General features: G+C 59.7%; 56 protein-coding genes (2 of these 56 running past the window's edge). 24 read left to right on the forward strand and 32 right to left on the reverse strand.

Annotation, left to right across the window (positions count from 1 at the left end):
- The 3 genes in view from BLU28_RS05150 to BLU28_RS05160 are tightly spaced (at most 25 nt apart) and all read right to left on the reverse strand, a layout consistent with a single transcriptional unit that may run on beyond the window.
- Window positions 1–575: the 5' portion of a DUF4159 domain-containing protein gene (locus BLU28_RS05150; RefSeq protein ID WP_077987388.1), read on the reverse strand. It extends 2,236 nt beyond the left edge of the window; 575 of the gene's 2,811 nt are visible here — the first part of the coding sequence; its start codon is at window positions 573–575; its stop codon lies off the left edge, out of view.
- Window positions 572–1,498: a DUF58 domain-containing protein gene (locus BLU28_RS05155; RefSeq protein WP_004442988.1), complete on the reverse strand. Its 927-nt coding sequence runs from the start codon at window positions 1,496–1,498 to the stop codon at window positions 572–574. The genes BLU28_RS05150 and BLU28_RS05155 overlap by 4 nt, the downstream gene beginning before the upstream one ends.
- A gap of 25 nt (window positions 1,499–1,523) precedes the next feature.
- Complete coding sequence (locus BLU28_RS05160; RefSeq protein WP_004442986.1) at window positions 1,524–2,534, reverse strand: AAA family ATPase; 1,011 nt, start codon at window positions 2,532–2,534, stop codon at window positions 1,524–1,526.
- 175 nt (window positions 2,535–2,709) lie between these two features.
- On the opposite strand from BLU28_RS05160, the gene BLU28_RS05165 reads away from it, so the two are divergent.
- Genes BLU28_RS05165 through BLU28_RS05175 form a run of 3 tightly spaced genes read left to right on the forward strand, consistent with a single transcriptional unit; the run spans window position 2,710 to window position 5,227 of the window.
- The gene (locus tag BLU28_RS05165) at window positions 2,710–3,339 is read left to right on the forward strand and encodes a DUF1285 domain-containing protein (RefSeq protein WP_077987389.1); all 630 of its coding nucleotides are present in this window, start codon (window positions 2,710–2,712) and stop codon (window positions 3,337–3,339) included.
- A complete protein-coding gene (locus tag BLU28_RS05170; RefSeq protein WP_045532048.1) occupies window positions 3,336–3,974 on the forward strand; it encodes a CoA pyrophosphatase in 639 nt (212 codons plus the stop codon). Before BLU28_RS05165 ends, BLU28_RS05170 begins: the two co-directional genes overlap by 4 nt.
- A complete protein-coding gene (locus tag BLU28_RS05175; RefSeq protein ID WP_077987390.1) occupies window positions 3,971–5,227 on the forward strand; it encodes a CCA tRNA nucleotidyltransferase in 1,257 nt (418 codons plus the stop codon). Before BLU28_RS05170 ends, BLU28_RS05175 begins: the two co-directional genes overlap by 4 nt.
- Window positions 5,228–5,252: 25 nt before the next feature.
- Here the strand turns inward: BLU28_RS05175 and BLU28_RS05180 are convergent, their stop codons facing one another.
- The 3 genes from BLU28_RS05180 to hemF all read right to left on the reverse strand — a co-directional run bounded on the left by BLU28_RS05180 (window position 5,253) and on the right by hemF (window position 6,857).
- Window positions 5,253–5,438: a DUF1059 domain-containing protein gene (locus BLU28_RS05180; RefSeq protein ID WP_004442982.1), complete on the reverse strand. Its 186-nt coding sequence runs from the start codon at window positions 5,436–5,438 to the stop codon at window positions 5,253–5,255.
- 119 nt (window positions 5,439–5,557) lie between these two features.
- Entirely contained in the window at window positions 5,558–5,824 is a 267-nt protein-coding gene (locus BLU28_RS05185; protein WP_077987391.1) for a hypothetical protein, read from the reverse strand.
- Window positions 5,825–5,945: 121 nt separating this feature from the next.
- Window positions 5,946–6,857 carry an oxygen-dependent coproporphyrinogen oxidase gene (hemF, locus tag BLU28_RS05190; RefSeq protein WP_004442979.1) on the reverse strand — a complete coding sequence of 304 codons (912 nt, stop codon included), beginning with the start codon at window positions 6,855–6,857 and terminating at the stop codon, window positions 5,946–5,948.
- Between the two features lie 128 nt (window positions 6,858–6,985).
- On the opposite strand from hemF, the gene BLU28_RS05195 reads away from it, so the two are divergent.
- Window positions 6,986–7,261 carry a hypothetical protein gene (locus BLU28_RS05195; protein WP_004442978.1) on the forward strand — a complete coding sequence of 92 codons (276 nt, stop codon included), beginning with the start codon at window positions 6,986–6,988 and terminating at the stop codon, window positions 7,259–7,261.
- Window positions 7,262–7,320: 59 nt separating this feature from the next.
- Here BLU28_RS05195 and BLU28_RS05200 read toward each other — a convergent pair whose 3' ends face one another.
- On the reverse strand, window positions 7,321–8,973 hold the full coding sequence (locus BLU28_RS05200) for a Na/Pi cotransporter family protein (RefSeq protein WP_022556698.1): 1,653 nt from the start codon (window positions 8,971–8,973) through the stop codon (window positions 7,321–7,323).
- Between the two features lie 173 nt (window positions 8,974–9,146).
- Complete coding sequence (locus BLU28_RS05205) at window positions 9,147–9,620, reverse strand: tRNA (cytidine(34)-2'-O)-methyltransferase (RefSeq protein ID WP_004442975.1); 474 nt, start codon at window positions 9,618–9,620, stop codon at window positions 9,147–9,149.
- Between the two features lie 234 nt (window positions 9,621–9,854).
- Between BLU28_RS05205 and BLU28_RS05210 the strand changes: the two genes are divergently transcribed.
- From BLU28_RS05210 to BLU28_RS05220, 3 genes are all read left to right on the forward strand, one after another.
- Window positions 9,855–10,730 carry a phosphodiesterase gene (locus tag BLU28_RS05210; protein ID WP_037089774.1) on the forward strand — a complete coding sequence of 292 codons (876 nt, stop codon included), beginning with the start codon at window positions 9,855–9,857 and terminating at the stop codon, window positions 10,728–10,730.
- A gap of 377 nt (window positions 10,731–11,107) precedes the next feature.
- The gene (locus BLU28_RS05215; protein WP_037089775.1) at window positions 11,108–12,958 is read left to right on the forward strand and encodes an ABC transporter ATP-binding protein; all 1,851 of its coding nucleotides are present in this window, start codon (window positions 11,108–11,110) and stop codon (window positions 12,956–12,958) included.
- A gap of 144 nt (window positions 12,959–13,102) precedes the next feature.
- Window positions 13,103–14,971, forward strand: a complete 1,869-nt coding sequence (locus BLU28_RS05220; RefSeq protein WP_004442969.1) for an ABC transporter ATP-binding protein — start codon at window positions 13,103–13,105, stop codon at window positions 14,969–14,971.
- Between the two features lie 9 nt (window positions 14,972–14,980).
- Here BLU28_RS05220 and BLU28_RS05225 read toward each other — a convergent pair whose 3' ends face one another.
- Entirely contained in the window at window positions 14,981–15,913 is a 933-nt protein-coding gene (locus tag BLU28_RS05225) for an endonuclease/exonuclease/phosphatase family protein (RefSeq protein WP_004442967.1), read from the reverse strand.
- Between the two features lie 309 nt (window positions 15,914–16,222).
- Between BLU28_RS05225 and petA the strand changes: the two genes are divergently transcribed.
- The 4 genes from petA to BLU28_RS05245 all read left to right on the forward strand — a co-directional run bounded on the left by petA (window position 16,223) and on the right by BLU28_RS05245 (window position 19,776).
- The gene (gene petA / locus BLU28_RS05230; protein ID WP_004442965.1) at window positions 16,223–16,801 is read left to right on the forward strand and encodes a ubiquinol-cytochrome c reductase iron-sulfur subunit; all 579 of its coding nucleotides are present in this window, start codon (window positions 16,223–16,225) and stop codon (window positions 16,799–16,801) included.
- A 14-nt stretch (window positions 16,802–16,815) separates the two neighbouring features.
- Entirely contained in the window at window positions 16,816–18,099 is a 1,284-nt protein-coding gene (locus tag BLU28_RS05235; RefSeq protein ID WP_004442963.1) for a cytochrome b, read from the forward strand.
- 22 nt (window positions 18,100–18,121) lie between these two features.
- Window positions 18,122–19,009 (forward strand): cytochrome c1, encoded by an 888-nt coding sequence (locus BLU28_RS05240; protein WP_077987392.1) that lies wholly within the window; start codon window positions 18,122–18,124, stop codon window positions 19,007–19,009.
- Window positions 19,010–19,233: 224 nt separating this feature from the next.
- Window positions 19,234–19,776, forward strand: a complete 543-nt coding sequence (locus BLU28_RS05245; protein ID WP_004442960.1) for an adenine phosphoribosyltransferase — start codon at window positions 19,234–19,236, stop codon at window positions 19,774–19,776.
- A 43-nt stretch (window positions 19,777–19,819) separates the two neighbouring features.
- Here the strand turns inward: BLU28_RS05245 and BLU28_RS05250 are convergent, their stop codons facing one another.
- The 3 genes from BLU28_RS05250 to ychF form a co-directional block, all read right to left on the reverse strand.
- Window positions 19,820–20,287, reverse strand: a complete 468-nt coding sequence (locus BLU28_RS05250) for a MaoC family dehydratase (protein ID WP_004442959.1) — start codon at window positions 20,285–20,287, stop codon at window positions 19,820–19,822.
- Complete coding sequence (locus tag BLU28_RS05255; protein ID WP_004442958.1) at window positions 20,284–20,757, reverse strand: MaoC family dehydratase; 474 nt, start codon at window positions 20,755–20,757, stop codon at window positions 20,284–20,286. The genes BLU28_RS05250 and BLU28_RS05255 overlap by 4 nt, the downstream gene beginning before the upstream one ends.
- A 297-nt stretch (window positions 20,758–21,054) precedes the next feature.
- Window positions 21,055–22,158 carry a redox-regulated ATPase YchF gene (gene ychF / locus BLU28_RS05260; protein ID WP_077987393.1) on the reverse strand — a complete coding sequence of 368 codons (1,104 nt, stop codon included), beginning with the start codon at window positions 22,156–22,158 and terminating at the stop codon, window positions 21,055–21,057.
- A gap of 241 nt (window positions 22,159–22,399) precedes the next feature.
- Here ychF and clpS point away from each other — a divergent pair, with 241 nt between their 5' ends.
- The gene (gene clpS / locus BLU28_RS05265) at window positions 22,400–22,711 is read left to right on the forward strand and encodes an ATP-dependent Clp protease adapter ClpS (RefSeq protein WP_006699463.1); all 312 of its coding nucleotides are present in this window, start codon (window positions 22,400–22,402) and stop codon (window positions 22,709–22,711) included.
- A gap of 3 nt (window positions 22,712–22,714) precedes the next feature.
- Here the strand turns inward: clpS and BLU28_RS05270 are convergent, their stop codons facing one another.
- The 5 genes from BLU28_RS05270 to BLU28_RS05290 form a co-directional block, all read right to left on the reverse strand.
- The gene (locus BLU28_RS05270) at window positions 22,715–23,167 is read right to left on the reverse strand and encodes a GNAT family N-acetyltransferase (protein WP_077987394.1); all 453 of its coding nucleotides are present in this window, start codon (window positions 23,165–23,167) and stop codon (window positions 22,715–22,717) included.
- A 7-nt stretch (window positions 23,168–23,174) separates the two neighbouring features.
- Window positions 23,175–23,891: an aminoacyl-tRNA hydrolase gene (gene pth, locus BLU28_RS05275; RefSeq protein ID WP_035209250.1), complete on the reverse strand. Its 717-nt coding sequence runs from the start codon at window positions 23,889–23,891 to the stop codon at window positions 23,175–23,177.
- Window positions 23,892–23,990: 99 nt separating this feature from the next.
- Window positions 23,991–24,704 carry a substrate-binding periplasmic protein gene (locus BLU28_RS05280; protein WP_077987395.1) on the reverse strand — a complete coding sequence of 238 codons (714 nt, stop codon included), beginning with the start codon at window positions 24,702–24,704 and terminating at the stop codon, window positions 23,991–23,993.
- A gap of 16 nt (window positions 24,705–24,720) precedes the next feature.
- Window positions 24,721–27,108 carry an EAL domain-containing protein gene (locus tag BLU28_RS05285; protein ID WP_077987396.1) on the reverse strand — a complete coding sequence of 796 codons (2,388 nt, stop codon included), beginning with the start codon at window positions 27,106–27,108 and terminating at the stop codon, window positions 24,721–24,723.
- 298 nt (window positions 27,109–27,406) lie between these two features.
- On the reverse strand, window positions 27,407–28,015 hold the full coding sequence (locus BLU28_RS05290; protein WP_004442950.1) for a 50S ribosomal protein L25/general stress protein Ctc: 609 nt from the start codon (window positions 28,013–28,015) through the stop codon (window positions 27,407–27,409).
- 302 nt (window positions 28,016–28,317) lie between these two features.
- Here BLU28_RS05290 and BLU28_RS05295 point away from each other — a divergent pair, with 302 nt between their 5' ends.
- The 3 genes from BLU28_RS05295 to adh all read left to right on the forward strand — a co-directional run bounded on the left by BLU28_RS05295 (window position 28,318) and on the right by adh (window position 33,144).
- Window positions 28,318–30,399, forward strand: a complete 2,082-nt coding sequence (locus BLU28_RS05295) for a putative bifunctional diguanylate cyclase/phosphodiesterase (RefSeq protein WP_060942556.1) — start codon at window positions 28,318–28,320, stop codon at window positions 30,397–30,399.
- Window positions 30,400–30,493: 94 nt separating this feature from the next.
- Entirely contained in the window at window positions 30,494–31,453 is a 960-nt protein-coding gene (locus tag BLU28_RS05300) for a helix-turn-helix domain-containing protein (protein ID WP_006699467.1), read from the forward strand.
- Between the two features lie 173 nt (window positions 31,454–31,626).
- On the forward strand, window positions 31,627–33,144 hold the full coding sequence (gene adh / locus BLU28_RS05305; protein WP_004442948.1) for an aldehyde dehydrogenase: 1,518 nt from the start codon (window positions 31,627–31,629) through the stop codon (window positions 33,142–33,144).
- 143 nt (window positions 33,145–33,287) lie between these two features.
- Here the strand turns inward: adh and BLU28_RS05310 are convergent, their stop codons facing one another.
- Window positions 33,288–35,552, reverse strand: coding sequence for a methyl-accepting chemotaxis protein (locus tag BLU28_RS05310; protein ID WP_077987397.1), 2,265 nt, complete (start codon window positions 35,550–35,552; stop codon window positions 33,288–33,290).
- A gap of 188 nt (window positions 35,553–35,740) precedes the next feature.
- Between BLU28_RS05310 and BLU28_RS05315 the strand changes: the two genes are divergently transcribed.
- From BLU28_RS05315 to BLU28_RS05330, 4 genes are read left to right on the forward strand one after another with little or no spacing between them, the layout of a single operon-like run.
- A complete protein-coding gene (locus BLU28_RS05315) occupies window positions 35,741–36,580 on the forward strand; it encodes a glycosyltransferase family 2 protein (protein ID WP_037089786.1) in 840 nt (279 codons plus the stop codon).
- Window positions 36,581–36,600: 20 nt separating this feature from the next.
- Window positions 36,601–36,888, forward strand: coding sequence for a lipid-A-disaccharide synthase N-terminal domain-containing protein (locus tag BLU28_RS05320; RefSeq protein WP_035209260.1), 288 nt, complete (start codon window positions 36,601–36,603; stop codon window positions 36,886–36,888).
- Window positions 36,863–38,371, forward strand: coding sequence for an ArnT family glycosyltransferase (locus BLU28_RS05325; RefSeq protein WP_037089789.1), 1,509 nt, complete (start codon window positions 36,863–36,865; stop codon window positions 38,369–38,371). Before BLU28_RS05320 ends, BLU28_RS05325 begins: the two co-directional genes overlap by 26 nt.
- Window positions 38,361–39,209, forward strand: a complete 849-nt coding sequence (locus BLU28_RS05330; protein ID WP_037089792.1) for a phosphatase PAP2 family protein — start codon at window positions 38,361–38,363, stop codon at window positions 39,207–39,209. Before BLU28_RS05325 ends, BLU28_RS05330 begins: the two co-directional genes overlap by 11 nt.
- A gap of 229 nt (window positions 39,210–39,438) precedes the next feature.
- Here BLU28_RS05330 and BLU28_RS05335 read toward each other — a convergent pair whose 3' ends face one another.
- From BLU28_RS05335 to lgt, 6 genes are all read right to left on the reverse strand, one after another.
- Window positions 39,439–40,371 (reverse strand): ribose-phosphate pyrophosphokinase, encoded by a 933-nt coding sequence (locus BLU28_RS05335; protein ID WP_003522877.1) that lies wholly within the window; start codon window positions 40,369–40,371, stop codon window positions 39,439–39,441.
- Window positions 40,372–40,591: 220 nt separating this feature from the next.
- Entirely contained in the window at window positions 40,592–41,326 is a 735-nt protein-coding gene (locus BLU28_RS05340) for a hypothetical protein (RefSeq protein WP_077987399.1), read from the reverse strand.
- A gap of 89 nt (window positions 41,327–41,415) precedes the next feature.
- Complete coding sequence (locus BLU28_RS05345) at window positions 41,416–42,567, reverse strand: M24 family metallopeptidase (protein WP_022556679.1); 1,152 nt, start codon at window positions 42,565–42,567, stop codon at window positions 41,416–41,418.
- Window position 42,568: 1 nt separating this feature from the next.
- Window positions 42,569–43,363 carry a peptidoglycan editing factor PgeF gene (gene pgeF, locus BLU28_RS05350; RefSeq protein ID WP_004442938.1) on the reverse strand — a complete coding sequence of 265 codons (795 nt, stop codon included), beginning with the start codon at window positions 43,361–43,363 and terminating at the stop codon, window positions 42,569–42,571.
- Window positions 43,364–43,514: 151 nt separating this feature from the next.
- Window positions 43,515–44,615 carry a class I SAM-dependent methyltransferase gene (locus BLU28_RS05355; protein ID WP_077987400.1) on the reverse strand — a complete coding sequence of 367 codons (1,101 nt, stop codon included), beginning with the start codon at window positions 44,613–44,615 and terminating at the stop codon, window positions 43,515–43,517.
- 16 nt (window positions 44,616–44,631) lie between these two features.
- Entirely contained in the window at window positions 44,632–45,444 is an 813-nt protein-coding gene (lgt, locus tag BLU28_RS05360; protein ID WP_035209270.1) for a prolipoprotein diacylglyceryl transferase, read from the reverse strand.
- A 308-nt stretch (window positions 45,445–45,752) separates the two neighbouring features.
- Here lgt and BLU28_RS05365 point away from each other — a divergent pair, with 308 nt between their 5' ends.
- From BLU28_RS05365 to BLU28_RS05380, 4 genes are all read left to right on the forward strand, one after another.
- Window positions 45,753–46,016 (forward strand): accessory factor UbiK family protein, encoded by a 264-nt coding sequence (locus BLU28_RS05365; RefSeq protein WP_004442935.1) that lies wholly within the window; start codon window positions 45,753–45,755, stop codon window positions 46,014–46,016.
- Between the two features lie 426 nt (window positions 46,017–46,442).
- Window positions 46,443–46,943: a type III secretion system chaperone family protein gene (locus tag BLU28_RS05370; RefSeq protein WP_004442934.1), complete on the forward strand. Its 501-nt coding sequence runs from the start codon at window positions 46,443–46,445 to the stop codon at window positions 46,941–46,943.
- A 1-nt stretch (window position 46,944) separates the two neighbouring features.
- Entirely contained in the window at window positions 46,945–47,763 is an 819-nt protein-coding gene (gene proC, locus BLU28_RS05375; RefSeq protein ID WP_004442932.1) for a pyrroline-5-carboxylate reductase, read from the forward strand.
- An 11-nt stretch (window positions 47,764–47,774) separates the two neighbouring features.
- Complete coding sequence (locus tag BLU28_RS05380) at window positions 47,775–48,116, forward strand: tRNA-binding protein (RefSeq protein WP_004442931.1); 342 nt, start codon at window positions 47,775–47,777, stop codon at window positions 48,114–48,116.
- Between the two features lie 14 nt (window positions 48,117–48,130).
- On the opposite strand, the gene BLU28_RS05385 is transcribed toward BLU28_RS05380, so the two are convergent.
- From BLU28_RS05385 to BLU28_RS05400, 4 genes are all read right to left on the reverse strand, one after another.
- Window positions 48,131–49,510: an ATP-binding protein gene (locus BLU28_RS05385; RefSeq protein ID WP_006699624.1), complete on the reverse strand. Its 1,380-nt coding sequence runs from the start codon at window positions 49,508–49,510 to the stop codon at window positions 48,131–48,133.
- Between the two features lie 31 nt (window positions 49,511–49,541).
- The gene (locus tag BLU28_RS05390; RefSeq protein WP_006699625.1) at window positions 49,542–50,255 is read right to left on the reverse strand and encodes a response regulator; all 714 of its coding nucleotides are present in this window, start codon (window positions 50,253–50,255) and stop codon (window positions 49,542–49,544) included.
- Window positions 50,256–50,257: 2 nt separating this feature from the next.
- Window positions 50,258–50,764, reverse strand: a complete 507-nt coding sequence (locus BLU28_RS05395) for a MarR family winged helix-turn-helix transcriptional regulator (protein WP_004442928.1) — start codon at window positions 50,762–50,764, stop codon at window positions 50,258–50,260.
- A 236-nt stretch (window positions 50,765–51,000) separates the two neighbouring features.
- Window positions 51,001–51,600 carry a DUF1236 domain-containing protein gene (locus tag BLU28_RS05400; protein WP_077987402.1) on the reverse strand — a complete coding sequence of 200 codons (600 nt, stop codon included), beginning with the start codon at window positions 51,598–51,600 and terminating at the stop codon, window positions 51,001–51,003.
- Window positions 51,601–51,829: 229 nt separating this feature from the next.
- Here BLU28_RS05400 and BLU28_RS05405 point away from each other — a divergent pair, with 229 nt between their 5' ends.
- Window positions 51,830–52,474 carry an MBL fold metallo-hydrolase gene (locus tag BLU28_RS05405; RefSeq protein WP_004442926.1) on the forward strand — a complete coding sequence of 215 codons (645 nt, stop codon included), beginning with the start codon at window positions 51,830–51,832 and terminating at the stop codon, window positions 52,472–52,474.
- A gap of 86 nt (window positions 52,475–52,560) precedes the next feature.
- Here BLU28_RS05405 and BLU28_RS05410 read toward each other — a convergent pair whose 3' ends face one another.
- The 4 genes from BLU28_RS05410 to BLU28_RS05430 all read right to left on the reverse strand — a co-directional run.
- On the reverse strand, window positions 52,561–52,776 hold the full coding sequence (locus tag BLU28_RS05410) for a cold-shock protein (RefSeq protein ID WP_003494703.1): 216 nt from the start codon (window positions 52,774–52,776) through the stop codon (window positions 52,561–52,563).
- Between the two features lie 445 nt (window positions 52,777–53,221).
- A complete protein-coding gene (locus BLU28_RS05420) occupies window positions 53,222–54,124 on the reverse strand; it encodes a DMT family transporter (RefSeq protein ID WP_048902730.1) in 903 nt (300 codons plus the stop codon).
- Window positions 54,125–54,276: 152 nt separating this feature from the next.
- Entirely contained in the window at window positions 54,277–54,588 is a 312-nt protein-coding gene (locus tag BLU28_RS05425; RefSeq protein WP_004442924.1) for a hypothetical protein, read from the reverse strand.
- A 136-nt stretch (window positions 54,589–54,724) separates the two neighbouring features.
- Window positions 54,725–55,387: the 3' portion of an EAL domain-containing protein gene (locus tag BLU28_RS05430; RefSeq protein ID WP_022556666.1), read on the reverse strand. 261 nt of this gene lie beyond the right edge of the window; only the last 663 of its 924 coding nucleotides appear in the window; its start codon lies beyond the right edge, outside the window; the stop codon is at window positions 54,725–54,727.

A 55,387-nucleotide genomic window follows, 5' to 3' on the forward strand; every position in this document is an offset into this window, starting at 1 on the left:
ACGCCATCAGCGATATAGGCGAGGGTGCCGGGGGTCGTGCCGTTAAGCGCTTCGGTGATGGCTTCGGCCGTACGGATACGATCGGGCACGAGCGGCTTCGGTTTTGCCGCTGCCAGCTTTTCCAGGGCGACCGCTGTCGTTCCGGGTACAGCGTCATGTTCGGCATCAGCTGTAAAAGCGATGGCGACGGGGCGCTCGGCACGCTCCGCATCCCCGATCAGGGCTTCCGCGGTCGCCACGCGCCGCTCCCAGTCGGGCGCAGACGCCCAGCTATTATCAACCACCAGCACCAGCGGGCCGCTGCCGGCGATGCCACTATTGCGTGGATTTACCACGGGATCGGCGAGAGCAAGAATCACGGCGGCGGCAAGCGCCATGCGCAGCAAGGTGAGCCACCACGGGCTTTTCGACGGCGTTTCCTCGCGTTTCAACACCGTCGCCAGAATCTTCAGTGGCGGGAAGACCTCCGCCTTGGGGCGCGGCGGGGTAAGCCGCAGCAGCCACCAGATGGCGGGCAGCGCCAGCAAGCCGAAGAGGATGTAGGGGCTGGTGAAGACGAAAGGCAATGCGCTCATCGGCGGCCACCGCCTTGCCCACCGCCCTGTGCCGGCGCGCCGGAAAGATACATGTGCATGGCCACCAATGCTTCGGAAGCGAGATGGTCGGTGCGGTGGAACACGAAGTTCCAGCCCAGCCGGCGAAGCGACGAGGAGAGTGCCTCGCGCCTTGCGAGATAGGCGCGGGTATAGTCTTCGCGAATGGTCTCGGCGCGGCCGGACACCAGTTTTTCGCCGGTTTCCGGATCGCTGAATTCGGTGCGGCCGGAATAGGGGAAGGTTTCTTCGGCCGGGTCGGCAATTTCCACCACGTGGCCGCGCAAGCCCCGCCGTGCGAGCGGTGAAATGCGCTCCATCACGGCCTGTGCATCATCGAGAAAATCACCGATCAGCACGATGTCGCTCGCGCCACGGATCATGCCCGTTTCCGGCATGCCTTCGGTCGGCGGCGCATGCATGATCGCGGTGGCGAGCCGTTCGGCGGCATTCCGGGCCGAAACCGGTTCCATGATACCGGGGCAGCCGATGCGCTCGCCGGAGCGCGCGAGGATTTCCGCCAGCGCCAGCATCAGCACCAGGGCCCGGCTTTCCTTGGAGACGGAACCGAGGGTCGATTTGAACATCATCGACGGCGACATGTCAGCCCAGAGCCAGATGGTGTGGGCCGCTTCCCATTCGCGGTCACGCACATAGGTATGATCGTCGCGGGCCGAACGCCGCCAGTCGATACGCGAGAGACTTTCGCCTTCGGCATAGGGGCGGAACTGCCAGAAATTTTCGCCGATGCCGCGCTTGCGGCGGCCATGCCAGCCTGCGGTGACGGTGTTGGCGATGCGCTTTGCCTCGACCATGCAGTCCGGCACCAGAGCGGCGCGCTGGCGCGCGCGCGCCAGAACTTCGCTACCCGGCGTCTTGTCTACGATCTGGCCGATGGATGCCACATGCAGTCCTTTCGCGAACGTCGCTTCAGTTCTTCGCCTGCTCCACGAGGGCAGCGATGACATCGCGCACCGACATGCCTTCGGCGCGGGCCGCAAAGGTCAGCGCCATGCGGTGTTCCAGCACCGGTTCGGCCAGCGCATAGACATCGTCAAGCGAGGGCGCGAGCCTACCTTCGTAAAGCGCACGCGCACGGGCCGTCAGCATCAGCGACTGGCCGGCGCGCGGACCGGGACCCCAGGCAACGTTCTTATCGGTCAACTTGTTGCCGTGGCCGGGGCGGGCGGAACGGACGAGCGACAGAATGGCGTCCACCACCTTGTCGCTGACCGGCATCTGGCGGATGAGCGCCTGTATCTCCATCATGCGGGGCGCATCTATGACGCCGCGTGCTTCGCCCGAGGCGGTGCCCGTGGTGTCGAGCAGGATCTGGCGTTCGGCGGCAAGTTCGGGATAACCGACATCCACCTGCAGCAGGAAGCGGTCGAGCTGGGCTTCGGGCAGCGGATAGGTGCCCTCCTGTTCCAGCGGGTTCTGCGTTGCGAGAACGTGAAACGGCTTCGGCAGCTCATATGTCTGGCCGGCCATGGTGATGTGGTATTCCTGCATGGCCTGCAGCAGCGCGGACTGCGTGCGCGGGCTGGCGCGGTTGATTTCATCGGCCATCAGCAACTGAGCAAAAACCGGTCCCTTGATGAAGCGGAACGAGCGGCGGCCGTTTTCGTCCTGGTCCATGACTTCGGAACCGAGAATATCTGACGGCATCAGATCCGGGGTAAACTGGATGCGGTTGGCGTCGAGGCCGAGCACGGTGCCGAGTGTGGTGACGAGCTTGGTCTTGGCAAGGCCGGGAACGCCGACGAGAAGGGCGTGGCCGCCGGAGAGGATGGCGAGAAGCGTGTTCTGCACCACCTTTTCCTGGCCGAAGATAACCTTGGAGACTTCCGCGCGGATCGCCGCAATGTCGGACAGCGCCTTTTCGGCCGAGGCGATGATCGCCTTTTCATCGAGGGTTTCGCCGGTATTCATCACGCCCATGTCGCTCTCCTCATACCTTCGCCGCTGTCACATTTGCATTCCGGTTTTGCTGGCCGCCAGCCGGAACGGATTTTGCACTGCATATAGCTTATTGCTCTCTTGGCCGCTGACAAGCGCCATTCGAATGACTATGTCGTGACTTAGTATTTCCTTATCGGCAAAGCGAGACTCGAATATGGCAGCGGAGACGATAAATTCGGCTGATGATGCGGCTGGCCTTGCGGCGTTGATTTCCCGCGCCGCGGAACAGACCGGTGACGCCAGGCGCGGACCGGCCCCGGTGGACCGCTGGAATCCACCCTTTTGCGGCGATCTCGACATGGAAATCCGCGCTGACGGCACCTGGTTCTACCTCGGCACGCCCATTGGCAGGGCGCCGCTGGTGCGGCTGTTTTCGACCGTTCTGCGCAAGGATGAGGATGGCAAAACCTATCTTGTAACTCCTGTGGAAAAAGTCGGGATCCGGGTCGTCGATGCGCCTTTCGTCGCCGTGGAAATGAAGGTGACGGTGGGCGAGGAGGATGGGGAGCCTGTGCTCACTTTCCGGACGAATGTTGGCGACGTGGTAGAGGCGGGGCGGGAGCATCCGCTGCGGTTTGAAATTTCGGGCGAAAACCGCGAGTTGAAGCCCTATCTTCTGGTCCGCGGCCGTCTGGAAGCGCTTGTCTCGCGAGCCGTGATGTACGACCTCGTCGCCCTCGGTGAAGCGATCGAGGTAAACGGCGTCGACATGTTCGCGGTGCGCTCGGGTGGCGTCGTTTTTCCAGTCATGCCCGCCAATGAACTGGAACGGCTTTCGCAATGACGATCACGACAATAGGCCTCAAGGCTTTTACTGCCAGCGACTTCCGCCGCCGGGTGCTGCAGGAGGGCGAGGGCGTGGCCGAGCGCGAAAATGGCGACCATGTCCTCAATCCGGGCGTGGTGCTGTCCGGGAACGGCATCAAACTGAAAGACGCCGCCGTGCTGGTCCCGGTTATCGATGACGGCAATGATGCCCGGGTGATCTTCACCCAGCGCACCTCCACCTTACGCAAACATTCAGGTCAGATTTCCTTCCCGGGCGGCGGTATCGACGCCGAGGACCGCACGCCGGAAGAGGCAGCATTGCGCGAAGCGGAGGAGGAAATCGGTCTGTCCCGGTCCTTCGTGGAAACGGTGGGGCGATTGCCGGATTATATCTCCGGCACGGGTTTCCGGATAAAGCCGGTGCTGTCCGTTGTTCGGCCGGGCTTCGACCTCACGCTCAATCCGGCGGAAGTGGACGAAGTTTTCGAGGTGCCGCTGTCCTTCCTGATGAACCCTGAAAACCACGCGCGCGGTAGCCGCATCTTTCAGGGGAAGGAGCGGTTTTTCTATGAAATGCCCTATGGCGAACGCTACATTTGGGGCATTACGGCGGGCATCGTCAGGACGATTTACGAAAGGTTTTATTCATGAACAGCCTTGCCGGCCAGGACTGGTTCGAAAAACCGGCGCTGAAGCGCATTTTCGCGCTTTTGAATGCCGATGGCGGCGAGGTGCGGATCGTCGGCGGCGCGGTGCGCAACGCGCTGATGGGCCTGCCGGTGGTTGATATCGACATGGCCACGACGCTGATCCCCGACGTGGTTGTTGCGCGGGCCAAGGCTGCGGGCATCAAGGCGGTGCCAACAGGCATCGAGCATGGCACGGTAACGCTGGTCATCGACGGTGAAGGTTTCGAGGTGACGACGCTGCGCCGCGATGTGGAGACCAATGGCCGCCACGCACAGGTGGCCTTCGGCACCGACTGGCAGACCGACGCCGAGCGGCGCGATCTCACCATCAATGCTCTTTATGCCGATGAAAAGGGCGAGATCATCGACCTCATCAACGGGTTGCCCGATATCGAAACCGGAATCGTGCGCTTCATCGGCGATGCGGCGACGCGAATTTCGGAAGATTATCTGCGGATTCTCCGCTTTTTCCGCTTTTTTGCCCATTATGGCTCTGGCCGCCCGGATGCCGATGGCTTGCGAGCCAGCGCACGGGCCAAGGACAGGCTGGCGACGCTTTCGGCCGAGCGGGTGTGGAGCGAGTTGAAAAAGCTGCTTTCGGCCCGCGATCCTTCCCGCGCCCTGCTCTGGATGCGGCAATCGGGCGTTCTAACGGAAATTCTTCCCGAAACCGAGAAATGGGGGATCGACGCCATTCACGGTCTGGTCGCGACGGAGCAGGCTCTTGGCTGGGCGGTGGATCCAATGCTGCGGCTTGCCGCGATCGTGCCGCCGGATAGGGAGAGGATGGCCTCTCTGGCCGTGCGGCTCAGGCTGTCGAAGGCAGAAGCTGCCTACCTTGCCCATTGGGCCTCGGCCCCGCCGGCAGATCCCGAACTGAAGGAGACGGCGCTCGACCGGCTGCTTTATCGTCAAGGTGTCGAAGGCGTGAAGACGCGGCTGAAACTCGCGCTTGCCTCCGCTCGTGCCGATATTTTGGCCGGCGAGACAGCCATGCAGAAGGTTGCACGGTTTTCGACGCTGCTGGCGAGGGCGGAGAAATTCCAGAAGCCCGGATTTCCCTTAAGCGGTGCAGACGTGATGGCAGCGGGCGTCGCGGCCGGTCCGCAGGTCGGCGAGGTGCTGAAAAGCCTTGAGGAAAAGTGGATCGACGTCAATTTCTCGCTTGACCGGGCAGCGCTAACCGCCCGGCTTAAAGAGATGCTTCAGAACTGATATTGCCAGAGCGCTACACTCCGGTCTAAGCCGCATTCGCCTCGTCGCGGATGCGGGCCTTGATGTTCTCGATCATATTTTCGCGGATAACGGTTTCGCCGTGGGCCGAGCGCATATGCTCCACCGTGCGGCGGACGACTTCAGCATCGTCGTCTGCGCGTGTATGCCAGGCGCAGCCCGGCACGAGCGTTCCACATTCAAAAAGTCTCATGGTCTTGCCTCCCTGCTTCAGAAAAAGGCAGCATTGAAGTGATGTGCTGCCCTTCCGTTATGAAACAAAAGTCCGCCGCTTATGTTCCAAAGCGGCGTCCTTGAGCGCTGATACCAGACTTATTCGGGCATCGCCCAGCACTGGAAAACGGAGGACGTCCCGGCCGGCGGGATTTTTGTGCTGGGTCGTTCGTCGTTATCCGCGCGCTTCACGGCTCTTCCGGCGAGCGTGCGTTTCACCTGTTCGACATAAAAGGAATGCGGCAGTTCGCGATCACCCGTTGAGCGCATTTCGGCGGCCAGGCGGTCAATCAATGCGGTGGTATCGATGGATTGCGATGCTCCCTCGGCGGAAGCAGAAATAGGCATGCTGTTCGAAGTAATCATGACGATAGCTCCTCCAGTACGTCTGCGGAAGGAGACTACCACTGCCTTGATTTTTCCATAAGTCCTAATTTACGCTATTTGCGACAAAATGGCTGATAAGCGTCAAATTTGCGTGAGGTTTTCAGGGCCAGCGCACTACCGGCGGCAGGGAGGACAAGATCGATTCGACATTGCCGCCGGTCTTCAGTCCAAAGATGGTGCCGCGATCGTAGAGAAGGTTGAATTCCACGTAGCGGCCACGGCGAATAAGCTGCTCGTCGCGGTCCTCTTCCGTCCAGTTCTGGTTGAAATTGGCGCGGACGATCTTCGGATAGACCAGATTGAAGGCCCGGCCGACATCCTGCACGAAGGCGAAATTGGCGTCCCAGCCGCCATTTTGCTCTTGCGGATGCAGCCAGTCGAAAAAGATGCCGCCGGTGCCGCGCGGCTCGTCGCGGTGCTTCAGGTAGAAATACTCGTCGCACCACGTCTTGTATCGTGGATAGTCCGCCACGGGATGGCGGTTGCAGGTGATCTCGAAGGCGCGGTGGAACAGCTGGGTATCGGCGTCCTGTTGCGTCCGCCTGCGGCCAAGCACCGGCGTCAGGTCCGCGCCGCCGCCGAACCAGTGGCTGGTGGTGACGACCATGCGGGTATTCATATGCACGGCCGGCACATTGGGATTGACCGGATGGGCGATGAGCGACAGTCCCGATGCCCAGAAGCGCGGGTCTTCTTCAGCGCCCGGTATCTGCTTGCGGAATTCCGGTGAAAATTCGCCGTAGACGGTGGAGGTGTGCACACCAACCTTTTCGAAGACGCGCCCTTCCATCATAGACATCTTGCCGCCGCCGCCTTCACCATTGTCACGCAGCCAGTCTTTCTGGACGAAACGGCCCGGTTCCTGATCGGACAAGGGGCCGGTCAGTTCGTTTTCCAGGGTTTCGAAGGAGGCGACGATGGTGTCGCGCAGATGCTGGAACCATGCCTGGGCAACGGCCTTCTTGTCTTCAATGTCCTCGGGCAAGCCCTTCGGCAAGATCGGCCGTTCCATGTCTCATTCTCCTGCGGTGTAGTCTGTCATGCCGCCTCTAGCAGGTGTTTGCGCCGCGCACAAATTCGACTCGCCAAGTCAGCGTGTCGACACTATCTTTAAAGACGTAGGTGCCAGAGGTGAATATCATGACGAAATTTACCGGACCGCCGCCCCTCGACGGGCTGAAGCGCAGAATTGCCAATCACCGCAGGGAGCGCGACAGCGCCGGCGGCGAACAAAAGCGTGAGGGCATGTTCGTGCGGCAAACGTTTTGTCTGGGACGCGAAGAAGCCCGCGCCAAGGCCCGAGAATGGTTCGACAGCTTTCCCAAGGCCGCTTACTGGACGGAAGTGGAAAGCTGGCGGCAGCTGGAAGGTGACCGCATCGAATTCACCATGCGCCGGCTTCCCTCGGCAGACTGATTTTTAGAGTGCTTTCGTCTTTCCGTACCGAAAAAACGGACCAGATTTTCTAAAATCCTCTAGGCGCGCGGCTCAGCATATCGCAAACGGCTTTCGATCAGCACGCCGCTTTCATCCAGAATGGGGTGCGCCACCGAAACGATATGGGCGTTGATACGCTTGAGGTCGCGCAGCATGTCGAGATGCAGCGAGCTTGTCTGCATGCTTTCCGTCAGCCCGTCGCGCAGCCGCTCCAGATGGCGGTTGGAGGATTGTTTTTCGAGGCGGCGAATATCCACCTTGCTTTCCATCAGCCTGCGGGCAAGTTCGAAATCGCCGGTCACCAGAATGCTCTGGGCGGCGCGCAGGTTCTCGATGGTCATGTCGAACAGGGTCTTCAACTCCTCATAACCGTCATCGGAAAATTTGAAGCTGTTCAGCACCTTCTTGCGGATCTGTTCGCAAATGCCCTTTTCGATGATGTCGCCGATATGTTCGAGGTTGATGGCATAATCGATGATTGCGATCGAACGGCGGGCATCCTCATCGTCAAGCCCCTTGCGGCCGAGCTGGGACAGATAGACCTTTACTTCCTGCTGGCGGCGGTCGACCTTTTTTTCGAGCAGGGATATTTCGGCAAGCGGCGCCAGGTCGTTGTGCTTGAAGGCGTTTTCGGCGCGGATCAGCATTCGCTCGATGCTGTCGCCGACGACCAGGACCTCCCGCGTTGCATTGGCCAGTGCCACCACCGGCGTTGCCAGCGCCTGTTGATCGAGGAAATTCGGGCCGTCTTCGGCTTTCGGATCACCGGGAACCAGCTTCGTCATCAGATCCGAGATGAGGCCCGAGAAGGGCCATGCGAGCGCGGCCAGGATGACGTTGAAGATGAGATGGGCGTCGACCGGCAGTTTCGCGGGTGAAAGCGGCAATTGCTGCAGGAACTCCGCGCCATAGGAGGCGAGCGGCAGGGCGATGAGGCAGCCAGTGGTGCGCACCGCGAGATTGCCTATGGTGATGCGCCGCGCCGAGGCGGGGCCGGAAAGCGTGGCGATGACCGGAGGAATGGCGCCGCCGAGATTGGCGCCGAGAATGAGGACGATGACGAGGCCGGTGGAAAGCGTTCCGGTGGCCGCAAGCGACAGGATCAACACCACCACGGCAAGGCTGGAGGAGGAGACGAAGGCAAGCACCGCGGAGAAAATCAGCGCAACCGGCCAGGCCCCGTCGAGCAGGCCGATAAAGACGGCAAGCGCGGGCGAGGCGCGCATAGGCTCGGTCGCGCCGCTCAGCAGATGCAGTGACAAAAGCATCAGGCCGATGCCGATCAGCGCCGTTCCGCCGCCCTGCCTGGCGTTGGAGCTTCCCTTCTTGAGCACGATGCCCGCGAGGATCAGAAGCGGTGACAACCATTCGACGCCCGCCGCCACGATCCACGCGGTCACGGCGGTGCCGACATTGGCGCCAAGCAGCACAACCTGCGCCATGCGCGGCTTGATGAGGTCACGTTCGGCGAAGGAGGCGACGGTGAGAGCGGTTGCCGTGGAGCTCTGCAGCGCGACGGTGGCGAAGAAGCCGGAAAAGAAGGATCGGGGCCCGTTCTGGGTGCCGGTGGCGAGTACGCTCCTCAGTTTCATGCCAAAGGCACGGGTCACGCCATCCTTCACCTGGGCGAGGCCGAAGAGCAGCAGCGCGACCGCGCCGAGAAGATTGACGATGACAATGGTGGACTGCATGCGACGTCTCCACACACCCGCCGGCGGACCGTCTCGGCGAGGGCGATTTTTATTGTCCGGCTAATCAGTATAGGAGCGTGAACGCCTCCGGTACAGGCCGGGTTGCGACAGTTTCGCGGCAAAAACGGCCAATTTTCAAATTTGCCTGAAAAATTGGCTGTAAAGATGGCAGGTCAGGACCATGAGGTCTGGCGCAAGGCCTCACCGGTGACCATCGCAGCCGACATCGCAACGTTGATCGAGCGCTGCCCGGCGACCATCGGAATGATGATTCGCTCATCCGCCTTTTCATGCACGTGATCAGGCACGCCCGCACTTTCGCGGCCAAAGAGCAGGATATCGTCGGCACGATAGGTGATATCAGTATAGGGCTGGGCTGCCTTGGTGGAGGCGAGGACGAGCCGCCGGCCGGTGGTTGCCCGCCATTCCTCGAAGCGATCCCAGCTGACATGGCGCGTGAGGGCGGCCGCCGCAATGTAGTCCATGCCGGCCCGTTTCAGATTGCGATCCGAGATGTCGAAACCTGCGGGTTCGATGATGTCGACGCCAAGGCCAAGGCAGGCGGCCAGCCGCAGGATGGTGCCGGTATTGCCGGGAATGTCGGGCTGGTAAAGGGCGATTCTGATTTCGGTCGTGGTGCCGGACATGGAGATCTCACTGCGGTTGCTGTGCTCGTCCGATTATCACGCGCGGACAGGGGACGACAGGCAGTTTGCGAAAAGTCCCTCTCGGGTGTCATTCCAGACCGGATATTCATGCGCGTGACACACTGGGCGGCTACCCATTCACCAGTACATCATCAGGCTTGCCCGAACCATCGGGAACGGTTGACGTCGGCCTACTTGAGCCGGATCTTCTGCACGCAGGAACAGGGGGATAGCATGTCCGAACGGGTGAATTTCGTCCATCTGACCGATCTGCATGTGGGCAATCCGCAGGTGCAGGATGACGATCTTTATTCAGAGACCTCGGCCACGCTTTCCACGACGCTTGCGCAGATCAAGGCGCTGGTGCCGCCGCCCGAATTCATCATCGTCAGCGGCGATCTGACCAATCGGGGCGATGCCGGCAGCTATGAGGAGCTCAAGCGTCTGATAAAGGAAGCGGAACTCGGTATGCCTGTGCTCTTCGCGCTCGGCAATCACGACCGCCGCGATGGATTTTATCCCGTGATGCTCGATCGCCACGAGGATCTGGACGAGCCCTATGACCATGCCGAGGTGATTGCCGGCATTCACATCATCGTCATGGACACCAGCGTTCCCGGCAAGGTCGGGGGTGCTTTCGAACCCGGACAGGTCGAATGGCTTGAGGATGAGCTGGAAAACCATCCCGAATTGCCGAAGCTGCTGGTGATGCACCATGCGCCGGCGCTTGATTTCGACCGTCCCGATGCGGAGTGGGAATCCCTGTCCTTTGACGATACCGAGATTCTGGACGAGCTGCTGTTCGAACATGATGTCATTGGTATTCTGGCAGGCCACATCCATTACGACCGCATGTCACACTGGCAGGGCATTCCCATCGTGGTCGGTATCGGCCAGCATTTCGCGACCGATCCTCTATGGCTGCATGAGGGCGTACGCATGCTCTCCGGCGCATCTTTCGCCATCGGCACGATAAGGGATACCGGCCTGACCGTCACCTTTGCCCCGCAGCCCAGCGACCGGCGGGAACTCAAGCGCCATACTCAGGCCGGAATGATCGAGTTGATCACGGAATATGAGAGTGGTCAGGCGCAGGACGCAGCCGAATAAGGCGGTGCAGCACGGCAGGCGGCGGTCGGAAACCTTTGCGGGTAAATCCGTCCCTTTGTGCTACTCGACACATCTCGAGTTTTCGAGCGTGTCGGTGTCTTTCCGGCTGGTCATTGCTTAATTTTTGCGCTACAAGGCCATATCTTCAACACCAGCCAAGGGAGGTTCTTATGCCAAATGACATTCGTATTCGCCTCCCGGCCCCAGTAGTGCTGCTGCTGGCCTAGGTGTTACTCCGCGGCTCGGCCGCGTTTCCCATATTCCGATTCGTCATGTGGCTGTCACGGCCATGTTCAAAGACTTTTCCGTTCCGTCGTGGGCCATATTGCGTCCGCTTACCTTTGACGACGGGGCGATTTATTGCCGGAGCTTGGCCTATGTTTGGCTGGTTTGAAAAACGTCTCGATCCCTTTCCGTCTTCGACGCCTTCCGTGCCGCCGAAGACGCTTCTGCCGTTCCTGTGGCATTATGTGAAGCCCGCCTGGCCCTGGCTGCTGCTGCTCGGCCTGATGTCGATGGGCATCGCCGTTGCGGAAGCGATGCTTTACAAATTCCTCGGCAATATCGTCGACTGGCTTTCCACGGCCAATCGTGAGACGTTTTTTGCCGATGAGGGCTGGCATCTGATCATCATGGCCGGGCTGGTGCTGTTTCTGCTGCCGCTGATGGGCGCGATCCACACCATGACGATGCACCAGACGCTTGCCGGCAATTTCGGCATGATTGCGCGCTGGAAAATGCACCGTTTCCTGCTGCGCCATTCCATGACGTTTTTCGCCAATGAATTTGCCGGCCGGGTTTCGACCAAGGTCATGCAGACGGCGCTGGCGATCCGCGAAGTGGCACTGAAGGTCATCGACGTCTTCGTCTACGCGATCAGCTTTGTCGTTTCGATGCTGTTCATGGTCGCGGCTGCCGATTGGCGACTGGTTATCCCCCTTTTGGTCTGGCTGGGTATCTACATGGGTATCCTCGCCTATTTCGTGCCCAAGCTCGGCCGGCTGGCGCAGGAGCAGGCCGATGCGCGCTCCATGATGACGGGCCGGATAGTCGACAGCTATACGAATATCTCGACGATCAAGCTGTTTTCCCATGCGGGCCGCGAGGAGAGATACGCGCGTGAGGGCATGAACGTGTTTCTCGGAACCGTTCACCGCCAGATGCGCAAGATTTCCGGCTTCAACATCCTGATCGACCTCAACAATGCGGTGGTTCTGTTTTCGACGGCCGCGCTCGGTCTTTATTTCTGGATGCAGGGTTCGGTGACGGCCGGTTCGGTTGCCATCGCCATCAGCCTCGCCATGCGCGTCAACGGCATGTCCCAGTGGATCATGTGGGAAGTCACGTCGCTGTTCGAAAACATCGGCACGGTCTATGACGGCATGTCGATGATGACGAAGCCGCATGACATCGTCGACGTTCCGAAGGCGCCTCAGCTTGCCGCGCCGCAGGGCGGCATCCGCTACGACAACGTCCGCTTCCACTATGGCAAGAACAAGGGCGTGATCGACGGGCTGACGCTCGACATCAAGCCAGGCGAGAAAGTTGGTCTTGTCGGTCGTTCGGGGGCGGGCAAGACGACGCTGATGAACCTGCTGCTGCGTTTTTACGATCTGGAAGGCGGCAGGATCACCATCGACGGTCAGGACATCTCCAAGGTGTCGCAAGACAGCCTGCGAGAATTGATCGGTGTCGTGACGCAGGATACGTCGCTGCTGCACCGCTCGATCCGCGACAACATTGCCTATGGTCATCCGGAAGCCACCGACGAGCAGGTGATTGCGGCAGCAAAGCGGGCCAATGCCTGGGATTTCATCGAAACGCTGGTCGACATGCATGGTCGCCAGGGCCTCGATGCCCAGGTAGGTGAACGCGGCGTGAAACTGTCGGGCGGCCAGCGCCAGCGTATCGCAATTGCGCGCGTCTTCCTCAAGAACGCGCCGATTCTGGTACTTGATGAGGCGACCTCGGCGCTCGATTCAGAAGTCGAGGCGGCAATTCAGGAGAACCTGTTCTCGCTTATGGAAGGCAAGACGGTGATCGCCATCGCCCACCGTCTCTCGACGCTGACCGAAATGGACCGGCTGATCATTCTGGACAAGGGCCGGATCGTGGAAGCGGGCAGCCATGCGGAACTGGTGGCAATGGGCGGCATTTACGCCGATCTGTGGCGGCGCCAGTCCGGCGGCTTCATCGCCGATCACGAGGCGGAAGCGGCCGCGGAGTAAGGAAAGACGGAGGGCGGGAAACAGGGTTCCCGCCCTCCGTCTTTTATTCCCGCCTTTTTCAGTTCCCGAACGTTACCGAAATATAATCTCTCACCGTAGCCTCCGCGGCTGTTCCCGCACCGGGAATCCGCCTATATCCGGATCATGCTCATTACCCGCATCTTCGAGTATTTCGAGAACTGGATAAAGCCCTTCGACCGCAAGGACGATTTGCGGCCGCCGGAAAGCACGTTCGCCTTCATCTGGTTTTATATTTCGCAGGCGAAAGCGCCGTTCTTCGCGATGCTGGTGCTGGGTGGGCTGACTGCGGCCATCGAGGCGGCGCTTTTCTGGTTCGTCGGTCGGCTTGTTGATATTCTCTCGACGGTAAAACCGGAAGAAGGCTGGGCCGGGTTGCTTTCCACCCATGGCGGCGAACTCGTCGGCATGCTTGTCCTGATCGGGGTCATCCGCTTCATCGTCACAATGCTGACGGCGCTGGTGGATCAGCAGATTATCACGCCCGGCTTCTACAACCTGGTGCGCTGGCAATCCTACATGCATGTGGCGCGGCAGTCGCTGACCTTTTTCCAGAACGATTTTTCCGGCCGCATCGTCACCAAGGTCTGGTCCGGCGGGCAGGCGGCGGGCGACCTTGTGACCTCGTTGATGGAAAGCGTCTGGTTCGTCGGTATCTATTCCGTCTCGATGCTGTTTCTGATCGGGGGGCTGGACTGGCGGCTTGCGGTCGTCGTCGTTGTCTGGGTGGCGATCTTCTCGCTGCTGGCGCGCTATTTCGTGCCGCGCATCCGCTATCATTCAAAAGAAACGGCGGAAGCCGCCTCCATGCTTTCCGGCCGCATGGTAGATGCCTACAGCAATATCCAGACCCTGCGGCTGTTCGGGCGCGACGACGCCAATGACCGCTACATGCGGCAGGGCTTCGATATCTTTCAGCGTGCGACGATGACGTTCACGCGGTTCATTACTGGTGTGCGCGCATCGATGGCGCTGCTGTCAGGCGTTATGATCACGTCCATGGCGGCTCTCTGCATCGATCTGTGGCTTTCCGGCAAGATCAGTTCCGGTGCGGTGGCCTTCACGCTGGCGCTGGTGCTGCGTCTCAACTTCCTGCTGGGGCGCCTGATGACGCAGTTCAACGGCATCATGCGCAATTTCGGCACGGTGCAGAACGCCGCCGAGTTGATCTCTCAGCCGATCGGTCTGGTCGATGCGCCTGACGCGGTTATGCTGGAGGTTAAAAAACCGAGCATTCGTTTCGAGAATGTCAGTTTCCACTATGGCCGAAAGAACGGTGTCATCGACCATCTCAATCTCGACATCAGGGCAGGGGAAAAGGTAGGCATCGTCGGACGCTCCGGCGCGGGAAAATCTACCCTCGTCAATCTGCTGCTGCGGTTTTACGATGTCGAGAAAGGACGCATTCTCATCGACGGGCAGGATATTGCCGGGGTAACCCAGGAATCGCTGCGGGCCCATATCGGCATGGTTACGCAGGACACCTCGCTGCTGCATCGCTCTATCAGGGACAACATCCTGTTCGGCCGCACCGACGCCAGCGAAACGCAATTGCAGGAGGCGACGCGACGGGCCAAGGCGGACGACTTCATCAAGCGGCTGGAGGATCAGCGCGGACGCACCGGTTTTGACGCCCATGTGGGCGAACGCGGGGTGAAACTCTCCGGCGGCCAGCGCCAGCGTATCGCCATTGCCCGTGTGATGCTGAAGGATGCACCAATCCTCGTGCTTGATGAGGCGACCTCGGCGCTCGATTCCGAGGTAGAGGCTGCGATCCAGAGTAATCTGGACGAGCTGATGCAGGGCAAGACGGTGCTGGCAATCGCCCACCGCCTTTCGACCATCGCGGCGCTCGACCGGTTGATCGTGATGGATCAGGGGCGCATCGTCGAGCAGGGCACACATTCGGAACTGGTCTCGCGGGGCGGACTCTATTCGGAGCTCTGGGCGCGGCAATCGGGCGGGTTTCTCGCGGCAGACGAGGCGATCCCGTAAAGCGCGGCGCTATTTGCCGATCATGAAGTCGGCCATCAGGCCGTAATGATTGGAGCCGAGACTGTCCGGCAGGCGCGTGGTTTTTATCAGCGTTGCCGGTTCACGGGCGAAGATATGGTCGATGGCTATGCCGAAACGTCCCACTTCCGTTGGCCAAGTCGCGGGCTCCCAGGGGGCTTTCCTGAGATTGTTGGCGGCCAGAAAATCCCGCATATCGGGAGCGATGCTTGCCGAATTGAAGTCTCCTGCAAGAATGAGCGGCCCGGTGACGCGGTAGAGAATTTCGCTGACCTCGTCCAGCTCGTCGCGGTGATAATCGTCGAAATAGGGCTTGGTAAGATGTGCAGCGGCAAGCGTGACTTCCCTGCCGTCGAGATCGATTTTGGCGATCGCGAAACGGTCGCGGCGCAGGTCGCTAAGACTATGAAAATGGCCTTCGAGCAAAGGCCGCTTCGACAGGATCACGAGGTCACAGCCCGGCGTTCCCTCGAAGCAGCCCAGCCTGTGCGGATATGTCTGTTGCAGACGCGGCAGAGCCGATTGCAGGGCGTCCGCTTCAAAGAGATAAACCGCATCGGCGTGTGATTCGACAATCGCGTCGGCAATAACCTCCGCATTGGCGGCGTTATCCATCAGCACATTGAAAGAAAGCAGCCGGAACGGCTGCGCATCCGGTGCGGCCGTGGCCGATGTCGAAAAATCCAGAAGCATGGCCACCGCATGGACGGCGAGCGCAATCGACCAGACCAAGAGCACGGCGGAAAAGGCGTCGCGCATGAGCCAAAATACCAGCCATGACAACAGGATGCAGATGATGGCGATATGAAGCTGGAAGCTGGTGACGAAGGCAAGAAGCCAGAAATCGGTAATGTAGCGCAGACTGGCAATGACGAGAACGGCAGCAACCGCCGTGGAGACCATGCACGAGAGCTTCGCCGTCATCCGAATCCCTGCTTTCCAAGCTCTCCCTCGTAGTCTCCTAACATGGCGCCTTTGGGTGCACAATGTTGCCCGACTGCCAGAGGCGGCGAAAAAATGAGAAGCAAATCGGGCGCTTCGGGCAGAATTACGGCAGCTTTGTGTGCTTTGCTCTTGCCAAGTCGGTCAATATTTTGCGATCACACAGAGTGACGCGGTTTCTTGATGCCGCAGTTGTGTCCAGGACGGTGGGACGGAGATTGTCCTGGATCAAATCATAGCGGGAGGACTCATGCGATTTACGGCAAAAACAGCGCAGAGGATGGTGTAGCGGTGAGCGAGCACGTAACCAATCACGACGCTTCGGGTGAACCGACCCGTCGCGATTTTCTTTATCTAGTGACAGGAATGGCGGGCGCCGTCGGTGCCGCCGCAGTTGCATGGCCTTTCATTGACCAGATGCGCCCCGATGCATCGACGCTGGCGCTGGCCTCCATCGAAGTGGATGTCGCGGCGGTCGAGCCGGGCATGTCACTTACCGTCAAGTGGCGCGGCAAGCCGATTTTCATCCGCAACCGCACGGAAAAGGAAATCGAGGAAGCCAAGGCGGTCGCTCTTGGCGAACTCAAGGATCCGGTGGCGCGCAACGCCAACATTGCCGCCGACGCGCAGGCGACCGATATCGACCGTTCCGCCGGCGAGGGTAAGGAAAACTGGATCGTCATGGTCGGTTCCTGCACCCATCTCGGCTGCGTTCCGCTCGGCCAGGCCGGCGATTTCGGCGGATGGTTCTGTCCCTGCCATGGCTCGCACTACGATACGGCGGGCCGCATACGTAAGGGTCCGGCGCCGCAGAACCTCGCCATCCCGACATTTGCATTCACATCCGATACCGTGATCAAGATCGGATAAGGGGACAGATATTCATGAGTGGTCATTCCAGTTATCAGCCGTCCACCGGCATCGAGAGGTGGATCGATTCGCGGCTTCCCTTGCCGCGCATGATCTATGACAGCTTCGTTGCCTATCCTGTCCCGCGTAATTTGAACTACGCCTACACTTTCGGCGCGATGCTTTCCGTCATGCTGATCGTGCAGATCCTCACCGGCGTCGTTCTGGCCATGCATTATGCGGCCGAAACGACGGTTGCCTTCAATTCCGTCGAAAAGATCATGCGCGACGTCAACCACGGCTGGCTGCTGCGCTACATGCATGCCAACGGCGCGTCGTTCTTCTTTATCGCGGTTTACCTGCACATCGCCCGTGGCCTCTATTACGGCTCCTACAAGGCGCCGCGTGAAATCCTCTGGATTCTTGGCTGCGTCATCTTCCTGCTGATGATGGCGACGGGCTTCATGGGCTATGTTCTGCCCTGGGGCCAGATGTCCTTCTGGGGAGCGACCGTCATCACCGGCTTCTTCACGGCGTTTCCTGCCATCGGCGAATGGATCCAGCAGTTCCTGCTCGGCGGCTTTGCCGTGGATCAGCCGACGCTGAACCGCTTCTTTGCGCTTCACTATCTGCTGCCGTTCATGATTGCGGGCGTCGTTATCCTGCATATCTGGGCGCTGCACGTCACCGGCCAGACCAATCCTACCGGCGTCGAAGTGAAGAGCAAGACCGACACCGTTCCCTTCACGCCCTATGCGACGCTGAAGGATGCGCTCGGTGTTTCCGTGTTCCTGATCGGTTATGCCTGGTTCGTCTTCTACATGCCGAACTTCCTTGGCCACCCTGATAACTACATCATGGCAGATCCCTTGAAGACCCCGGCGCATATCGTTCCGGAATGGTACTTCCTGCCGTTCTACGCCATGCTGCGCGCCATCACCTTCAACATCTGGGTCATCGATTCCAAGCTGGGTGGCGTTCTCGTGATGTTCGGCGCAATCGTCGTGCTGTTCTTCCTGCCCTGGCTCGATACGTCGAAGGTTCGCTCCGCCGTCTATCGTCCCTGGTACAAGATGTTCTTCTGGCTATTCGTGGTGAATGCCATCATGCTCGGCTGGCTGGGTTCGCGCCCGGCGGAAGGCACCTACGTCATCATGTCGCAGATCGGCACGCTTTATTACTTCGGTTTCTTCCTCGTCATCATGCCGATCCTCGGTCTGGTCGAAACGCCCCGGCGTATTCCGAATTCGATTACCGAGGCCGTTCTCGAAAAGAACGCCGCCAAGTCGGGTGCCGCGCCTGCGGCTGCCGAAATCTGAGCGCGAAGGAAGGATGACGACAATGAAGAAGCTTGTAACGAGCATCGCGCTTTTCGCCGCCATCGGCTGTTCCTTCACCGTCGCCTCGGCGGCGGAGGAGAGCCATGACCTCGCCACCAAGACGGAACATGCGATTGCCGGGGGCCACTTCCCGGTGATCAAGCCCGAGGAGCAGAGCTGGTCATTTGCCGGTCCTTTCGGCAAATATGACAAAGGCCAGCTGCAGCGTGGTCTCAAGGTCTACAAGGAAGTCTGCTCGGCCTGCCATTCCATGAGCCTTGTCTCTTTCCGTACGCTGGAGGATCTTGGCTATTCGGAAGAGCAGGTAAAGGCTTTCGCCGCTGAATATGAAGTGCAGGACGGTCCGAATGCCGACGGCGAAATGTATAATCGCAAGGCCGTGCCGTCAGATCATTTCCCGTCGCCATTCCCGAACCATGAGGCGGCTGCTGCCGCCAATGGTGGCGCCGCACCGCCAGACATGTCGCTGCTTGCCAAGGCGCGCGGCGTGGAGCGTGGTTTCCCGCAATTCATCATCGACATGATCCCGATCGTCGGCGGTTATCAGGAGGGCGGCCCGGACTACATCCATGCGCTGCTGACCGGATATCAGGACCCGCCGGCTGGTGTTGAAGTGGCCGAAGGCACACATTTCAATCCGTATTTCGTCAGCGCGGTCGCGTTGAAGATGGCGCCGCCGATCAGCGCCGATCAGGTGACTTACGACGATGGCGCGCCGCAGACCGTGGATCAGTATTCCAAGGATGTGGCCGCCTTCCTGATGTGGGCTGCAGAACCGCATCTGGAAGAGCGCAAGCGCACCGGCTTCATGGTCATGGTGTTCCTGTTCATCTTCACCGCGCTGATCTATCTCACCAAGAGATCGGTCTACGCCAACAAGGAACATTGATCGGCACTACGGTGCCGGCAGTCATCGGCCCCCATGGTCTCCATGGGGGCCTTTTTATTAGAAGTCTGGTATTGACCTGGTTGTCGTTCACAAGATGCGGATTGCGATGCTCCATACCAATCGCGTTGGCCGAAGGTTGCGCCGGTCCTTTTTAGTTGGTGCGCCGCCGTCAAGTTGATAGGGTGGCCCGAACCATCCATTTCCCATTTTTAACTGGAAATACCATGACCGTTATCGCTTCGGAGCTTTCCGCTGCCATCCGTTCCATTCCCGACTATCCGAAGCCGGGCATCATCTTCAGGGACATCACCACGTTGCTTGGCAATCCCCGCGCATTCCGCCGCGCCGTGGACGAACTCGTACAACCTTATGCGGGAACGAAGATCGACAAGATCGCGGGCATGGAAGCGCGCGGCTTCATTCTGGGCGGCGCGGTGGCGCATCAGCTTTCGGCCGGCTTCGTGCCGATCCGCAAGAAGGGCAAGCTCCCGCATGCCACTGTAAGGGTTGCCTATAGCCTGGAATACGGCGTCGATGAAATGGAAATGCATGTTGATGCGGTGCAGCCGGGTGAAAAGGTCATTCTGGTCGATGACCTTATTGCGACCGGCGGGACTGCCGAGGGCGCGGTCAAGCTTTTGCGCCAGATGGGCGCGGAGATCGTCTCCGCCTGCTTCGTTATCGATCTGCCTGATCTCGGCGGCCGCAAGAAACTCGAGGACCTCGGTGTCGAGGTACGGACCCTGGTGGAATTTTCCGGTCATTGAGCGGCGGGTGGGGCAGGTCGCAATGACATGCCCCGACGCTCGCTTATTCGAATTCCAGAACCCCGCTCTGGAAAGTCAGGACGGTCTCTCCCGACTGGTTGACCCCTTCGTTAAATGTGGTATTCAGCCAGATACCGGCCCGGGATTCCAGCGCCCGGGTATCGAGCAGGGTGACGAAGTAGGTGACATCGTCTCCCGCGAAGACCGGCTTTTTCCATTTAAGTTCGCGAAAGCCCGGTGAAGGGCCGAGTTTTGGCGGTTCAAGGCCCTCAAGCTTCAGTCTTTTAACCTCTTTGGCCCAGTACGAGAGAAAACACTTCATCCAGCCTGCACCAGTGTGCCATCCAGATGCGCAAAGTGCGCCGAAAACGCTGTTCTTTGCGGCTTCGGCATCAAGATGAAATGGCTGCGGATCGAAATCGCGGGCGAAGCGAATAATGTCTTCGGCGGAAAAATGCAGCGTATCGAGGGTCACTCGTTCGCCGATCGGGGAGAGTTCTGCCAGTCTCATGCCGCAATACCTCCATTGCCGCGCATCAGGAACATCACGGTGTTTTCGCCGTGCGACACCAGAACGTCGCGCTGGTTATAAAGCTCGTGGCGAAATTTCACGAGGCCGATACCGGGGCGCGAAGCCGAAGGGCGCTGCTCCAGCACGATGGATTTCCCAGAAAGCGTATCTCCTGCCAGAACCGGCTTCTTCCAATCAACGTAGTCGATGCCGGGGCTGCCCTGCGACGTCGAATCCGAGATATAGCTGTCCGCCATCATTCGCATCAGCAGACTGCAGGTGTGCCAGCCGGAAGCTGCAAGCCCACCAAGAATGCTCTGGCGGCCTGCTTCTTCGGAAAGATGCATGGGTTGCGGATCGAATTCGCTGGCGAAAGCAATGATCTGCCCTGCGGAGATCGGTTGCGGTCCAAGCGGAAACTCCCGCCCTACCGTGAAATCCTCGTAAGCATAGGTCGCGACCGGCGCCATGGTTTCCTCCCTTCGCACAGTCAATACCGTCGCATCTAAGAGGATTTTTCCCTTTACGTAAAGGTCAAATCGGTGGCGTAATATCGGAGCGGGAAGGCGCTATGGAGCGAGCGGATGCGTCTCGCATCTTCCCCCGCCGCGGAGAAGGTCGCGGCAGCGGGATGAAGCGGGCGAAGGTAGCGAGCTGCGGCAACGTCGCCCTTCATCCGACCCTTGGGGCAATCTTCTCCCCGGTCGGGGAGAAGAAACAAGCGGCTGGGTCCGCCCCATAAAAGAAGCAAGCCCGTTCAGATCAAATCAGGTATTAAAGCGGAAGTGGATGACGTCACCGTCCTGAACCACATATTCCTTGCCTTCGTCGCGTCCCTTGCCAGCTTCCTTGGCGCCGACTTCGCCCTTGTTGGTAACGTAATCGTCAAAGCCGATGGTGAAGGCGCGGATGAAGCCGCGTTCGAAATCGCTGTGGATGACGCCCGCGGCGGCGGGTGCTTTGGTGCCGCGCACGATCGTCCATGCGCGTGTTTCCTTGGGGCCGACGGTGAAATAGGTGATGAGGTCGAGCAGGTGGTATCCCGCACGGATCAGCCGGTCGAGGCCGGCCTCGTTAAGACCAAGGGCCGAGAGGAATTCTTCGGCTTCATCGGCTGGAAGCTGCGCGACTTCGGCTTCGATCGCCGCCGAGATGATCACGCATTCCGCACCCTGTTGCTTCGCCATTTCCGCGACGGCTGCTGTGTGCTCGTTGCCGGACGATGCGTCGGCTTCCGAGACGTTGCAGACATAAAGCACCGGGTGCGATGTGAGAAGGTTGAGGCCTTTGAGGATTTCGATTTCCTCGTCCGCCAGTGTCTTCAAAAGCAGGCGTGCCGGCTTTCCGTCGGTGAGCAGCGCGATGACGGCTTCCATGACAGGCAGTTGGGCCAGCGATTCCTTGTCCTTGCTGGTGGCGCGTTTGCGCGTCTGCTCGACGCGGCGTTCCAGGCTTTCGAGATCGGCGAGCATCAGCTCGGTCTCGATCGTTTCGGCATCGCCAACCGGGTTGATGCGGCCTTCCACATGGGTGATATCGTCGTCTTCAAAGCAGCGCAGCACGTGTACGACGGCATCGACTTCGCGAATGTTGGCGAGGAACTTGTTGCCGAGACCCTCGCCCTTCGATGCGCCGCGAACCAGACCGGCAATATCGACGAAGGAGATGCGGGTCGGGATGATTTCCTTCGAGCCGGCGATGTCGGCAAGGATTTTCATGCGCGCATCGGGCACCGCCACTTCGCCGGTATTCGGTTCGATGGTGCAGAAGGGATAGTTGGCGGCCTGTGCGGCGGCCGTTTTCGTCAGCGCGTTAAAAAGAGTGGACTTGCCGACATTCGGCAATCCAACGATACCGCATTTGAAGCCCATGGCTTGAAACCTGTCCGTTTGAAAGAATTCGTTGAGGAGCCTTTTGCGGAAAGGGCGGGGGAAGGTCAAGCCCGCGGGTCGATTTGGGCCGGCAAAGGCTTCTTAAAGGCGAGGAATTCCTGACAGACTTGCCGATGGCGTGGTTGCGGCGCAATATAAGCGGGTCAAGCGATCGATCTTTCGTCATCAACGGGGTTTTCCCATGAGCAACCGCGATGAACGGCAGGCACGAGCGGCCATGATGAGCGACAGTCCTGTCGATCTCAAACCAAAACCGAAGGTCAAGCCAAAGCTGGAGCGGCCGAAGCTCTACAAGGTCATTCTGCTGAATGACGACTATACGCCACGTGAGTTCGTGACTGTGGTGCTGAAAGCCGTGTTCCGCATGAGCGAGGAGGCCGGCCACCGGGTGATGATGACGGCGCACCGTTTCGGCAGCGCGGTGGTCGTCGTTTGCGAACGTGATATTGCCGAGACGAAGGCCAAGGAGGCGACCGATCTCGGCAAGGAAGCGGGATTTCCGCTGATGTTCACGACCGAGCCGGAGGAGTGAGCATCAATCCTGCCGGATCTGAAAACCGGTCTTGTTCTGCACGAAGCCGCAGCTTTCGTAAAAGGCGTGAACCTCCGGGCGTTGTTGCCCTGTCAGCAGCATCGCCTTGTAACAATTCGCCGCAAAAGCCGCCTCGACGGCATGGCGCACGACCGCGCGGCCATATCCGCGGCCGCGACGGTTTTCCATTGTCACCACGTTTTCGATAAGAGCATAGGGACGGGCGGCGCGCGTGAGATTTGGAACAATCTGCAGCGTGGCGGTAGCGACCGCTTCCTCGCCTTCGGTCGCAAGAAACACGGTCAGACCCGGCTGGGCGAGCATGGCCGCAAAAGCCGTCTTTGCTTCTTCCGTCGTCATTTCCGGGTCGGATGGATTAAGCGCCCGGTAGAGATCAAGCAATCCAGCCAGATCGCTGGTTCCGGCTTCGCGCGGGGCGATGGTCTTCGAAGACATTCGCGATCTAATCCTTCTTGCCGAACATCCGCTTCAGCATCTCGGCCATCGGCCCGGTCTCCGGCAGCTTTTTAGGCTGGGCGCTGTTGCGTGCCTGGTGGATATGAGACTGCGCGGTGGGTTTGGCTGCCTTGGCCGGCTTCTCGGCCTCGGGCTTCCTGCCCGTGGCCAGCGCCAGCTTGTTCATCAGCTGGGAATCCTCCGCCTTCACCAGCATGGCGGCGTTGTCGGCAATCGCATCCAGCAGCGGCTCCAGCCAGACCCGGTCGGCCTTGGCGAAATCCCCCAGCACATGGCCATGCACGCGCTCCTTGTCACCGGGATGCCCAATGCCGAGGCGCAGGCGTCGGTAGTCCTTGCCGCAATGGGCGTCGAGCGATTTCAGGCCGTTATGGCCACCGTGACCGCCGCCGGTCTTGATGCGCACGCGCCCGGCCGGAAGATCGAGTTCGTCATGGATGGCGATGATGTCCGCCGGCGTGAGTTTGAAGAAGCGCATCGCTTCGCCCACGGATTCGCCCGACAGGTTCATATAGGTCTGCGGTTTCATCAGCAGGACCTTTTCTCCGACGATCTCGCCTTCGGAAATCTCGGCCTTGAATTTCTTTGACCAGGGCGCGAACGAAGGCAGGCGCTGTAACGCATCCACCGCCATGAAGCCGATATTGTGCCGGTTTCCGGCATATTGCGTGCCGGGATTACCAAGTCCTGCGATGATCTTCATGAAGCATGTCCGCGTTGTGCCTGATGATGCTGTTGTCACCACCCTGAAATCCGCTGGCTGTCAATCTTTTTGTGGGGTTGCGGCAATGCCGGCCGACGCTCAGGGCCTGATGAGATCGTAACGGTCGAAGATCCGCTGTTGTGTCCCGTCGGCGATCAGCTCATCGAGACGGGCCTGCAATTTCGCGATAACCTCGTCCGGCACGCTCTTGTTGCAGGCAAGCCCAAGCTGCTGTCTCGACAGCGTTATCACTTCCCTGAAAGTGTGCGCCGGCAGGCTCTTGAAGGTGCTTTCCGACATGGGCATAAGGTCGATGCGTCCGGCCGTCAGCTTGTGAAGCGTGATCTCGAAATCCGCGCCGACATCCACCTGCGGAAAACCGAGCGTTTCCAGAAGGGTTTCGGTGTAGTCGCCGCGCTGGGTTCCAACCCGGTATTTCTTGGCGTCTTCGAGGCTCAGGACGTTGATATTCGTCTTGCGCCGCGCCACGAGAATGTTGCGATCGAAATGAATTGGCGAGACCCATTTGAAGAGCTTTTCCCGCTCGGCGGTCCTCGCCGTGGCGAAGGCACAATGCATCGGCTGTGTTGTGGCAAGGGCGATCGCCCGGGCCCACGGCATGACGGCGACCTCGTAGCTGGTGCCGGTGTCCTCAAGAATGATCTTGAGCTGGTCGAAATAGACGCCGCGTACGCTGCCGTCACTGCCCTGCAGGTTGTAGGGCGGGTAGACTTCCGTGGTCAGGAAAAGCTTGGCCGCGCAGACGGGATTGGCAAGAGCAAGAAAGACCAGGAAAAAGCGGATCAATCCCATGACTACTCCCCGCGGCTCAGGCTTGTCGCGCCGCTGCGCGGCTTTGTCCAGACCCGGCCTCATAGGCGGCAATCAGCCGCTCGATGGGCTGCGGGCGAGCGAAAAAGTAACCCTGGCCATAATCGGCACCCATATCCGCCAGAAGCAGCTTCTGCTCCTCCGTCTCGACACCCTCGGCGATGACAGCGCAATTCATCTTATGCGAGATGGCTGCGATACCTTCGACCAGCATGCGGTTGCGCTGCCGGATTTCCACCGTATCGTCGCAGATCGAGCGGGTGAAGGATTGGTCGATCTTTACAATATCGACCGGAAAGCGGCTGAGATAGCTGAGCGACGAGTAACCCGTGCCGAAATCATCCAGCGCGATGCGGCAACCCAGCTGATGGATGGCGGTGAGGATCGCCCGGATCTGCGGATCGTCCTTCATGATGACCGCTTCGGTGATTTCGATGACCAGCCGCCCGGGAAGAATGCCGTGCCGGTGCAACAGTCCGGCAATGCGTGTCGGCAGTCCCGGTTCGAACTGCAATGGCGAAAAATTCACCGCCACATAGGTTTGCGCCATGCCCGGCAGGCGCGACAGCCTGGCGAGATTGGCGACCGACTGATCAAGGATCACGTTGCCGATACGGTGAATGGTTCCGTTCTCTTCCGCAAGGCTGATGATGGCTGCGGGGGAAAGCAGCCCCTTATCCGGATGGTTGAGGCGCAGCAAGGCCTCGAAACCCGCTGTCTGGCCGGTTGCAATGTTTTGAATTGGCTGAAAATAGGCCTCGAACCAGTCTTCGGAAAGCGCCTGCGCGATATCCCGTTCCAGTTCCGCATGTTCGCGGGCCCTGTCCATGATCGAGCTGTCGAAGACCTGGGAGCCGTTCTTGCCCGTCCGCTTGCGGGTATACATGGCCATGTCGGCGTTCTGCAGAAGCTCGGAGGCACTCGCGGCGTGAAGGGGGTAGACCGCCATACCAATACTGGCGCTGAGGCGGATGCTGTTGTTCTCGATTTCAAATGGAGTGTCCAGCAGGGTGCAGATGCGCTCACAGAACTGCAGGGCGCGCTCTTCCACCTTGTCACCGGCCAGCAGGATTGCGAACTCGTCTCCGCCCAGACGCGAGGCGCTGTCCAGCGGTGTCAGCAGCGGCTGCAGTTTTAATGTGAATTCGCGCAGAACGGCATCGCCTGCGGCGTGACCGAGATTGTCGTTGATGGCCTTGAACCGGTCGAGATCTATGAACAGGCACGCGAGTTCGCTGCCGTTCCTGTCCGCATCGCGAATCTGCAGGTCGAGGATGGCCTCGAAGCCCTGACGGTTGAAGAGGCCGGTCAGATGGTCGGAAATGGCCTGCTGGCGATTACGCTTTTCCGACTGCCGAAGTTCGGTCACGTCGGTCATAACGCAGAGGCAGGTGCTGTGATGGGCCGTATCGCCGGAATCGAGGGCTTTTTCTAGGATAAGGGCATCCATGACGCTGCCATCCCTGCAGTGGAAGCGAACGGTGATGCCTGCCTGTTGGGTGTCAGCCGCCTGATGCGCCGCCCTGCGTTCCTGGAATAATGTCCGGTCATCGGGGTGGATGAGGTCGGCGAAATTCAGGCCGAGTATTCTGGCGCGGTCATAACCGGTAGCCTGCACCCAGTAGTCGCTGACGGCGGCGATCCTGTCGTGCCTGTCCAGCGAAAACAGCATGGCCGGCGTGCGGTTGTAGATTTCCGTCTTGCGGGCGTGGGCGTTCTTTATCTCCAGCTCTTCTTTTTCGAGCTGGCTCTGCATTTCGTTGAAGCTTTTCGCCAGCCGGCCGATCTCGTCTTTCGACCGCCAGTCGACGTGGTGGCGGGAGCCGAGGCGTCGTGTCGCTTCTATTGCCGCGGCCAGCCGCATCAGCGGGCGGATGACCATGAAGCGGTTACCGGCAATGGCGGCAAGGACCATGGTGAGAATGGCGAGGATGAAAATCGTGATAAAGGCCAGTTCGGTGCGGCTGAGGGAGGTCAGAAGACCGACATCATCGTAATACACCGTCAATTGGCCGACCGTGACGGGCCCCTTGGTCGTCTTGTAGATGACCTCGCGCGTCGTCGAGGCGGCATCCTGGAAGATGTCGCTGCCGGCGGTCTGAACAACATCAAGCTGGCCGGACGTATCCTTGACCTCGACCATACGGATCATGGGATCGGAGACAAGGGTTCCGGTAATCTGGTTTATCGTGTCGTCATCGAGGTCCCACAGGGGGCGGGCCAGCGCCTGCGTATTCGTCGACAGCAGAATTTCGATATGGTTGCGCTGGCTGCGAATAGCCTCGTTATAGGAAAGTGTCAGCAAAAGCGTGAAGAGCGGGGCGACCACTGTAAGAAGTGCGCCGGAAACAATCGCGATAAAGCGACTTTCGACGGAATGAGCCATGTTCGATTGCAGCTACCCTTTGCCCCAGACTTGCTGCGCCCTGTTTCATCCTTTCGGACAGAGATGCGTCAGATCCCGGGCCGAGCCCTTTCCCCACGCTATTTCTCGACCCGCCGGTGTTTCCATGAGGGCGCAAGGGTATCGTTTCATGGAAGTGTTAATCGACGCTGAAACACGAACCGCATCGCTGGCGGGGAGCGGGCTTTCTGTTTTTAAAGTTCATAAAAACTAAAAGGCCCGTTCCGGAAACGGAACGGGCCTCGTTCTTCAAAGCTGTCCGGCCTTGCGGCCGCCGATTTTATTCCTCGGAAGCTTCTTCAGTTGCTTCTTCTTCAACGCCTGCTGCCGGGGCAACGATCGTTGCGATCGTGAAGTCACGGTCGGCGATAACGGGCGTGATGTTCTTCGGCAGCTTGACGTTCGAGATGTGAACGCTGTCGCCGATCTTCAGGCCGGAGAGGTCAACCGTGATGGCTTCCGGAATGTCGTTGGCCGGGCAGTGGAATTCCACCGTGTGGCGAACGATGTTCAGAACGCCGCCGATCTTGATGTCCGACTTTTCTTCGTTTTCGAAGTGAACCGGAATTTCGACGTTGACGAGCGTGTTGCCCGAAACGCGCAGGAAGTCGACATGCATGGTGAAGTCGCGGACCGGATCAAGCTGGTAATCCTTCGGGAGAACCTTGATCTTCTTGCCGTCGACGTCGATCGTCGCAACCGTCGTCATGAAACCGCCGGCGTGGATACGCTTGGTGACTTCGTTGGTGGACAGGGCGATAGAAATGGGGGCCTGCTTGTCACCATAGATGACAGCGGGAATCAAACCGTTGCGGCGAAGTTCACGAGAGGACCCCTTACCAACTCGTTCGCGCGCCTCGGCCTTGAGCTCATACGATTCTTTGCTCATGGCAATTCCTTTCGAGGTTATATGGAGAGTTCATGCCCGCGGGCGCTGAACTGGGGAGGCGGCAAGCGCCATCCCACCCGCGTTGCCTCCAAGGGTGTCTACACGGGTGCGGGCGCTATAATACAAACGGGAGACAAAGACAAGAGAGGCCTGCTTTTTGATCGCACGCCTTGCGGGTTTATTAGGTTGTACTAATTCACTCGCATGTTGCAACTTTTAATATGTGCTTATCCATTCATGTAAACCGGGCGAAAACTTGGCGAATGATAAGGCTACGCGAAATTCCAATTGCGTAGATGACAATGCTCAAAGTTCTCCAGTGCCTTACCATCGATCACGACTATCGATATACCGTCGCAGCGGTTTTCGTCTGCATGCTCGGTAGTTTCGTGTCGATGCGCCTTTTTTCGAAAGCACGTCTGGCGACGGGGGTGCAGAAGGTCAACTGGCTGTTTCTGGCAGGTGTCAATGGCGGCGCGGCGATATGGACCACCCATTTCGTGGCGATGCTGGGCTATGTTGCCGCGGGTGACGTGGGATACGATCCGTATCTGACCGGGCTGTCACTTCTGATTGCGATTACCACAACGACTGCCGGTTTCGGAATTTCTGCCTATGGCGGACGCAGCGTGCTGGTGGAAGCCGGCGGGATCATCCTTGGTCTCGGCATTGCAGCCATGCATTACACCGGCATGGCGGCCTACAATGTTCAGGGCATGATTTTCTGGGATCAGAATTATGTCATCGCGTCCCTCGTGCTGGGGGCAGTGCTGGGCGCCGTTGCAGTCAATCGGGTCTCGCGGCCCGTCAATCGGTTCTGCCAGTACAGCGCGGTGGCGTTTCTCATCCTGGCGATAGCGTCGATGCATTATACGGGCATGGCCTCCATGTCTTTCGCCTTCGACCCGCGTATCATCATTCCTGAAAATCTGCTGCCGCCGGCCATCATGGGCGGAGGTGCCATTGCGGTAACGCTGTTGCTGCTGGCGCTGGGGCTTTCCACTTATGTCATCGACGCCCAGTCCACCCAGCAGGCGGTCGCCCGCTATCGCCATCTTTCGCTGCACGATCCGCTGACCGGCATTCCCAACCGGGCAGCCTTCATCGAACATCTCAATCGTCGCACGCGTCATATTTCGTTGGGCGCACACACGGCGCTTCTTTCCATCGATCTCAACCGTTTCAAGGAAATCAATGACGTTCACGGCCATGCGGCGGGCGACGCCGTGCTTCGCACCATCGCCGACCGGGCGAGTTCCGTGCTGAAGGCCGGCGAATTTCTGGCGCGCATGGGCGGTGATGAATTCGTGGCGATGACAAATTCCTATTATACCCGCGCCGATGGCGCCGAATTCGCCCAGAGGCTGATCGACCAGATCAGCAGGCCGGTGGAATGGAACGGGCAGACATTTTCGGTCGGTGCGAGTGTGGGCATTTCGGTCCGCAATACCGGCTCCATCGATGCCGATACGCTGATGGCGCAGGCGGATGTCGCGATGTACCGGGCAAAAAGCGGCAGTTCGGATACGATCTGCTTTTACGATAAATCGATGGATGAGGCCGCGCGTGAGCGCAATGTGCTTGCCGTCGCCATGCGCAGCGGCCTCGCCAATAACGAGTTCGAGCTTTATTACCAGCAGCAGAACGACACCAGAAGCGGCAGTATCGTCGGCTTCGAGGCGCTTTTGCGCTGGAACCATCCCGATCGGGGCATGATTTCTCCCGCCGAATTCATTCCGATCGCGGAGCAGACGGGGTTCATCGTCGAACTCGGCGAGTGGGTTCTGAGAGAAGCCTGCGCGCAGGCGGCACTCTGGAAAAAATCGCTTTCCATTGCGGTGAATGTGGCGCCGCAGCAGCTTGCGGATAACGAGTTCCCGGACAAGGTCGAAAAAATCCTGGCAGAAACGGGCCTTGCGCCTGAAAGGCTCGAGCTGGAAATCACCGAGGGCAGCATCATCGCCGATCACCGCCATGCGCTCGTCACCATCCGCAAGCTCAAGGCGCTCGGCGTCAAGATCGCGATGGATGATTACGGCACGGGCTATTCCTCGCTGTCGACGCTGCAGAGTTTCCCTTTCGACAAGATCAAGATCGACCGCGCCTTCATCGACGGGCTGTCGACCAATGTGCAGTCCGAAGCGATCGTGCGTTCGACGCTCATTCTGGCGCATAGCCTGAATATTCCCGTGCTTGCGGAGGGTGTGGAAACCAAGGCCCATGTCGAGTTCCTGCGCCGCGAAGGCTGCCTACAGGTGCAGGGCTTCTTTTTCGGCAAGCCCGGTCCGCTGACATCCATTGCCAGCCTCGTGGATGACACCTTCCTGTCCGTTGAGGACGAACCGGAGGTCACTGCCGGCAGGCGTTACTTCAAGGCGGTCTGACCGTCAGCTGCGCCTCCGATGCCGGTCGCGAAGTTTTTTGTTGAAACATCGACGCTTCCAGCGCACCATCGCCCAAAAGCTTTGGGAGGAGCGCATGCCGACAGACATCGCCCATGCGGAACGCGTGTATGAAACCGCACGCCACCGTTCCGCAGCCGCAAGTTCGCCGATTGTCGCCTCGTGGCGTCGCTGCATGGTCAAGCACCGTCTTGCACCGGAAGAAAATCGCAAGCCGATCTTTCTCAGCGAGACGGAGTTTCGGCGCGCCCGTGAAAGTGCGGCTGGCCTGATTGCCGAAAGCACCGACGAACTTGACCGAATTTTCCACAGTGTCGGGAGATCCGGCTGCTGCCTGCTCCTGACCGATGCTCAGGGCGTTGCGCTGGAGCGGCGAGGCGCGTCCGGCGATGATCGCGATTTCCGGGCGCTCGGCCTCTGGTCCGGCGCCGTCTGGAGCGAAGAGAGCGTTGGCACAAACGGCATAGGCACCGCGCTCGTCGACGAGCGTTCGGTGGTTGTCTATCGTGACCAGCATTTCTTCACGTCGAATACGGAACTGTGCTGCACCACGGCTCCCATTCGCGATCATACCGGCCGGGTGACGGGTGCGCTCGATATTTCCACCTGCCGCGATGACATCAACGAGATGACCTTTTCTTTTGTCACCCAGGCGGTGAAGGACGCGGCGCAGCGCATCGAGGGCAATCTGTTCCGCCGTGCCTTTCCGGGGGCACGCATCGTCGTCGTGCCAAGTGGGTTCGGGGCGGCGCTTTCGCTGCTCGCCGTGGATCAGGACGATCTCGTGCTCGGCGCGACCCGCGCCGCTCGTCTTGCGCTGAAGCTGGACGATGCCCGCATCGCGCAGGGTCTCCCGGCCGCGGATATCCTGCAGGAACAGCGCCATGACAGCGGTTCCGACCTCGCGGAAGCGGAGCGTTCGGCGCTGCGGCGCGTGTTGTCGCGCACCAACGGCAATGTCACGCAGGCCGCGTCCTTGCTCGGCATCAGCCGGGCCACGCTTCATCGCAAGATGAAGAAATTCGACGTTCATTGACGTTCTTGTTGTTGCGATCCGGCCGATCGCGCCGGATCAACGCGGCTTTGTCGCAGATGTGAGACAATGTGCGCTGCGGAACCGCGTCGCCCCTCTACCGAACCGCGCCATCTGGGCCCACCTTCCTTTCATGCGGTCCGCTCAGGATCGTTTTCATCAGGGAGGATGAAATCATGAATATTCAGGTTCAGCAGAAAGCGGGCGAAGCGCCCTTCAAGCTGAAATACGGCAATTACATTGGCGGCAAGTGGGTGGAGCCGAAATCCGGCCGCTACATGGACAATCTCTCGCCGGTGACCGGCCACAAGATCTGCGAAGTGCCGCGTTCGGATGCAGCCGACATCGAGTTCGCGCTCGACGCGGCCCACAAGGCCCGCGACAAATGGGGCAAGACGAGCATAACCGAGCGCTCCAACATCCTGCTCAAGATCGCCCAGCGCATTGAAGACAATCTAGATCTCATCGCCCGGGCTGAAACCTGGGATAACGGCAAGCCGCTGCGCGAAACCACCAATGCGGATATCCCGCTCGCCATCGACCATTTCCGCTATTTCGCAGGCTGCATCCGCGCTCAGGAAGGCACGATCGGTGAGATCGATAACGATACCGTCGCCTATCACTTCCATGAACCGCTCGGTGTCGTCGGCCAGATCATTCCATGGAACTTCCCGATCCTGATGGCTGCGTGGAAACTCGCACCGGCGCTTGCAGCAGGCAATTGCGTGGTGCTGAAGCCGGCCGAACAGACGCCGGCCTCCATTCTCATCGTGATGGAGCTGATTGAAGACCTTCTGCCGCCTGGCGTCCTCAACATCGTCAATGGTACTGGCCTTGAAGCCGGCAAGCCGCTGGCGCAGAGCAACCGCATCGCCAAGATCGCCTTTACCGGTTCCACCTCGGTCGGCAAGGAAATCATGCGTTATGCCGCAGACAACGTCACCAACATCACCTTGGAACTGGGCGGCAAGTCGCCGAACATCTTCTTTGCCGACGTGATGAATGAGGACGATGCCTTCCTCGACAAGGCGCTGGAAGGTTTTGCCTTCTTCGCGCTGAACCAGGGTGAGGTCTGCACCTGCCCCTCGCGTGCTCTGGTGCATGAATCGATCTATGACCGTTTCATGGAAAAAGCGATCAAGCGCGTTCAGGCCATCAGCCAGGACGATCCGCTCAATCCGTCGACGATGCTGGGCGCACAGGCCTCGCAGGAACAGTTCGACAAGATCATGAGCTATCTGGAGATCGGCAAGAAGGAAGGTGCCAAGGTTCTGACCGGCGGCGACCGCAAGACGCTGACGGGTGATCTGAAGGACGGTTATTACATTCAGCCGACCGTCTTTGAGGGCAACAACAAGATGCGGATTTTCCAGGAGGAAATCTTTGGTCCTGTTGTCTCCGTCACGACCTTCAAGACGGTGGAAGAGGCGCTCGAAATCGCCAATGACACGGTTTACGGGCTGGGCGCTGGCGTCTGGAGCCGTGACACGAACATCGCCTACCGCGCCGGGCGGGGCATCGAAGCGGGCCGTGTTTGGACGAACTGCTATCACGTCTATCCGGCGGGTGCGGCCTTCGGCGGCTACAAGCAGTCTGGTATCGGTCGCGAGACCCACAAGATGATGCTCGACCACTACCAGCAGACCAAGAACCTGCTCGTGTCCTACAGCCCGAACAAGGTTGGTTTCTTCTGAGGTCCTCCCCGGAAGCCGGCGAGGGGCTGTGGTGCCAGGTCGCCGGCGTGTTCCCAGGGGCGCCTGCCCCTGCGAGCCCGGATCGGGCTTTCAGGCAAAATAAAAGGCCGGAGGTTTTGCCTCCGGCCCTTTTTTGTTGCGCATCATGCCGCGTAACGCTGGTCTCGCCGGCGAGGATCGCCCACGGAGAATTGCCCCACCTGTTCGGTCAGGCCATCCGCCTCGTTGGCGAGCGAGAAGGCGGCGGCCGTTGTCTCCTCCACCATGGCGGCGTTCTGCTGCGTCACGTGGTCGAGTTCATTGACGGAGGCATTGATCTCGCTGAGACGGCCGGATTGTTCGCGCGACGCGGTGGCGATTTCGCCGATCTGGTCGTTGACCGACTGGATGCGTTTCTGGATCTGTTCCAGGCTTTCACCGGTCTTCAGCACCAGTGCCACACCGCTTTCCACATCACCCGCAGAGGTGGCGATGAGCTGCGTGATGTCGCGGGCGGCGGCGGCCGATTTCTGGGCTAGTTCGCGAACTTCCTGCGCCACGACTGCAAAGCCCTTGCCGGCCTCGCCGGCGCGCGCTGCTTCAACACCGGCATTCAGCGCCAGAAGATTGGTCTGGAAGGCAATCTGGTCGATGACATCGATGATCTGGCGGATTTTGGCCGAAGAGGTCTCGATGCGTTCCATGGCAACGATCGCTTCTTTGACGACAGCCGTGGATCTATGGGCATCATGCATCGTATCCGCCGTAGCGGCGACGGCGACATTGCAGCGCGACAGCGACAGATTGACAGCCTGCGTCATGTCTCCGAGCGCCGCTGCCGCCTCCTCGAGGGCTGCTGCCTGACGTTCTGTGCGCCGCGACAGGTCTTCCGAGGCGCTTTTCAGCTCGCCGGAACCGGAGCGGATGGCATTGGCGCTTCCGCCGATATTGGAGATCGTCGCTTCCAGCCCTGCCATGGAGTTGTTGAAGTCGATGCGCAGATGATCGAGTGACGGAACGAAGGATTTTTCGATGCGAAGATCGAGCCTGCCGGCGGCCAGATTGGCAAGACCGGTGGCGAGCGCGTCCACGGCTTCTTCCAGTTCCCTGGCGCTTCTTGCCTTCTCCATCTCGCGCTGGGCGCGTTCCTCGTCCAGTTCTTCACCCTTGCGGTGGGCTTCGGCTTCCATCCGCTGCTTGTCCAGAATGCCCTGGCGGAAGGATTCCAGCGCGCGCGCCATGGTGCCGATCTCGTCGCCACGGGAAACTGCCTTGATCTCGATGTTGTTTTCACCGCCGTTCAGGCGCTCCATAAGACCGGCAAGTCCGGTCAACGGCTTGGTCAGGCTCGCGGAAACGAAAATCCCGATCAGCGTCATTATTGCAAGTACGGCCAGCGTTGCCACCGCTGCCCAGAAGGCGAGATCGTTGGCAGCGGCGAGAACCTTGCTTTCCTGCTGGCCGATGGCAAGAAGATGTTTCTGTCCGAAGACGGCGACCGGACGATAGGCATAGAAGATATTGCCCGCAGGTGTCTGCGCCATGACCGTTCCGGCGTCGTTTACGCTGGAAAGGGCAGCGAGACTTTCGGAAACGGCAGCATCCGCACCGCCCGAGAGGAGGCCAGCCCTGAGTTTCCCGTCGGCGCTCAGGAGAACGGCGTCATCGATGGTCTTGCCGGTTTCCTCGGGCGTCACCACCGCGCCGATGCGATCGGCGGCGATGCGCATGATAACGGCACCCTTGCGCTGGAGCTGACCCCAGTTGGAGACGGCGAGCGGCATGCCGATCATGGCCGAATTATTCTCGCCATCGCTGAAGCCCGTGGTGCTGACGACGCCGTCCTTGCCGGCTTCGATGCGGTCGAACAGCTCCTTGATCGCGGCGTTCTGCGGTTCCGTTACATTGGTCAGGAAGTTCTTTCCCTTGGTCACGGAATAGATAATCAGGCCGTTCTTGTCGATCACGTAGATATCGCTGACGCGGGTATTACGCCAGACGCTGGCAATGGCGGCGTTGATGGTCGCATGACGAATGGCGTAGAGCAGCCTCAACCCTTCGCCGTTGAAGGAGGCGCGCTCCTCTTCGGAGACGCCCTCTCGGCGGAAAGCCTGGATGATGGCGTCCTTTTCCGTTGGGACAACGGTGGTCATCGTTTCCAGCGCCTGGGCCACCGCGGCATTCTGCGACAGTTCGGAAATGCTCTGTTCGACGCGCAACGTATAGGCATCAAGCTGCTTGGACTGGTTGCCTGCAACCGTTTCGAGCCTGATCTTGCTGGCGTCGATCAGCCCCGATTTACCCATCTCGTAGGACAGCAGCCCCACCGACAGGCAGGAAACCAGTGTCGCACCGGTAACGAGCGCAGCAAATTTGGCTTTGATTGACAATGATTTAGCTTTGACAGCAGTCGGATTTCCACCCGGCATCCTGTTTTCCTCCCCCCAAAAAACGTGGCCGTACCGTTGCAAAAATTGTTTACGGTCGCGTTAAAGGACAGGGAATTGTAGGATAATTTCCCGCATGGCGTGAAAAAATCGAAGAGCCGCGCCGAAGGCACCACGTAATAAAACTGCAACAGAACGGGCGCATATCCAGCGAAGATCAACGGCTGTTCATGTTCATGCAAGCTTTTCACGCTCCTTCTCTCGCCACAATCGATGATGTTTGCGGAACCCGCGCAGACGGATGTGACGGAGCCAATTTGCGATCTGCCCCGGATTTTGCCGTTGTGGTGCCCATGCACAATGAAGAAGCGAGCGTTGAAACGCTGGTGGCAGAGATCGTGAGCGCCTGTGCGCCGGTCGGCCGCTTCGAGATCGTTGTGGTGGATGACGCTTCTTCTGACCGCACGGCGGAAGCGGTTCTGGCGCTCGCTGCCCGTTACAACATGTTGCGGCTGGTGCGGCACGACCGCCAGGGCGGTCAATCGGCTGCGATCCACAGCGGAGTGCAGGCGGCGCGCGCGCCCATCGTATGTATGCTGGACGGCGACGGCCAGAATCCGCCGGACAATCTGCCGGCACTTCTTGCACCGCTTCTGTCCACCAATGCACCGCGCCGGCTTGGGCTGGTGGCCGGCCAGCGCGTCGGCCGGCGCGACACGCTGGGAAAACGCCTTTCCTCCCGCTTTGCCAACGGGCTTCGGGCGCGAATTTTGAAGGATGGCACGCGCGATACGGGCTGCGGCCTCAAGGCCTTTCGCCGCGACGCCTACCTCGCTTTGCCCTATTTCGACCATCACCACCGCTACTTCCCGGCGCTGTTCAATCGTGACGGCTGGCAGGTCGCCCATGTCGACGTCACGCACCGGGCACGGCTGCATGGAAATTCCCATTATACCAATATCGGCCGGGCGCTGGTGGGCATCCACGATCTGATCGGTGTCGCATGGCTTTTGCGCCGGCGCAAGCGGTCAAGCTGGGCTGAAACTTTCATAACGGAGACATTGCCGTGAACGTACCGGCTTTATGGTCCATGCTGCATGTGAACAGCTGGGAAGAGTTCGTATGGGTCTTGACCGGTTTCATGGGCCAGATGCTGTTCACCATGCGTTTTCTGGTTCAATGGATTTCATCGGAACGGGCCAACCGGTCGGTCATGCCGGTGGCTTTCTGGTATTTTTCGATTCTTGGCGGTGTGGTGCTGCTCTCCTATGCACTGTGGCGGCGCGATCCGGTCTTTGTTCTCGGGCAGGCATCCGGCCTCTTTATCTATGCTCGAAATCTCTGGTTGATCCATGCAGAACGCCGCCAGCATGCATGAGGCGACGACCCTGCCTTATGCGCGGGCAGGCGCTGAGCGCCAATGGCTGACATTCGCGTTTTCGGCGATTGTCCTCGTAACTGCCCTGCGCGTCCTTGGGCTCGCCTTCAACCGCACCGACCTTTTTGTCGATGAGGCGCAATACTGGCTGTGGGGTCGCGAAATGGCGCTCGGCGCCTATTCCAAGCCACCGTTCATCGGCTGGCTTATTCGCGCGGCCACCATTCTGGGCGGCGGGGAGGGCACGTTTCAGGTGCGGCTCGCCGCACCCGTCGTGCATGGCGTTGCGGCGGCGGCCATTTTTGTGCTCGGCCGCATGATCTATGATGTCAGGCTGGCCTCGCTCGCGGCAGTGATCTATCTGACCTTGCCAGCCGTGACGCTCGGCAGCCTGCTGATCTCGACCGATACGCCGATGATGCTGTTCATCGTGCTGTCGATGATATCCGTGCGCAAGCTTGCGCTCGCCCGCAGCGAGGGCAGGGCGGCGTTGGGTTGGAGCATCGCTCTGGGTCTCTGTTTCGGCCTCGGGCTGATGTCGAAATATGCGATGATCTATTTTCTGCCGTGCTTCATCGCCGCCAGCTGGCTTTGCGAAGCATGGCGGATCCGGCTGCGTGACGCGGTTATTGCTGCGCTCGTCTGCGTTGCCGTCATCGCGCCCAATCTGTGGTGGAATGCGGCCCATGATTTCATGACGGCACGCCACACCGCCGACAATGCCAACTGGCACGGTGTCCAACTCAAGATCGGCTCCGCGCTTGAATTCTTCTTTTCCCAGGCAGGTGTGGTTGGGCCATACGTCTTCGTCGGCATGATTGTTGCGACAATCCGCGCAAAAACCGGTGAAGCACGGGCGCTCGTCGCTCTTTCTGTACCGATCGTGCTTTTGATCACGGCACAGGGCCTCATGTCGCGGGCACTCGCCAATTGGGCGGTGGGAGCTTATGCGGCAGGCGTACTGCTGGCGGTGCCGATCCTGGCATCGCGGCGTTGGCTCATCGTATCCACACTGGTCCTCGGCGGCATCGTCGCAATCGCGCTGCCGCTGATGACGATAGTGGGAACGGGCCTGCGCCTGCCGAATGGTAAACTGGCGATGGCACGTTATCTTGGAAGCTCCGAGCTGGTATCGACCGGCCTGTCGCGGGCGCGTGAAGCAGGTGCGGACGCTATTGTCGCCAATGATCGTTCGATATTGGCCGAGCTCTTTTACCAGTTGCGGGACGAGAAACAGATGTTGACGCGTGCGCTTCCGGAAACCGGCGTGCCGTCCAGCCATTATGCCCTTCTTTATCCATTGAAGCCGGGCGAAGCGAAAAATCCGCTGTTTCTGGCAAGTGCCGATGGCTTGCCGGCGTGTCTTGCAGGCGAGGCGCCGGTGGCGCACTGGACCGCCGGCCCGGGCTTTGTCGAGGGCAGGGAAATCGGGCTGTGGCGCCTGCCACCACAGTGCATCCCGGAGAGCGCCAATGGACAATGATCTCTCGCATATGCGGATCACCATCTGGGTTACGTTCGCAGCGCTTGCGCTGGTGATCCTGTTTGCGACCTTCCCCTCTATAGATCTGCGCTTTTCCGCCTTGTTTTTCTCGCCGGTGGGCCAGCCATGGCCTGGCCGGGAGCCGTTTCCCGAATGGCTGCGCGACACGTTGCGGGAAGGTGTCGAGCTCGCCGCGCTTCTGACTTTCCTGGTCCTCGTCGGCAATCTCCGGCTCGGCACTTCGCAGCGAACCGGCTGGCGAGTCTGGGCGTTCCTTTGTGGCCCTGTGATCCTCTGTGCCGGGCTGCTGGTCAACGGCGTGCTGAAGGCCATGATCGGTCGCGCGCGTCCGTTCAGCGTTACCGAATTTGGCGGGCATCAGCTTTTCACGCCACCTTTTCAGTTCAGCACGCAATGCTATTCGAACTGTTCGTTTTCTTCGGGTGAAACCGCGCTGATCGCGAGTTTTTTCCTGCCCCTCTGTGTGCTTGTCTGGCCGCGCCTGCGGCCCTATGGGCGATGGGTAGTTGGTGCCCTTGCCGCCGGGGCAATCATTCTCATGTCCGGTCTTCGCATCGCGGCCGGCGGGCATTTCCTCAGCGATGTGGTGATGTCCATCCTATTTTCGGCCCTGACGACACTGTTTCTGTACCGGGTGCTGGCGATAAGCCACCACCGTCACCTCTTCAGCGGTGCTGCCATCTCGGCCGATACGATCAGCCTTTGGCGCAATGGCCGCCACGCCATACTTACCCGCGTTCGGGGCTGGTGGCCGAAAATCAGGGCTGCAGCCACCCGTCTCCAACGGCCCCCGGACACGGGTGCGGCGTCGTCTTAGTTGGGAGTTCGAGGTGCAGCATAGCTGGGGTGGGAGCGAGCGGCAAGACAGTTCCGACTTATCCTCGGGGTTGTCCCTATTGCCCGCGCGCCTTGATTTTATCGACGTGGTTAGCTCCTCGGCACAAGGCCGAGGATCACGTTGAGTGAATATGCGCCCACTTTGGCTCAAGCGCATGCCGGAAAAACCGGCAGACGTAGGCAACCCTCAGCGTGATTGCTGAATTTATTCAGTCGAACAGGCCGGAAACCGACTGTTCCTGCGCGGTCCGGTTGATTGCTTCGCCGAGCAGGCCGGCGGTGCTCACCACGCGGATATTATGCGCGGACTGGACACCGGTGGTCGGCTGGATGCTGTCGGTGATGACGAGTTCGCGCAGCTTGGAAGAGGCCACGCGGGCCACCGCGCCGCCGGACAGTACGCCATGGGTGATATAGGCAGTAACGCTGGTCGCGCCCTTTTTCAGCAGGGCTTCAGCGGCGTTGCAGAGCGTGCCGCCGGAATCGACGATGTCGTCAATGAGGATGCAGTCCTTGCCGGAGACATCGCCGATGACGTTCATGACTTCGGATTCGCCGGGACGGTCACGGCGCTTGTCGACGATGGCCAGAAGACAGTCGAGGCGCTTTGCCAGCGCACGGGCGCGAACCACGCCGCCGACGTCAGGCGAAACGACCATGACATTGTTGGTGTCGTAGTGATCCTTCACGTCGCGGGCGAGAATCGGTGCTGCAAAGAGATTGTCGGTGGGGATATCGAAAAAGCCCTGGATCTGTCCGGCATGAAGATCGAGGGTGAGAACGCGGTCGGCGCCGGCTTCGGTAATGAGATTGGCAACGAGCTTGGCGGAAATCGGAGTGCGGGGGCCGGCTTTGCGGTCCTGGCGGGCGTAACCGAAATAGGGAAGCACCGCGGTAATTCGTTTGGCCGAGGAGCGGCGCATGGCATCGATCATGATGAGCAGTTCCATCAGATGATCATTTGCCGGGAAGGAGGTGGACTGGACGATAAAGACGTCCTCGCCGCGCACGTTCTCGCTGATTTCTACGAATATTTCCTGGTCAGCAAACCGCTTTACAGTGGCATTTCCGAGAGGAACATTAAGATACTTGCAGATCGCTTCGGCAAGGTGCCGGTTCGAATTGCCTGCGAAAACCTTCATTGCGGCCGCCTGTTTCCATGCCATCGCCTTGCGCCACGGGGCTCAATCCGCCGTAACCAAGCGTCGTTCAAGGGGAGGAACATCCGGCTGAAAAGCCTTTGCCGGATACGCCTTGTTGCCATGCGCGCCTTAATAGCGCTGTTGCTTCCGATTGCAAGAGGACTCCGCGCTTTCGCAATGATTTTCGTGAAATCTCTGTGACTTCTCCCGTCGTTTCACCTCATCCGCTTTGAGACTGCTTCCATGACGTGTAGTCGTTGAGTGTTTTTGCAGCGATGTCCTGCATGACTTTGTCGGTCACGGCGGCCCATGGATCACTGCCTCGCGCGGTCACTGCCTCTTGCCCCTGCAGGCGGTGCAGCCGCACGCCATTGGCGTCGAGAATGTCCCACACGTATACGACATTGACCTTGCCGCCATCGGCAAAGGCGGAAAAATATCCCTTCAGAATATTTTCGGCGGAATTGTCGTTGGATGCGCGGATTGTCAGCCCCTTGGCCCGCGCTTCGGCCCCCAGTTGGCGGGATAGCGGTGTCACCGCCTGAACCGGTGCGCCGATGATGGGCAGGAAGCGGATGGAATTCGCGGCGGTGGCAGGTGCAAGGGAAGCCGTCTGCTGTGATGGCGGTTGTTGCGTGACGGTGGGGGCCCCGGCCGCGGCCTGGTTCTGGCGGAGCGGTTCCCCGAACTGGCTGCCATTGGACAGCGCCTGTGCCTGTGCCTGCAGGGAGTTCTGGGGTGCATAGGCAGGGACGGACGATGCGATTGCCGGCCCGCCTGCGGGTGCGCGGTCGGCGGCTGCCGCCATCTGGTCGAGATCACCCTGTGTTACCGGCGTCGACTGTGATGCGTTGTGGCCAACATCCACCTGTGGCGTCAGCGCTTCCGTGGTGTTGCAGCCGGACAGGATCAGTGCCAAAGCCGGAACAATGAGGGCAACCCCCAACCGGCTCATGCGATTTTCCCTCTCATGTTCCGCTCCTTCTTGCCCAAGGTGGCGCAATGTAAGGGCGGTTTTCCCGCTGTGTCAAACCCGGGGGCGATTTAAGCTGTGAGAAGATCGAGGCTGTGACGCGACAGTGGCTCCGGCGCGCCGTCCGTGGTCAGATATGTCTGGCCGAGCGTCATGGCCGTGCCGGAATCGGAATCCATCACGATCATATGCACAAAGAGCGTCATGTCAGCGGTGATCTCCTGCGGATTGCCGGAGTGGAACATCTGATGCTCCATCCAGGACGGGGAGAAGCGCGCGCCCAGCGAATAACCGCAGGAGTTCAGCCGATGGCGGGTGAGGCCGCGCTCGTCCATGACGCGGGCATGCACATCGAAGACGTCGCCGAATGTGTGCCCGGGGCGCAGTACCTCCTCGATCGCGGTCAGATTTTGCAGGCAGGCGCTGTAAAGCTCCTTCTGGCGGAAGTCCTGTTCGCCGATCACCACCGTGCGCATCATGGCGGCATGGTAATGGGCGCTGACGCCGGCCCATTCCAGTGTCAACTGATCCTTGCTGTCGAGGACACGACGGCCTGCCTTGTAGCGGCAGAGAAGCGCATCCGCGCCTGAGCCGATGATGAATTCATTGGCGGGGTAGTCGCCGCCGCCCGCGAGCACCGCACCCTGCATTGCCGCAAGAATGGCGGCCTCGTCCGCGCCGGGCTTGATGAGCGGCAATGCTGCATCGAGAGCCTCATCGGCCAGCTGGCCAGCCTTGCGGGCATAGGCGATTTCGGCGGGACTTTTGACGAGCCTGAGGGTGCTGACGAGATACGACGCATCGACCATCTGGCCGAAGCTCGCAAGCTGGTTATCCAGCAGGCGGGCGACACGGCCGGTCATGCCGTGGGTGTCATATTCCACGCCGATCTTTGCGCCCAGAAGGTCGAGATCGCTCAGCAGGTTTTTGAGATCGAGCGTCGGGTCGGCATTGGGTCGATCGACCCAGAGGAGGACGTTCTCGATGATCGAAGTATTGCGGGCCTGACGCAGATCGGCCGAGCGTGTCAGCAGCGTCATGGAGCCGTCCGATTTCACCACCAGCGTCTGGAAGAAGCAGTAGCCGAAAGTATCGTAGCCGGTCAGCCAGTACATGCTTTCCTGGGCGAAAAGCAGCAGCGCATCCAGCTTCTCCTCGGCCATTTTCGCGAGCAGCCGCTCGCGGCGGGCATCGAATTCCGAAAGCTCGAAATGCAGGGCCATCTTAGTCCTCCAGAATTGCGATTGCGGAAATCTGCCGGCCGTAATCGGGTTCGGCGCGGTGGGTGGTGCGGCGGTAGGAATAGAAGCGTTCTTCGTCAGGGTAGGTGCAGAGACCAAGATTTTCCGCCTTCACACCGGCTTTGGTCAGGCGGTCGATGGTGAACTGCTTGAGATCGAACAAGGCGTGGCCCTCTTTCTCCGCCCTGGAGAAATAATCCGCGTAAGCGGGCTCGATATCGGTGAAACGCGCGACATATTCCGGCCCGACCTCATAATTGTCCTGGCTGATGGAGGGGCCGAGCGAGGCAGCAATACGATCGCGGCTGGCCCCGAGCTTCGTCATCGCCTCGATCGTGTTTTCCAGCACGCCGAACAAAGCACCCTTCCAGCCGGCATGGGCGGCACCCACGACGCCCGCTTCCGCATCGGCGAACAGGATGGGGCCGCAATCGGCGCTCAACACGCCGAGGACGAAACCCGGTGTCGCTGTCACCATCGCATCTGCCTGCGGACGGCTGCCGTCATAGGTTCCGTCAACCACGACGACCTCGGGAGAGTGGACCTGATGGACCGTGGCGAGGCGGTCTGGGGCAAGGCCGAACCATTGGGTTACGCGGCGGCGGTTTTCCTGCACCCGTTCCGGCTCGTCATCAGATCCGAGCCCGACATTGAGGCCTTGATAAAGGCCATCGGAAACGCCGCCCTGCCGGGTGAAAAAGCCATGGCGGATGCGATTTTTATCGAAGGCGGCGAGGAGGGGACTCTGGATGGGGAGCGGCAGCGTTACGTTCTGCATGGTGCGGGAGTTCCTTGGAGAATTTCGCTGTAGCCCAGTGGAGCAGGGTCAAGCGAGATGTTTCCTGTTGCCGCGGCGTTGCGCGGCGTGTGTGATGCAGTGTGCCTGCTTCGTGTGTCGCGACGATGTTGGCCCAGAGGTTATTACGCTGTCAATCCACTGCCCGAAACGGCAGAAGATGGAGCGCGGGACTGGAAACGGCGATGACTTTGAAAAGTTCCCCCATCTTGCCGGCGCCTTCGCCGGCGAGGCGGTTGACGGCTTCGGCGATGGCGAGGGTCTGGTCCGCGGTTGCCTTGGCGGCGAGCGCCCCGGCCCGTTCCTTGAGGCCGAGGCCGTAGAGGAAATCGCCCTGTCTCAGGGTGCCGTTAACGTGAACACCGGTCGCCTCGGCCGTTTTTACAAGACTTTCGAAATCGACATGGCTGGTCAGATCGGCTTCGCCTGGATGGGCGAGCGGCGGATCGAAGGCATGGTTGCGCATGGCCTGCAGCGTGTCGCCATAGCCGGCAACCAGATGGCCGTAATCAATGGCGAGCGCGGTGCCGCCATGGGCAGACAGGCGCTGGCAGATTGCGGTCATCACCGCTTCCCGGGCGGGCGAAATCTCGAATATCGTGCCAAGCGGCTGCCGTTCGGGCTGCGGCGGAAGCAGCGCCGGATCTATGCTGGCAAGACCGGTGGAGAAGACGAGGTCGCCATTGGCATCGAGGCTGACTACGCGTTCGCGGAAACCCTGCGGCGTCCTGACGAATTGCCGGATCGGAATGGCGTCGAAAAGTTCGTTGGCGACAAGCAGCAGGAAACCTTCAGGCACATCGTCGAAACTGTCATGCCATGCCAGTCGACCCGCATGTTCGGCCAGCGTTTCCTTCTGGATGGCGGAAAGGCGGGGGCTGGTTTCCACCAGATGCACCCGCATCGTCTCATAGAGCGGCGGCGCGATGCGGCGAATGACGCGCAGCATGTCCGCCATCATGGTGCCGCGGCCGGGGCCGATTTCCACCAGCCGGGTTTCAGCGGGTGCACCGTGCCTCTGCCAGGCATGAACCACGAAAACACCAAGCATTTCACCGAAAAGCTGGCTCACCTCCGGGGCAGTGATGAAATCACCCGAACGGCCGAAGGGCTCGCGGCTCTTGTAATAGCCATGTTCCGGATCGGCGAGGCAAAGTGAAAAGAAGTCGGTTACGCTAAGCGGACCGTTAAGCCGGATAAGTGATTTGATGCGTTGCGCGAGCGGTGTGGTCATGGCTGGCCATACCGCTTTAGGCGACTTTTGCCGCGCGGCGCGCGCGTAGGACGGCCCAGAGGCCCAGAAGGAACATTGGAGTGGACAGAACCATGCCCATGGTCAGCCAGTTGCCGGCGAGATAACCGATCTGCGCGTCCGGTTCACGGAAGAATTCCACGAAGATGCGTGACAGCGCATAACCGCAGACGAAGATGCCAGTGACGGTGCCGGGCCGCTTCAGAGCCTTGAAGGCGTAAATGGCGATGGCCAGAACGATGGCCAACACGAGGCCTTCGAGGCCAGCCTCATAAAGCTGGCTCGGATGGCGCGCGAAAGGGCCGCCTGTGGGAAAGACGACGGCCCATGGCACATCGGAAATGCGGCCCCACAACTCGCCATTGATGAAATTGGCGATGCGGCCGAACAGCAGGCCGATGGGTGCTACGGCCGCGACGATATCGAACATGCTCCACACCGGAATGCTGTTCTTGCGGGCGAAGAGGATCATGGCGATCGTCGTGCCGATCAGGCCGCCATGGAACGACATGCCACCATTCCAGATCTCGATGGCCCTGATGGGATTGGCGGCCACGGCTGCCATATCGTAAAACAGGATGTAGCCGATGCGCCCACCGAGCACGATGCCGCCGGCTGCCCAGAGAATGAAATCATCGAGGTGCTGCGCCGAGATTGGCGACACATCGTTAGGCCACAGCCGATCCGTGCGGGCGAGGCGGCGGGCGTAAAGCCAGCCGAGCATGATGCCAGCGACGTAGGCAATGCCGTACCAGTGGATCGCCAGAGGACCGATGGACAGCGCTATCGGGTCGATATTCGGGAAGGGCATGATGGCGAGTGAAGTGGGAGCGGCTATCAATCCGTATATATTCCGTCATCGTTGCTGGGCGGACAACGGATCATCCATTGTCTCAAAGGACCGGGCGATGATGCTCACCGGTTCTTTGACGCCAAGGAAAATGGCGATTGCGGTGGCGGCGGTCAAGGTGATTCTTTAAGCTATGACTCAACATACCAAAGGTGATGCAAGCTCTTGGGATTTTTCGATTTCGCTTGCAAGGCGACGGTGGAGTGCCTACCTGAATGCTATCAACAGCGGGCGAGACGATGCCCCTGAACCGACGAAGGATGAGCGCCATGAGCACGACAGGCACCAATCGTTTTCTGGATGAATTCGCCAAGCTGATGACGGATGCGGCCGGCGCGGCCCAGGGCGTGCGCAAGGAAGCCGAGGCTGCGTTCCACGCACAGGCCGATCGCTGGCTGAACAGTCTGGATGTCGTCCGGCGCGAGGAATTCGACGTCGTGCGGGAGATGGCTATCCAGGCGCGGGATGAAAATGACGCCCTGCGCGCCCGGATCGAGGCTCTCGAAGCAAAGCTTTCGGCCACGAAGGACTGATTCTTCATCACTTTTCTCAGAAGCCCCGGATCGCAGGCGATTCCGGGGCTTTTTGTTTTTCGGCTCTCTCTGGCCGACTTGATCTCCGGTTGCCGAAAGTCGTGCTCAGACGCGAATTTTTTGGGCCTGTGGACACTTCCAAAAAACACAATCGGCAGAGTCGCTTAAGACTCTCGCCTGAGGTGATGGGGGAGAAGATATCCACTGCTCAAAAAGCAAAAATGGCGAGCGAGGGGTGGCAGCGGGACTCGGCCATTATACACTGATTTTAAATGATGATTCGAAAAGACCGGTAAGCTCCAGACAGGGTGAATGCGTTATTCTGGTGGTGTCGGGCAATCGTCTCAAATGTTTATCCCGGTTTGTATGTGCGTTTTGTGCCCGGCGTTCAAAACACGACATTCCGACCGGCTGAGAAGGTGCCGCATGAGTCTGATAGAATTTGAAATTGAGCGTCAGTCCAATCCCGTCGATATGATCGAGATTGTCGCTGCCTCGAATGACTGGTCGTTCGAGCGTTCGGGCGAGGACGAGATCGCCATGACTGTGGCGGGCCACTGGGCCGATTATCACGTTTCATTTGCGTGGATGGAAGATTTCGAAGCGCTGCATCTTGCCTGCGCCTTCGACATTAAGGTGCCCGATCACCGTGTCAACGAAGTCATTTGCCTGCTGTCGCAGGTCAACGGTCAGGTGCTGATGGGGCATTTCGATCTGTGGCGGCAGGAAGATGTCGTGATCTTCCGCCAGTCGCTGCTTCTGTCAGGCGGTGCCGAGCCGAACAACCAGCAGGTAGAAGTGCTGCTCTCCAGCGCGCTGGAGGCCTGCGAGCAATATTATCAGGCATTCCAGTTCGTCGTCTGGTCGGGTCTGGATGCGAAAAGTGCAATCGAAGCGGTCATGTTCGAGACCGTTGGAGAAGCGTAACATGGTATATAAGGCTTCCGGGCCGCTCGTCCTCGTGGGCGCCGGCAATATGGGCGGCGCCATGCTGTCTGGCTGGCTGAAAAAGGGCGTGCCGGGATCGCAGGTCATTGTCGTTGACCCGCGGCCCTCCGACGCCATGCGCACGACGATTACGGAAGCGGGTGCGGCCCATAGCGAAAGCGCGCCTGAAGGCGTCAAGGCCGGCATTCTTTTCGTGGCGGTGAAACCGCAGATGATGGAAGCAGTGCTGCCTTCGCTGAAGCCCCTGCTGGGCCCGGAAACGGTCGTCGTCTCCATCGCGGCGGGCACCACCATTGCCACCTTCGTTTCGCATTTCGGTGCAATTGCCGCGGTACGCGCCATGCCCAATACGCCAGCGATGGTGGGCCGTGGTGTTACCGGCGCATATGCAAATGAACTTGTGACACCCGAGCTTAAAGCCGTGGTGGACGGATTGCTGAAGGTCAGCGGTCCGGTCGAATGGGTGGATGCCGAAAGCGATATCGATGCCGTGACCGCGGTTTCGGGCAGCGGGCCAGCCTATGTCTTTTATCTCGTGGAATGCATGGCTGAAGCCGGCCGCAAAGCAGGTCTTCCGGCGGATGTGGCCATGCGTCTGGCGCGTGAAACCGTGGCTGGCGCCGGCGAGCTTCTGCACCAGTCCTCCGACGAGGCGGCGCGCCTGCGCCAGAATGTGACTTCGCCGGGCGGCACCACGGCTGCCGCACTTTCCGTGCTGATGGCCGAAGACGGCATGCAGCCCCTGTTCGACAGGGCGGTCGCCGCTGCCAAGACCCGCGCTGAAGAACTGGCGGGCTGAGGAGGCGGGCGATGAGCGGCGAAATTTCCTATGCCGATTTCGAGAAGGTGGATATCCGCGTCGGTACGATCGTGGAAGCCGAGCCTTTTCCCGAGGCGCGCAAACCTGCAATCAAGGTGAAGATCGATTTCGGGCCGGAGATCGGCATCAAGAAGTCCTCGGCGCAGATCACGGTGCACTACACGCCGGAAAGCCTTATCGGCCGGCAGGTTCTGGGCGTGGTGAATTTTCCGCCGCGCCAGATCGGGCCGTTCCGCTCCGAGGTCCTGACTCTTGGCTTTGCCGACGCCAATGGAGATATCGTACTCGCTGCGGTTGAAAGGCCGGTTCCTAACGGCGAGAAAATGTGCTGATTGGCGGCCTGCCGTCAAGCCGGGATTTTGACGATAACCCTCAATCCGCCCATCGGGCTTTTATCCAGCGACACGTCGCCGCCATGGCTGCGGGCGATGTCGCGGACGATGGAAAGGCCAAGGCCGGTGCCCGAGGCATTGAGGTTGCGCGCCTCGTCCAGTCGGAAAAACGGCTTGAATACATCCTCGCGTGAATTCTCCGGAATGCCCGGTCCGTCATCGTCAAAGGTCATGATAATGGAGCGTGGCGCCTTGCGGATATCGACGTGGAGGTTGCTGGCGTAACGCCGGGCATTTTCGGCGAGATTGGCGACGAGCCGTGAAAGTGCGTTCGGCCGCGCGATGATCCTCTCGATATTATAGAGTTCGTAGCTGAATTTCTTGCCGTGCAGTTCGAAATCATGGCCGATTTTTTCGAGAAGTGCAGGAAGCTCCAGCGTGCCGACATCCTCTTCCACATCGGTACGGGCAAAGGTCAGATAGGCTTCCAGCATCGACTGCATGTCTTCCACATCCTTGTCGAGGCCCTCGAGATCCGGATTGTCGCCGGCGAGCGCCAGCTGCAGCTTGAACCGGGTGAGGATGGTGCGCAGGTCGTGGCTGACACCGTTCAGCATGGCGGTGCGCTGCTCCATCTGCCGTTCAATGCGCTCCCGCATCAGGATGAAGGCAAGGCCCGCCCGGCGTACTTCATCCGCGCCGCGGGGAGAATAGGCGCTGACCTTCTGGCCCTTGCCGAAATTCTCCGCCGCCTTGGCAAGCGCTTCTATCGGCTTGATCTGGCCGCGCAGGAAGAGGATCGAAATGGCGATGAGCACCAGCGATGCGCCAACCATCCAGACAAGGAAGATGTGGGTATTGGAGGCATAGGCCGCGCTTCTGCTGGTGAAGACGCGGAGCGTCTTATCATCGAGCTGGACACGGATTTCCACCAGTGAGCCGTTGCCATAGGTATCGATCCAGAAGGGCCTGCCGATCTGTTGGCTGAGCTGGTTTGCGAGGATGGTATCGAGAATCGAGAACAGCGGCTCCGGCCGTGGCGCGGGCAGGTCCGTCTTGGGCTCAATATAGACGCTGAGACCCAGCTTGTCGCGGGCGATGCGGATGACCCGCTGATAGTCATCCTCTTCGGGGTCTGTCTGTAGAAGTTCGATGATCGCGGCGATATCCCGGGTCACCGCTGCCGAAAGGCGTTCGGTCACCAGCTGCCAGTGGCGCTCCATGAAGACGGCCGCGACCACGGCCTGCAGCAAGATCATCGGCAGGATGATGATGAGCAGCGAACGGGTGTAAAGCCCGGTGGGCAGCCAGTGTCGCAGCCATCTGCCGAGGGAGCGCCAGGTCTTTGCGACGGCGCTTTTTTTAAACGTGTCGAGAAAATCGAGGCTCGCCATGGTCGTGCGTTCGCCCTTCGTTGGGTGCTCGTCAGTCCACGCTGAGGCGGTAACCGATGCCACGCACCGTTTGCAGATAGACCGGGTTGGCAGGGTCGTCCTCGATCTTGCGGCGAAGACGGTTGATCTGCACGTCGATCGTTCTTTCGCCCACTTCCGACTCCGCTTCCACCAGCTCGTGCCGTGGAATGGTATCGCCGGCGCGTAGCGCAAAAAGCAGCATGATCTCCTGTTCACGATCTGTCAGGCGGATCGTTTCCGGACCGCGCCGCAGTTCCCTCCTGGGAATGGAGAAGCTGTAGGGGCCGAACATGATCTGTTCGATCTTGGGCGTGTCCGGGGAGGTGTTGCGCCGCAGAATATTGTTGATGCGCAGGACCAGTTCGCGCGGATCAAAAGGCTTGGCGAGATAATCGTCCGCTCCCGCTTCCAGCCCGGCAATACGTGAATCCGCTTCCGAGCGGGCGGTCAGAAGAATGACCGGCACGGATTTATCTTCGTTCAGCGAGCGGGTCAGCGAAAGCCCGTTCTCTCCGGGCATCATCACGTCGAGGATCAGCAGATCGAAACGGATGCCCACCATCTTGCGGCGGGCTTCTGCTGCATCGGCCGCAACGGAGATGCGATATCCCTTGTCGCCAAGAAAACGCTGCAGGAGATCGCGGATGCGAGCGTCATCGTCGACGATCAGGAGATGAGCCGCATCGTCGTCCGCCGGTGGACGTTTTGCCGGAGCTTGCGCCATCGTCACTCATCCTCCACGCTGGTCATCGTCGCCGGGCTGCGCATCTGCGCCAGAAATTTGCGCACGCAGGCGCGCGCATCGGGACCGAGGCCTTCCAGCGCGCGGTCGATGCGGCGTGATTGTGGTTCGCTGAGCGCCAACGCCAGTTCGCGGCCTGTCAGCGTCGGATAGAGCCGGCGCTGGCGGCGGTCTTCAGGACCTGCCATCTGGCGGATGTAACCGTCGTCGATCAATTGCTTCAACACTCGGGCGAGGCTCTGTTTGGTGATCTGCAGCGTATCGAGCAGATCCGCCACGGTCATGCCCGGCTGCCGGCTGACAAAATAGACCACCCGGTGATGCGCGCGCCCATAATCAAGTTTCGACAGGATGACGTCGGGATCGGAGACGAAATCGCGATAGGCGAAAAACAGCGCTTCGATCGTGTCGAAGTCAATCTTGCCGTCGTCAACCTTCGGCAGTGCCGGTGTCTGTCTGGCGGCGGCGGTTTTGAGCGATTGCGGTGGCACTGCGGTTCCTTCATATTCTGCGGCTGTCTGATCATATGTTGCAGGCGCCGATGCGCCAATATTCTGTAAACATAGCCGAAAATGCGTCCGCTCGGGAGAATGCCGCGATCATTTTCTGTTGCGGTGGATAATATGGCGAGGGTGCCGGTGCAACTGGAATCCTGAGCGACCTTTACCGCAAATACAAAAGAGCGCGGAAACTCCGCGCTCTCAGCATTACTGTGGTCATGGCCGTCTTATTGGTAGACGTATACGATACGACGTGTCGAGGGTTCTACGAGTACAGGTACATCGTTCACCCGCACATACCGATACTGATAATCTGGAACTTCAACCAGACGGGTATCGGCCGGCAGGACGCTGCCAACGGCAATGTCACCGTCATAGGTGATGGTATCGGCAGGGTGCTCGTCAATATAGGTGATGACCGACTGCGGCGGATCGACTTCGCCGACGCGGCCCAGATTCGGATCGCCGGGGTTCGGTTCAGCCTGAACACTCGAAGTTTTTTCGTAGGTCACGACCGGCACGCTGAGTTCCGTGCGGCGTTCCTTGAGAATGACGGGCGAACCTTCATACATCACGTTCAGGTGATCGGCATGGGCCCAGCCGCGCAGACCGTTCACCTCGATGCGACACCAGCTGCTGCCTTCCATGCAGCCGTCCAGCACGGCGTTGCTGCCACGCGTGGCGAGGCCGACTTCCGGATAGTCGTCACCGGGGCCAGACCGGACAGAAATATCCGAGGCGGTTGTTGCGACCATGGCGGCATTTGCATAGCCCGCCATCAAGGCGAAGGCGCCACCAGCGATCAGCATTTTAAGCGTCTTGTCCATGTGTCTCACTCCTTTCAAGACTGGTGCTACAACGTCGCAATCCCCAGGGCGTTCCACATTTTTCGGGAAGATGATGTCTCATCGAGCCGCCTCTTCGTGTTATCTAACTGTATGGAATAGGGATTTTCTTCGTGAATTCGCCGCTGAGAACAAGGCGACCTGTCGCCATTGTGCCGTAACCGGTAGCGGGCTATAGGATGGCGGATCTATCAGACAGGAGACACGGGATATGGGAAAGTTGCAGGCCGGGATTATTCCGGTCACGCCATTTGAGCAGAATTGTACCGTCCTGTTTGATCAGGACACCAAGGAAGGCGTCGTCGTCGATCCTGGCGGGGATGTGGACGTCATTCTTCAGGTGGTTGCTGAAAACGGCATCACGCTCAAGGAAATATGGTTGACGCACGGCCATCTCGACCATGCCGGTGGTGCGGATGAGTTGCGCGAAAAACTCTCCCTGCCGGTGATCGGGCCGCATGAAGATGACCGGCCCCTGCTGGAGAGAATTGAGGTGCAGGCGCAGAAATACGGCATCAGCGGTCTGAAGAACGTCGTGCCGGATTCATGGCTGAAGGAAGGTGACAAGGTTTCCTTTGGCGATCACGTCTTCGAGGTCTATCATTGCCCGGGGCACGCGCCTGGTCACGTAATCTATTACAACCGCGACCAGAACTTCGCCCATGTCGGCGACGTGCTGTTTGCCGGGTCGGTGGGGCGCACGGATCTGCCGGGTGGAAACCACGAGCAGCTGATGGCGTCCATTCGCGATAAGCTGCTGCCGCTTGGCGACGATGTCGGTTTCATCTGCGGCCACGGCCCGGGCGGACGGCTGGGTGAGGAGCGGCTGACCAACCCCTATCTCAAGGGACTGTGAGCGCCGGCCGACTGCGGCCTGCGGCGCGCACAAAAAAACCCGGCATTCCTGCCGGGCTTCAACTAGAAAAGAAAGCCGTTTTAGGGTCAGCCAGCAATCTGCAGATTGACTGCCTTCGGCCCTTTGCCGCGACGATCCGGTTCCGTGTCGAAGCTCACTTTCTGATTTTCTGAAAGTCCGGACAGGCCGGAAGCCTGTACGGCAGAGATGTGAACAAAGATATCAGCGCCACCATTGTCTGGCTTGATGAAGCCGAAGCCTTTGTCTGTATTGAAAAATTTTACGGTGCCAGTTTCGGCCATGCATCAGGTCCTTTTCGCTCTGCCCGCGTTCAGCTACAGGCAGCATTACAGTTTTGCCCCGCGTGGGCGTTGGCAGGCAGTTTTTGACTATTGAGAAAATGGACCTTCGCAGCGGGAAGTAATGGCGTTCTCATCCAACGTTTTTCGTCCCACCGCCCGAGGTTTATAGCGTCCCCAGTGCGCAAATTTATAGGCCTTCCCATGCTCGCAAATTGCCCGAACCGCAGTAGATTGCTGCGTTTATCGAAAATTGGCAAGCAAAAGTTTTTACGGGCTTTTTGTCAGATAAAAAACCTGCGGTAGAGTTACGCGTGGGAACCGCACATTTTTTTCGCATAAGTGATAGTTGATGAAATAATTGCCGGTCGGTCTGAGCATTCCCGGCAAAAATTTGGACGCGTGACCGCGATTTCCCGAGAAAACAGAAAAAACAGTTCTTTTCGCGTCACGCCGCTTCTGTCGCGGTTTTTTGCCGTTTGCGCGTCAGTTCCGGTACCAATTCCACGATCAGGATGGCGATGAAAATGATCAGGCAGCCGACATAGCCGGCACCGGAAATGGTTTCCTTGAGGAAAATCGAGGCCAGCAGGGCGCCGAAGAGCGCCTCCGACGACAGGAAAATCGCGGCCTGCGGCGCTGTTGTGTAGCGCTGGGCAATCACCTGAAGCACAAAGGCGAGGCCGGAAGAAACGAGGCCGACATAGAGAATTTCTACCATCGACGCCTCGATGGCGACCATGCTGATCGGTTCGGACACAACGCCGATCATGCAACTAAGAAGGGAGCAAACCGCGAATTGTGTGCAGGAGAGCGCAAGCGGCCGGCCGCTTTCGGAGACGAAGCGCCCTGCGAGCGTAATCTGGATCGCCCAGAAGAAAGCGCAGATGATGCTGAGAATATCCCCTTTCGTCAGCGTCTCGAAGGCGCCGCCGGAAAGGAGGAATATACCACCGAGCATCATCAGCGCGCAGGGCCAGACGACCCAGTGGGGGTGACGGCGGTAAAGCAGAACGGCAATCACGGGCACGAAGATGACATAGAGCCCGGTCAGGAAGCTGGAATTGGTGACCGTCGTGGTCAGCAGCCCGACCTGCTGGGTGGTGGCGCCGCCGAACAGCGCAAGACCGACGAGAATGAAGCTGCCGATCTGACGCGGGCGGGGCGGTGATTTCAGGGACCGGGTTTCCATGAGCGCGAAGGGCAGCACGGCGATGGCGGCGATGGCGAAACGCAAACCGACGAACCAGAAAGGGCCAATCGAGGCCATGGCTGAGGATTGTGCGACAAAGCCGCCTCCCCAGATTGCTGCGGCGAGCAGAAGCAGCATATTGGCCTGAATTCGCGTCATTATTGGCACCAGCAACGCGGGGCCGGGAGATCATTGACGTCACGGCCGGGCAAACAGGGGATTTTGTGAGGTGTCATCCAGCTGTGTCGGACGACTGTTTCCCGGGTGCTTTAGCAGCAACATGCCGATGCCGCAAGTCGAGGGGAGGGCCGTTATCTATAACGGCGGGCCTCGTCCTTCAGGCTGCGCCGGGTAAGCATCAGGCCGCCAAGGCCGAGGCCGACGAACGCCGCGGCGGAGAGGACGATGAGCAGGATATGCGGACCTGCCTTCGTCGTCGCAGCCACCTGCGGTATGGCGGAGGTATGCAGGGTGTCCACCGCTTGCGCAGCCGCATTGGCCGATGTCGCGATGCCGGCTGCCATGGTGATGATGACAAGAAAAGCCGCGACCGCCATCCAGAGGGAAAACAGCGTTCTCTGTGCCCTTAACCTTTCAACGGAAGTGCGGTCGTTGGTAAACATGGCTGTCGCCTCTTGTCCCTGTTCTTAAAGGACAAAAGAGGCTTCGAAATGGACGGCTTGGAGACCGAATTCTGGCGTTCCGCGGCATTTATTGCGGCAATATTGTGGCGCGAGCGTTTTTGAACCGGAATTGGCGTCAGAGGCCGCGTTTTCCGAATGTCCGGGTCTGGCGCAGGGGATGCGCGTCAGAGGTGCGCTCCTCACGGAAAAAAGCCGCGGAGCCTTTCTCCAGTCGTGCGGCAGGGGAAAAATATGCGCTGCCCAGCTCGGGAAAGCGCGCATCGAAACTGGTGGGCGCAAGTTCCGGTTTTGCCAGAATGTAGCCTTGCATCAGGAAAACGCCGAGTTCTTCGCATTGCTCCACCTGCCAACCGGTTTCCAACCCCTCGAAAACCGGCTCTATCCCATCCTCCCGAAACTGGCTGACAATGACGCGCAGGAGAGCGGCGCCCGCAGAATTCTGCATGAAGTCGCGCACCCAGCCCGCTTCGAATTTCACATAGTCCGGCTTGATGAGCTTTACCCGTTCGATGGCGGTATCGCCGGCGCCGTAGTCATCGAGCGCCACGCGAAAGCCGATATCGTGCATGTGGTAGGCGAAATCTGCGACCATCTGGGTGTCGGAGGCCTTCTTCTCGGAGATTTCGCAGACGATACGGTCTGCCGTCATGCCGGCCTCGTGGGCTGCGAGACGCATGCGCTCCACTTCCTGCCGCATCTTGGCTGGCGTCTGGAACAGGCCGGGATGGAAATTGACGAAGATGCGCGCGCGGGAGCGGCTGAGCCTGCCGGTGTTGAG

It is taken from the genome of Agrobacterium pusense (assembly GCF_900102105.1).
GTDB classification, from domain to species: domain Bacteria; phylum Pseudomonadota; class Alphaproteobacteria; order Rhizobiales; family Rhizobiaceae; genus Agrobacterium; species Agrobacterium pusense.

Coding starts and splice junctions, on each gene's coding strand:
- pth (WP_035209250.1), bottom strand. CDS start 23,891: ATGAAGATCATCGCAGGACTTGGTAATCCCGGCACGCAATATGCCGGA.
- ychF (WP_077987393.1), bottom strand. CDS start 22,158: ATGGGCTTCAAATGCGGTATCGTTGGATTGCCGAATGTCGGCAAGTCC.
- BLU28_RS05200 (WP_022556698.1), bottom strand. CDS start 8,973: ATGCAGTCCACCATTGTCATCGTCAATCTTCTCGGCGCGGTCGCGCTG.
- BLU28_RS05250 (WP_004442959.1), bottom strand. CDS start 20,287: ATGAGACTGGCAGAACTCTCCCCGATCGGCGAACGAGTGACCCTCGAT.
- BLU28_RS05160 (WP_004442986.1), bottom strand. CDS start 2,534: ATGGGCGTGATGAATACCGGCGAAACCCTCGATGAAAAGGCGATCATC.
- BLU28_RS05180 (WP_004442982.1), bottom strand. CDS start 5,438: ATGAGACTTTTTGAATGTGGAACGCTCGTGCCGGGCTGCGCCTGGCAT.
- BLU28_RS05215 (WP_037089775.1), top strand. CDS start 11,108: ATGTTTGGCTGGTTTGAAAAACGTCTCGATCCCTTTCCGTCTTCGACG.
- BLU28_RS05295 (WP_060942556.1), top strand. CDS start 28,318: ATGCTCAAAGTTCTCCAGTGCCTTACCATCGATCACGACTATCGATAT.
- BLU28_RS05315 (WP_037089786.1), top strand. CDS start 35,741: ATGTTCATGCAAGCTTTTCACGCTCCTTCTCTCGCCACAATCGATGAT.
- BLU28_RS05255 (WP_004442958.1), bottom strand. CDS start 20,757: ATGGCGCCGGTCGCGACCTATGCTTACGAGGATTTCACGGTAGGGCGG.
- BLU28_RS05355 (WP_077987400.1), bottom strand. CDS start 44,615: ATGACCACACCGCTCGCGCAACGCATCAAATCACTTATCCGGCTTAAC.
- BLU28_RS05270 (WP_077987394.1), bottom strand. CDS start 23,167: ATGTCTTCGAAGACCATCGCCCCGCGCGAAGCCGGAACCAGCGATCTG.
- BLU28_RS05170 (WP_045532048.1), top strand. CDS start 3,336: ATGACGATCACGACAATAGGCCTCAAGGCTTTTACTGCCAGCGACTTC.
- BLU28_RS05400 (WP_077987402.1), bottom strand. CDS start 51,600: ATGGACAAGACGCTTAAAATGCTGATCGCTGGTGGCGCCTTCGCCTTG.
- BLU28_RS05410 (WP_003494703.1), bottom strand. CDS start 52,776: ATGGCCGAAACTGGCACCGTAAAATTTTTCAATACAGACAAAGGCTTC.
- proC (WP_004442932.1), top strand. CDS start 46,945: ATGGTATATAAGGCTTCCGGGCCGCTCGTCCTCGTGGGCGCCGGCAAT.
- BLU28_RS05235 (WP_004442963.1), top strand. CDS start 16,816: ATGAGTGGTCATTCCAGTTATCAGCCGTCCACCGGCATCGAGAGGTGG.
- adh (WP_004442948.1), top strand. CDS start 31,627: ATGAATATTCAGGTTCAGCAGAAAGCGGGCGAAGCGCCCTTCAAGCTG.
- BLU28_RS05365 (WP_004442935.1), top strand. CDS start 45,753: ATGAGCACGACAGGCACCAATCGTTTTCTGGATGAATTCGCCAAGCTG.
- clpS (WP_006699463.1), top strand. CDS start 22,400: ATGAGCGACAGTCCTGTCGATCTCAAACCAAAACCGAAGGTCAAGCCA.
- BLU28_RS05420 (WP_048902730.1), bottom strand. CDS start 54,124: ATGACGCGAATTCAGGCCAATATGCTGCTTCTGCTCGCCGCAGCAATC.
- BLU28_RS05220 (WP_004442969.1), top strand. CDS start 13,103: ATGCTCATTACCCGCATCTTCGAGTATTTCGAGAACTGGATAAAGCCC.
- BLU28_RS05175 (WP_077987390.1), top strand. CDS start 3,971: ATGAACAGCCTTGCCGGCCAGGACTGGTTCGAAAAACCGGCGCTGAAG.
- BLU28_RS05385 (WP_006699624.1), bottom strand. CDS start 49,510: ATGGCGAGCCTCGATTTTCTCGACACGTTTAAAAAAAGCGCCGTCGCA.
- BLU28_RS05195 (WP_004442978.1), top strand. CDS start 6,986: ATGACGAAATTTACCGGACCGCCGCCCCTCGACGGGCTGAAGCGCAGA.
- BLU28_RS05280 (WP_077987395.1), bottom strand. CDS start 24,704: ATGGGATTGATCCGCTTTTTCCTGGTCTTTCTTGCTCTTGCCAATCCC.
- BLU28_RS05210 (WP_037089774.1), top strand. CDS start 9,855: ATGTCCGAACGGGTGAATTTCGTCCATCTGACCGATCTGCATGTGGGC.
- BLU28_RS05290 (WP_004442950.1), bottom strand. CDS start 28,015: ATGAGCAAAGAATCGTATGAGCTCAAGGCCGAGGCGCGCGAACGAGTT.
- BLU28_RS05185 (WP_077987391.1), bottom strand. CDS start 5,824: ATGATTACTTCGAACAGCATGCCTATTTCTGCTTCCGCCGAGGGAGCA.
- BLU28_RS05240 (WP_077987392.1), top strand. CDS start 18,122: ATGAAGAAGCTTGTAACGAGCATCGCGCTTTTCGCCGCCATCGGCTGT.
- lgt (WP_035209270.1), bottom strand. CDS start 45,444: ATGCCCTTCCCGAATATCGACCCGATAGCGCTGTCCATCGGTCCTCTG.
- BLU28_RS05335 (WP_003522877.1), bottom strand. CDS start 40,371: ATGAAGGTTTTCGCAGGCAATTCGAACCGGCACCTTGCCGAAGCGATC.
- BLU28_RS05165 (WP_077987389.1), top strand. CDS start 2,710: ATGGCAGCGGAGACGATAAATTCGGCTGATGATGCGGCTGGCCTTGCG.
- BLU28_RS05425 (WP_004442924.1), bottom strand. CDS start 54,588: ATGTTTACCAACGACCGCACTTCCGTTGAAAGGTTAAGGGCACAGAGA.
- BLU28_RS05390 (WP_006699625.1), bottom strand. CDS start 50,255: ATGGCGCAAGCTCCGGCAAAACGTCCACCGGCGGACGACGATGCGGCT.
- hemF (WP_004442979.1), bottom strand. CDS start 6,857: ATGGAACGGCCGATCTTGCCGAAGGGCTTGCCCGAGGACATTGAAGAC.
- BLU28_RS05285 (WP_077987396.1), bottom strand. CDS start 27,108: ATGGCTCATTCCGTCGAAAGTCGCTTTATCGCGATTGTTTCCGGCGCA.
- BLU28_RS05300 (WP_006699467.1), top strand. CDS start 30,494: ATGCCGACAGACATCGCCCATGCGGAACGCGTGTATGAAACCGCACGC.
- BLU28_RS05325 (WP_037089789.1), top strand. CDS start 36,863: ATGCAGAACGCCGCCAGCATGCATGAGGCGACGACCCTGCCTTATGCG.
- BLU28_RS05205 (WP_004442975.1), bottom strand. CDS start 9,620: ATGTCCGGCACCACGACCGAAATCAGAATCGCCCTTTACCAGCCCGAC.
- BLU28_RS05340 (WP_077987399.1), bottom strand. CDS start 41,326: ATGAGCCGGTTGGGGGTTGCCCTCATTGTTCCGGCTTTGGCACTGATC.
- BLU28_RS05345 (WP_022556679.1), bottom strand. CDS start 42,567: ATGGCCCTGCATTTCGAGCTTTCGGAATTCGATGCCCGCCGCGAGCGG.
- BLU28_RS05370 (WP_004442934.1), top strand. CDS start 46,443: ATGAGTCTGATAGAATTTGAAATTGAGCGTCAGTCCAATCCCGTCGAT.
- BLU28_RS05225 (WP_004442967.1), bottom strand. CDS start 15,913: ATGACGGCGAAGCTCTCGTGCATGGTCTCCACGGCGGTTGCTGCCGTT.
- BLU28_RS05245 (WP_004442960.1), top strand. CDS start 19,234: ATGACCGTTATCGCTTCGGAGCTTTCCGCTGCCATCCGTTCCATTCCC.
- BLU28_RS05320 (WP_035209260.1), top strand. CDS start 36,601: ATGCTGCATGTGAACAGCTGGGAAGAGTTCGTATGGGTCTTGACCGGT.
- BLU28_RS05405 (WP_004442926.1), top strand. CDS start 51,830: ATGGGAAAGTTGCAGGCCGGGATTATTCCGGTCACGCCATTTGAGCAG.
- pgeF (WP_004442938.1), bottom strand. CDS start 43,363: ATGCAGAACGTAACGCTGCCGCTCCCCATCCAGAGTCCCCTCCTCGCC.
- BLU28_RS05310 (WP_077987397.1), bottom strand. CDS start 35,552: ATGCCGGGTGGAAATCCGACTGCTGTCAAAGCTAAATCATTGTCAATC.
- BLU28_RS05330 (WP_037089792.1), top strand. CDS start 38,361: ATGGACAATGATCTCTCGCATATGCGGATCACCATCTGGGTTACGTTC.
- BLU28_RS05380 (WP_004442931.1), top strand. CDS start 47,775: ATGAGCGGCGAAATTTCCTATGCCGATTTCGAGAAGGTGGATATCCGC.